The sequence below is a fragment of the Pseudoduganella sp. GW821-FHT05F09 genome, assembly GCF_059419605.1.
In genome coordinates, this window is sequence record NZ_JBWKSD010000009.1 from 1 (window position 1) to 56,988 (window position 56,988).

Consider the following 56,988-nt stretch of genomic DNA (forward strand, 5'->3'; position numbering starts at 1 on the left):
GCCGCGCCGCCCTCGCCCGCCGGCGCCGCGCCGCCGGCCGCCGCGCCGCCTTCCCGGGTGCGCTTGGCCATCAGGTAGCCGGCGCCGCCCAGCACGCCCGCCAGCAGCAGGAACACCAGGTTGGGCATGCCGGGGATCAAGCCCATGCCGCCGATGATGGCGGCGGTGATGTACAGCACTTGCGGCTTGGCGAACAGCTGGCCTATCACCTGGGTGCCGATGTCCTGCTCGCTGGCCACGCGCGACACCACGATACCGGCGGCGATCGAAATCACCAGCGAAGGAATCTGCGCCACCAGGCCGTCACCGATGGCCAGCAGCGTGTAGGTCTTGATGGCTTCGCCGAACGGCAGGTCGTGCTGGATCAGGCCGACCAGCAGGCCGCCGACGATGTTAATCACCGTCACCAGGATGCCGGCCACCGCGTCGCCGCGCACGTATTTGGACGCACCGTCCATGGCGCCGTAGAACTCGGCCTCCATCGACACTTCGCTGCGGCGCTTGCGCGCGTCCGCCTCGCCGATCAGGCCGGCGTTCAGGTCGGCGTCGATCGCCATCTGCTTGCCCGGCATCGCGTCCAGGGCGAAGCGCGCGCCCACCTCGGCGATACGGCCCGCGCCCTTGGTGACCACGGTGAAGTTAATAATGGTCAGGATGATGAACACCACGATACCGACCGTGTAGTTGCCGCCGATCAGGAAGTGGCCGAAGGCCTCGATCACCTTGCCGGCCGCCGCCGCGCCGGTGTGGCCCTCGGTCAGCACCACGCGGGTGGAGGCCACGTTCAAGGCCAGGCGCAGCATGGTCGACACCAGCAGCACGGTCGGGAAAGCCATGAAGTCGAGCGGCTTGACGGTGTACAAGGCCGTCAGCAGCACGATGATGGACAGCGCGATATTGAAGCTGAAGAACAGGTCCAGCACAAACGCCGGCAGCGGCAGCACCATCATCGTCAGCAGCATGATGATCAGGATGGGGGCCGCCAGGCTCTTGCTGTTGGCGCTGGCCGCGCCGCTCACGCCGCCAAAGGCGCGGGTCATCCATTCAGGCAGTCTGATGCTGTTCATTGCGGTGCTCCGTTGCTGTTGCCAGCGCTGTTACCTACGTTGTTATCGGTTTTCTGCTGCAAGGCTTGCTGCCTGGCCTGCTTGGCCAGCTCGTAGGCCGGGTGGTTCGGGTCCATATCGTCCGGCACGTCCAGCTTGCCGGGGCGGTCCGGATAGCGGCCGCCCGGCTTGAAGGTGCGCAGCTGGAACACATAGGCCAGCACTTCGGCCACGGCGGCGTACAGGCGCTGCGGAATCTCGTCGCCGATATCGCTGTGCTTGTACAGCGCACGGGCCAGCGCCGGCGCCTCCAGGATCGCCACCTTGTGCTCGCGCGCCAGTTCGCGGATCTTGGCCGCCACCTCGTCGGTGCCCTTGGCCACCACTTTCGGCGCGCCCGAACCGTCGGTGTACTTCAGCGCCACCGCGTAGTGGGTCGGGTTGGTCACCACCACGTCGGCGGTCGGCACGTCGGCCATCATGCGGCGCTTGGCCATCTCGCGCTGCATCTGGCGGATCTTGCCCTTGATCTGGGGATTGCCGTCGGACTCCTTGGACTCCTGGATCATCTCCTGGCGCGTCATCTTCATCTTGTTGGCGTAGTGCCACATCTGATAAGGCGCGTCGATGGCGGCGATCAGGCCCAGTGCGCCGACGATGAACAAAAAGCTCATGCCCAGCATATCGAGCATGTGCACGCTGCCCAGCTTGAACGGCTCCATCGCCAGGCCGATCACGGCGTCCTTCTGCTTCATCACCACCAGATAAGCGACAAAACCCACCACCAGGGTCTTGGCGATGGCCTTCACCAGCTCGACCAGGGCGTTGGTCGACACCATATTGCCCAGGCCGCGCATGGGATTGAGCTTCATCAGGTTGGGAGTGACGGCCTTGCCGCTGAACAGCCAGCCGCCCACCAGCAGCGGCGACACCAGCGCCACCACCATCACGGCCACGCCCAGCGGCAGGCAAGCCAGCATCACGCGGCCGATATCGATGCCGACGCGGGTCAGCAGCACATCGGGATTGAAAATCTGTTCCTTGCTCAGCGCCAGGCCGGACACCATGGCCGAGGACAGGTCGCGCACCAGGCCGGAACCGGTCATCCACAGGCCGGCGCCGGCGGTCATCAGCACGGTGAACGTCGCCACTTCGCGCGAACGGGGGACATCGCCTTCTTCACGCGCCTGGTCAAGGCGCTTCTGTGACGCCGGTTCTGTCTTTTCGCTTTCGCTTTCTTCTGCCATGTGAAGCTCTGACTATCTTGAGGAATAGTCCCATTATGCCTGCGGGCAACGAAGCGGCATCAAGCGAACAGCATGTGTTTTCCCTCTCTGCTCGCCCTCAGGCGGGGGCCAGCAGCGCCAGCTGTTCCGGCGTCAGGTAGCACCATTCGCCCTCGGCCAGGCCCAGCGATGCCAGCTGCAGCTGGCCGATGGCGGAACGGTGCAGCGCGCTGCAGTGGTTGCCGGCGGCCGCCAGCATGCGCTTGACCTGGTGGTATTTGCCCTGCTCCAGCACGATTTCCAGCTGGTGCTCGCCGCGCTGCTCGCACACCAGCGCCGCCAGCGGCGCCGGTTCGTCGTGCAGCTGCACGCCGGCCAGCAATTGCGCCACCAGTTCCGGCGTCACCGGGTCCTGGGTGGTCGCCTGGTAAACCTTGGGAACATGGCGCTTCGGCGACGATTGTGCATGGATAAATGGTCCATCGTCGGACATCAGCAGCATGCCGGTGGTGTCGTGGTCGAGCCGGCCGACCGGCTGCACTTCGCGCCAGCTGAACTGCTCGGGCAGCAGGGTCAGCACGCCGGGATGGTGGCTGGGCTTGCGCGAGCACTCGTAGTTGGCCGGCTTGTTCAGCGCGATATACAGGTGTTCGCGCACCACCCATTCTTCGTCGAAAATGGTCAGCACCAGGCCCTCGGTCTCGAGGCTGGTCTTGTAGTTGTCATGGACTTCGCCGGCGATGCTGACTTCGCCGTCTTCTATCAGGGCGCGGCAGTATTTGCGCGTGCCGAAACCCTGGGATTGCAGGATGCGGTCTAAGGATAATTTGCTCATAGGGCGAGACTTTACCAGATTTCAATCATGGCTTGATGTAGATCAAAGGCCGCCCGCTTCGCTTGTCTACACTTTATTTAAGGTAGGAATTTCCCTACCGGTGTAAGAAAGGATGAAAGATGAGCTCCCCGAAAACAGCCAGCCGCCACCTCGCTTTGCATGCCACCTCGCTGGGCGTGCAGCGCTGGCGGCTGGACGCTGGCGGCCAGGATCCGGCCCTGGCGGTGCAAGCCGGCTGGCATGCGGCGGCCCAGCAGCATTTCATGGACTGGCTGGCGGGCGGCGGCTTCCGGCAGGAACAGGCTGGCAAAATGGAAAGCACAAATGAAAACAGCGGCTGTGACGCCGCCGTTCTCATGTCCCGTTGCGGGACTCAATGCGAGGAATTGAAATTCTCTCGGGTCCGCATCAGCGATGCGGTTGAGTAGTTCGTTTCTGACTTACGGTAAACTTGTGCAGACAACGAGTTATGCTGTTTATGCTGGCCTCCTGGGAAAGAACTACATCACCAATATAGCCCACCCCGGGGAGAATACAAGAACAAATCAAGCCGGATTATCAATATTGCACAGTGCGCACGCGCACGCAGCGCAAACCTTTGTCCCTTCCTAGCGCACCGCCGGCGCGGCGCTCTGCACCGCGGCCTTCATGGCGCCCGCCCCCATCGCGGCGCCGAATTTCTTCAGCACACGTTCAGGCAAGCCCTCGTGCTGCGTGTAGTCGACGATGTCTTCGGCATGGATGACATCGCGCGCCACCGTGTCGACCGTGCCCAGGCCGTCCGCCAGCCCCATGTCGACGGCCCGCGCGCCGGTCCAGAACAAGCCCGAGAAGGTCTCCGGCGTTTCCTTCAGGCGCTTGCCGCGCCCGGTGCGCACCACGTCGATAAACTGCGCATGGATTTCGTTGAGCATGGTTTGCGCGTGCTGGCGGTGCTTGTCGCTCAGCGGCGTGAACGGATCCATAAAGCCCTTGTCGGCGCCCGCCGTCAGCAGGCGGCGCTCCACGCCCACCTTGTTCATGATGCCGTTGAAGCCGAAGCCGTCCATCAGCACGCCGATGGAGCCGACGATGCTGGCCTTGTTGACATAGATCTTGTCGGCCGAGGCGGCGATGTAGTAACCGCCCGAAGCGCAAATTTCGTTCACCACCACATACAGCGGCTTGGACGGATAGCCCTGGCGCAGGCGGCGGATCTCGTCCACGATCATGCCGGCCTGCACCGGGCTGCCGCCGGGACTGTTGATATGCAGCACCACCGCCACCGAGCCATGGTCGGAAAAAGCCTTGTTCAGCGCCGGGATCACCACGGCGGCGGAACCGCTGCCTTCGGCTTCGATATCGCCCTGGATCTCGATCAGGGCGGTGTGGCGGCCCAATGTTTCCGAGTCGCTGCCGGGGAAGGTGAAATCAAAATAAGCGGCGATGGCGATAAATACCAGCACCAAGGTCATTAGTTTGAAGAAGATGCTCCAGCGCCGGTTGGCGCGCCGCTCGCGCACCGTGGACAGCACCAGTTTCTCGAGCACCTCGCGCTCCCAGTTCATGCCCGCCGCGGACTTGGCCGGCGCCGGCGCGCCGGCTTCGGGGCTGCCGCTGGTCGCGCCGCCTGCATTCGTATCGCTTGTATTGTCACTCATGGATTAGCTCGGGATGGTCGCCGCTCAGGCGCGGGCGGGCCGGACATAGTCGTCCGGCTGCCAGTAAAGTTGCTCGTCGTGTTCCACTACCGTGATGGGGCGCAGCCGGCCGCCACGGCACGGGCCGCCGGCGCACTGGCCGTTTTCCGGCAGGTAGACCGCGCCGTGGGTGGAACACATGATGTACAGCTTGCTCGATTCAAAGAACTCGCCCTGGTTCCAGTCCAGTTCGATGGGCACATGGGCGCAGCGGTTCAGGTAGCCGTAGGCCTTGCCGCCATAGCGCACCACGAAGCCGGTGGCGTCTTCGCCGCCGGCCGTGACCGGAAAGCGCACGCCCCGGCCCAGGTCTTGCACCGCGTCGGCGGCGCAGATCAGGATGTCCACGCTGTCGCTCATCAGGCGTTCTCGTTCAGCCACTGGTGCAGCTCGGCCACGGTGCGGGCCGAGTACATGGGATTGCAGGCCTGCAGCTGCTCGACCGGATGGGCGCCATATTCCACCGCCACGGCGGCCGCGCCGGCATTGTTGGCCATCAGCAGGTCGTGGCTGGTGTCGCCTATCATCACGGTGCGCTTCAGGTCCTGGCCCAGTTCGCGGGTCAGCTCCTGCAGCATGGCCGGATGCGGCTTGGAAAACGTTTCGTCGGCGCAGCGGGTGGCGTCGAACAGCGACAGCAGCCCGGCCGCGTTCATGGCGCGGTTCAGGCCCACGCGGCTCTTGCCGGTGGCCACGGCCAGGAAATAGGCCTGCTGCGACAGCTCCTGCAGCATCTCGCCCACGCCCTTGAACAGCGTCAGCTCGTGGTCCTTGGACAGATAGTGGTAGCGGTAGCGCTCCACCATGCGCGGATAGTACTTGGGGTCGATATTGGGCATGACCGCCTGCATGGCCTCGTACAAGCCGAGGCCGATGACATGCGATGCGGCGTCCTCGCCCGGTATCGGCAGGCCCAGATCCTTGGCGGCGGCCTGGATGCAGCGCACTATCGTCGAGGTGCTGTCCATCAGCGTGCCATCCCAATCGAACACGATGAGATCAAATTGCTTTCTTGCCATGTATTCCGGCGCTGCCTGCCGCCGGCTCCTCTATATTATAAATTCAATGGTTTACCCAAGCTTACCAAGAATCGCTCGCACTCGGCGGCCAGCGGCGCGTTCAGGGTCATGGTTTTGCCCGTTTCCGGGTGGGTGAACGTAATCTGGTGGGCGTGCAGGAACATGCGCTTGAGCGCGCCGCGCGTGGCGTCGGCCTTCTGCAGCGCCTTGTTCAGGGCGAAATCGCCGTATTTGTCGTCGCCTGCGATGGGGAAGCCAGACGATGCCAGATGAACGCGGATCTGGTGCGTGCGGCCGGTTTTCAGCTCGGCCTCCAGCAAGGCGAATTGCGGATATTTTTTCAGCAGGGTGAACACCGTGTGCGAGGCCAGCCCGTCCGGCGACACCGACACGCGGCGCTCGCCGTCCGCCGTCGAATACTTCTTCAGCGGCGACTTCACGTGCTGGCGGGCGTTCTTCCAGTCGCCCACGGCCAGCGTCAGGTAGCGCTTGTCGGTGTGGCCGTCGCGCATCTGCTCGTGCAGATTGGTCAGCGCGGAACGCTTCTTGGCCAGCAGCAGCAGGCCGGAGGTGTCGCGGTCCAGGCGGTGCACCAGTTCCAGGAACTTGGCGTCCGGGCGCGAGGCGCGCAGCTGCTCGATCACGCCGAAGGACACGCCCGAGCCGCCATGCACGGCGGTGCCGGCCGGCTTGTCGATCACCAGCAGGTGGGCGTCCTCGAAAATAATGGCGAACTCGGCGGCGGGCACGACGGCTTCGGACTTTTCCGCCACGCGCACGGGAGGCACGCGCACGACGTCGCCCTGTACCAGACGGTACAGTTGATCGATGCGGCCCTTGTTGACGCGCACTTCGCCGGAACGCAGAATACGGTAGATATGGCTTTTCGGCACACCTTTGCAAATTCGCAACAGGTAGTTATCGATGCGCTGGCCGGCGTCTTCTTCGTCTATCGTCAGGAACTGTGCTTGCGGCAGGACCGGTGCGGGGACGGCGGCTTGCGGCTTTTGCGCCGCATTCTGGACCATGTTTCGGCCGTTCTTCCCAGAAATTCTCTCTAAGTCCTTCATTTTGAATATATAATCGTTTTGCCGCAGTTTAAGCTGCTGTACGTGTAAGAATAAAAGCACATTTTACACAGGGGCGTATCCACTGGCCTCGCTTATTTAGCAAATTCAGTGGAAATAAATGTATACGCACACTCGTGCGGTCATCAGGGTGGCGGCCACTGTCGCCATCGGGTAGCGTGCACGGGTGCTGGGATTAGATTGGCTGGATTGTTAGGATAAGTCCGGCGAGCAAGCACACAGTCGTTGCTCGCCGGTTGATGAAGCTGATTACGCTTGCCGTTTTCGCCACGCACCATACAAGATGCTCTGGCTCGACGTTTTGCGCACGCCTGCATTCTCCGCCCCGCCCCGGCTTAGCCGGTTGGCCCGTTGGATGAGTTGCAAGCAGTGCGCGTACTCGGCATGACGCTCGGCCTCATGCGCCCTTTGCGGCCGCAACGCTACCGCGTTGCTGCGCTGCATGACGAGGCAAAACCCCTCCGCCTCCTTACTCCCGCGTATATCCCTGGTATCACGCCGTTCCCGAGGGAACGGCAAGAGATGGCCTTCGGGCCGCGGAGTTAATAAAAATGAAACGCATGTTGTTCAATGCGACGCAGCAAGAAGAGTTGCGCGTTGCCATCGTCGACGGTCAGAAACTGATCGACATCGACATCGAAACCGCTGGTCGTGAACAGCGCAAGTCCAACATCTACAAAGGCGTCATCACCCGCATCGAACCGTCGCTGGAAGCGTGCTTCGTCAGCTACGGCGAAGACCGCCACGGCTTCCTGCCGTTCAAGGAAGTGGCCCGCACCTACTTCCGCGAAGGCGTGGACGTGCGCAATGCCTCCGTCAAGGAAGCGCTGCGCGAAGGCCAGGAAATCATGGTGCAGGTGGAAAAAGAGGAGCGCGGCAACAAAGGCGCGGCCCTGACCTCCTTCATCTCGCTGGCCGGCCGCTACCTGGTGCTGATGCCGAACAACCCGCGCGGCGGCGGCGTATCGCGCCGCGTCGAAGGCGAAGAGCGCCAGGAACTGCGCGAAACCATGGACAAGCTGGACCTGCCGCAAGGCATGTCCGTGATCGCCCGCACCGCCGGCATCGGCCGCAACGTCGAAGAGCTGCAGTGGGACTTGAACTACCTGATGCAGCTGTGGCGCGCAATTGAAGGCGCGGGCAAAGTCGGCAACGGCGCCTTCCTGATCTACCAGGAATCGTCGCTGGTGATCCGCGCCATCCGCGACTACTTCCAGCCCGACATCGGCGAGATCCTGATCGATACCGACGACATCTACGAGCAGGCTCACCAGTTCATGAGCCACGTGATGCCGGACATGGTGCACCGCGTCAAGCGCTACAGCGACGACGTGCCGCTGTTCTCCCGCTTCCAGATCGAACACCAGATCGAGACCGCGTACTCGCGCACCGTACCGCTGCCATCGGGCGGCGCCATCGTGATCGACCACACCGAAGCGCTGGTGTCGGTGGACGTGAACTCGGCCCGCGCTACCCGCGGTTCGGACATCGAGACCACCGCCTTCAACACCAACTGCGAAGCCGCTGAAGAAGTGGCCCGCCAGCTGCGCCTGCGCGACCTGGGCGGCCTGATCGTGATCGACTTCATCGACATGGAAGTGGCCAAGAACCAGCGCGAAGTGGAACAGCGCCTGAAAGACGCGCTGCACCATGACCGCGCCCGCGTCCAGATGGGCAAGATCTCCCGCTTCGGCCTGATGGAACTGTCGCGCCAGCGCCTGCGTCCTTCGCTGTCCGAAGGCTCGCACGTGACCTGCCCGCGCTGCTCGGGCACCGGCCACATCCGCGACACCGAATCGTCCGCCCTGCAGGTGCTGCGCATCATCCAGGAAGAGGCGATGAAGGAAAACTCGGCCACCATCCACGTGCAAGTGCCGGTGGACGTGGCAGCCTTCCTGCTGAACGAAAAGCGCGGCGAAGTGCTGAAGATCGAGAACCGCCACCGCATCAACGTGATCCTGATCCCGAACAAGCATCTGGACACGCCGCACTACAAGCTGGAGCGCATCAAGCACGACGATCCGCGCCTGGAAGACCACACCGCCAGCTACACCATGGCCGAGCAAGCCGAAACCGACATGGCCTACAGCAAGCGCCAGAAGGAAGAAGCCAAGCCGCGCCAGGAAGCCGTCGTCAAGACCATCACCCCGGCCCAGCCTGCCCCTGTGGTGGAGCGCAAGCCCGCACCGGAGCCGGTCAAAGCCGCCCCGGCCGCGCCAGCGCCGGCTGAGCAAGGCTTCTTCGCCAAGCTGTTCTCCTTCTTCGCACCGAAGAAAGAAGAGCCGGTGGCGGCGCCTGCGCCAGCCCCGGCCGCCAAACCGTCCAGCGAGCGCGGCGACCGCAACGCCCGTGGCCCGCGCGGCCGCAGCCGCAACGGCAAACCAGGCCGTGAAGAACGCGAACCAGGCGCCCGCGCCGGCGCCGACGAAGCCGCCAAGCCGGCCGAAGCGCGCGAAGCCCGCGAAGGCCGTCCGGCACGTCCGCCGCGCCCGCCACGCGAGCCGCGTGAAGCGCGTGAAGGCCAGCCAGCCGAAGCCCAGGGCCAGCGCCCGGAGCGCGCGGAGCGTCCAGAACGCGCCGAGCGTCCTGAGCGCACCCCGCGTCCACCACGCGAACCGCGTGGCGACAAGGCCGCCGTCGCGGAAGTGAAAACCGACGAACTGGCGCTGACGGCCGGCGCCGCAGCTGCGGTAGCCGCCGTCACCCTGACCGGCGCGCCGGCAGCCGCTGCGCCCGTGGGCGACGTGCAAGTCAACGTGCCAGCCAACGCCGGTCCTGAAGGCGAAGACGGCGAAGCAGTGGACGGCGAAGAGCCGCGCCGCCGCCGCCGCCGTGGCGGCCGCAACCGCAATCGCCGCGAACGCGAAGAAGGCGCCGAGGGCGCGGAACTGGCCGAAGGCGAGTCCGCACCAGTGATCAGCTTCACCGTGGCCCCGGCCGAAGGCGAAGCCGCTCCGGCCGCCCCGGCAGCCCCGGCAGCCCCAGTTGCCGTCGCCGCACCGGTAGACCCGACCGTGGCCGTGGATGCGCCATCCGCAGCGCCTGCTGTTGAAGCAGCGCCAGCCCCAGTGGCAGTCGCAGCGCCTGCCGATCCGACCGTGGCAGTGGACGCACCGGCAGCGGAAGCAGCGCCAGCAGCAGCGCCAGTCGTTGAAGCAGCGCCAGTCGCCGAGGCAGCCCCGGTTGCAGAAGTTGCAGCCGAAGTTGCTCCTGCTCCAGTCGCCGCCCCAGTGGAAGCCCCCGTCGCAGCCGAGCCGGTTGAAGTTGCAGCGCCAGCCGCAGTCGTGGCCGAAGCCGTAGCCGAAGCAGCACCGGTTGCCGCAGAACCAGCACCGGCAGCACCGGCAGCCGAACCAGTCGCCGTAGCCGCCCCGGTGGCAGCGCCGGCGGCGGAAGCAGCACCGGCAGCAGCGCCTGTAGCAGTACCAGCGCCAGCACCTGCAGCACCTGCAGCACCAGTGGCCGAAGCAGCGCCGGCAGCCAAACCGGCTGCCGACCTGAACGCCATCCTGGAAGCCGCCGGTCTGACGCTGGCAGGCACCGACCCGGCCAAGCTGCGCGCTGCGCAGGAAGCCGCTGCGCAAGCCGCCGCCACGCCGGTGCGCGTGCCGCGCGAGCGCAAGCCGCTGCCGCCGCAAGTGGACGAGCCGCTGATCCAGGTTGACACCCGCCGATAATCGGTAATCGGCAGGACGCCAGCTAAAAAGGGGAAGCCGTGTGCTTCCCCTTTTTCATATGACGGCTGCCATCGTGCTATCGTATCCGCATGTCTGAAAAAATCATCCTCTTCACCGACCAACGCTCGCAAGCCGCAGTCGTGCCAGCCGTCCTGGAAGCGCCCACTGGCGAGCTCCGGGACCAGCTCGCCCGTCCCCTGCACGACCTGCGCATATCCGTCACCGACCGCTGCAATTTCCGCTGCGTCTACTGCATGCCCAAGGAAGTGTTCGACAAGGACTACAACTACCTGCCGCACTCCTCCCTGCTCAGTTTTGAAGAGATTACGCGCATCGCGAAAATCTTCATCGCCCACGGTGTGGAAAAAATCCGCCTGACCGGCGGCGAGCCGCTGCTGCGCAAAAACATCGAAAAGCTGGTCGGCATGCTGGCCGAGCTGAAAACCGTGCACGGCAAGCCGCTCGACCTCACCCTCACCACCAACGGCTCCCTGCTGGCGAAAAAAGCCCAGTCGCTGAAGGACGCCGGCCTGCAGCGCGTCACCGTGTCGCTCGACGCGCTCGACGACGCCATCTTCAAGCGCATGAACGACGTCGACTTCGCCGTGGCCGACGTGCTGCACGGCGTGGACGTGGCGCACAGCGTGGGCCTGGGACCGGTCAAGGTCAACATGGTGGTCAAGGGCGGCATGAACGACCAGGAAATCCTGCCCATGGCGCGCTACTTCAAAGGCACGCCCACCATCCTGCGCTTCATCGAATACATGGACGTGGGCGCCTCCAACGGCTGGAAACTGGACGAAGTGCTGCCCTCGGCCGAAGTGGCGCGCCGCATCGGCGCCGAGCTGCCGCTGGAACCCATCGCCGCCAACTACAGCGGCGAAACCGCCGAACGCTGGCGCTACCTCGACGGCGGCGGCGAGATCGGCCTGATTTCCAGTGTAACCCAGGCATTTTGCCAAAACTGTACCCGTGCCCGCCTGTCCACCGAGGGTAAGCTGTACACTTGCCTGTTTGCCACGCGCGGCCACGACCTGCGCGCCCTGCTGCGCAACGGCAGCAGCGACGCCCAAATCGCCGGCGCCGTCAGCCACCTGTGGCAAGCGCGCGGCGACCGCTATTCCGAGCTGCGCAGCAGCCAGACGGCGGGCCTGGGCGAGCGCCAGAAAGTCGAAATGTCTTATATCGGGGGATAGTTTGAGCGTTAGTAATATTACGGGCCTGATACTGGCCGGCGGGCGCGGCACCCGCATGGGCCGCGTCGACAAAGGCTTGCAGCATTTCCAGGACAGCACCCTGGCCGCCCATGTGATGCAGCGCCTGGCGCCGCAGGTGGCCAGCGTGGCCATCAGCGCCAACCGCAACCAGGCCGCCTATGAAGCGATGGGCGTGCCGGTCTGGCCGGATGAGCTGGCCGGCTTCGAAGGCCCGCTGGCCGGCCTGCAGACCGCGCTGCGCCGCTGCCGCACCGAACTGCTGCTGACCGCCCCCTGCGACTCGCCCTTCCTGCCCGCCGACCTCGCCAGCCGCCTGCATGCCGCGCTGCAGGCGCAGGACGCCGACCTGGCCGTGGCCGTCACCATGGAAAGCGACGAGAGCGGCGAGCGCTACCGGCGCGTGCACCCGGTGTTCAGCCTGATGAAAGCCGGCGTGCTGCCGCAGCTGAGCGCCTATCTCGACAGCGGCGCGCGCCGCATGGACGGCTGGTACAAATCGGTGCGGGTGGCCGAAGTGCTGTTCGACGACCATGCCGCCTTCCGCAACATCAATACGCTGGGCGACCTGAAGGACATGGAGGCGCTGGCCGCGCGCGCAGCACAGCCAGCGCCGCACCAGCCCGCCGGCGCCGGCCACAACCCGGACGCCATGCCGGTGGAGCAGGCGCAAGCCCTGATCCGCAGCCTGGTGCAGCAGCACGCCCCGGCCCCGCTGGCGCAGCGGGTGGGCCTGCGCAGCGCGCTGGACCGGGTGCTGGCCGCCGACATCATCTCCCCCATCGACGTGCCCGCGCACGACAACTCCGCCATGGACGGCTACGCCTTCCGCGGCGCCGACCTGCTGCCCGGCGCGCCCACCACCTTCAAGGTCGTGGCCACCGCCTACGCCGGGCGGCCCGCCGCCGTGCCGGCCGGCCCGGGCGAATGCGTGCGCATCATGACCGGCGCCGTCATGCCGCCGGGGCTGGACACCGTGCTGCCGCAGGAACTGGCCGCCGCCGTGGGCGACCGCAGCGTCACCGTGGCGCCCGCCAGCATCGCCCCCGGCGCCAACCGGCGCTTCCGTGGCGAAGACCTGGCGGCGGGCGCGCCCGCGCTGCGCAAAGGCAAGCGCGTCAGCCCGGCCGACCTCGGCCTGCTCGCCTCGCTCGGCATTGCCGAAGTGGCGGTGCAGGCCCGCCTGCGCGTGGCCTATTTCTCCACCGGCGACGAGCTGCGCTCCATCGGCGAGCCGCTCGACGCCGGCAGCATCTACGACAGCAACCGCTACACCCTGTTCGGCATGCTGGAGCGGCTCGGCTGCGAGGCCATCGACCTGGGCAGCGTGAAGGACGACCCGGACACGCTGCGCGCCACGCTGCGCCAGGCCTGCGAGCACGCGGACGTGGTGCTGACCACCGGCGGCGTATCGACCGGCGCGGCCGACCATATCCGCCAGATCATGGCCGAGCTGGGCGAGGTGGCGTTCTGGAAAATGGAAATGCGGCCCGGCCGGCCGATGGCCTTCGGCCGCATCCAGTCCGGCGGGCACAGCGCGCTGCTGTTCGGCCTGCCGGGCAATCCGGTCGCGGCCATGGTGGCGTTCTATTTCTTCGCGCGCGGCGCGCTGCTGCAAATGATGGGCGTGGATGCGGAGCGCCAGGCGCTGCCGGTGATGCGCGCGCGCAGCGCGGCGGCGATACGTAAGAAGCCGGGGCGCACGGAATACCAGCGCGGCATTCTGGCGGCCGACGGCCAGGGCGGGCAGGAAGTGCGCATCACCGGCGCGCAGGGCTCGGGCATTTTGCGCTCCATGTCCGAGGCCAACTGCATGGTGGTCCTGCACGCAGCGCAGGGCGACACCGCGCCCGGCGATATGGTGGATGTGGTGCTGTTCGACGGCCTGGTCTAAGCCGCCGGCGTATCAGCTATCGGCCGGATCGTGGTCCAGATCCGGCCCCAGCATCAGCTGGGCCGCCTCGCTGGGCAGCGCCTCCACGGTTTTCAGCTTGCGCGCCATCTGGCGGCTGCGCACTTCGGCCGTTTCGATATTGCGCGCCGCCTTCTCCAGCGTGAGCTTGGTGGCGGCCAGCACGTCGCCGAACTTGCCGAACTCGGTTTTCACCGCGCCCAGCACCTGCCACACTTCGGACGAGCGCTTTTCCAGCGCCAGCGTGCGGAAACCCATCTGCAAGCTGTTCAGCAAAGCCATCAGCGTCGACGGCCCGGCGATGCTGACGCGGTGCACGCGCTGCAGCTCGTCGGCCAGCCCCGGCCTGCGCATCACCTCCGCGTACAGCCCCTCGGTGGGCAGGAACAGGATGGCGAAGTCGGTGGTCTGCGGCGGCGCCAGGTATTTGTCGGCGATGGTCTTGGCCTCGCCGCGCACGGCGCGCTCCAGCTCGCGCCCGGCCGTGGCCACGCCTTCGGCATCGGCCCGCTCGGCCGCGTCCAGCAGGCGCTCGTACTGCTCTTTCGGGAACTTGGCGTCTATCGGCATCCACACCGGCGCCCCGCCCGCCACCTGGCCCGGCAGCTTGAGCGCGAACTCCACCCGCGCATTGCTGCCCGCCACGGTTTCCACGTTCTTCGCATACTGGTCCGGCGTCAGCACCTGCTCGAGCAGCATTTCCAGCTGCACCTCGCCCCAGGTGCCGCGCGTTTTCACATTGGTCAGCACCCGCTTCAGGTCGCCCACGCCCTGCGCCAGCAGCTGCATCTCGCCCAGCCCCTGGTGCACCCGCTCCAGCCGCTCCGACACCTGCTGGAACGACGCGCTCAGGCGTGCCTCCAGCGTGGCGTGCAGCTTCTCGTCCACGGTCTTGCGCATTTCCTCCAGGCGCGCGCCGTTGTCGGTCTGCAGCTCGCGCATCTTCACTTCCAGCGTTGCGCGCACTTCCAGCAGGCGGCGCGCGTTGGACTCGGTCAGCACCTCGATCTGGCGCCGCATGCCGTCCAGCTGCTGCACCGTGGCCGCGTGCGACTGCGCCAGCGTCTGCCCCATTTCCTGGCGCGAGGCCTGCGCCGTGGCTTGCAGCTGCATGCGCACTTCTCGCTCCACCCGCTCGATATGGGCGGCCAGGCCGGCCCCCTCCCCGCCGCCGCGCCCGCGCAGCAGCATCAGGATTTGCAGGACCAGCAGGACGGCGCCCAGCGCCAGCAATACGAGGAATTCGATGTGGGTCATGAAGTCAGTTCAGTGCGGATGATTCCGCATCCAGTCCGCCGTCTGGTAGAAGGATTCCATCAGCCGCACGCGCAGCGGCTCGGCGATGCCCACGTCCTCCATGGCCCAGGCCATGGCGCGCAGCCACTGGTCGCGCTCGGTGGTGCCGATGGCAAAGGGCATATGGCGCATACGCAGGCGCGGGTGACCAAAGCGCTCAATATACGCGTCCGGCCCGCCCATCCAGCCGGACAGGAACCAGAACAGCTTGTCGCGCGACCCTTCCGTGCTGGGCGGATGCAGGGCGCGCAGCACGGCAAATTCCGGCTCCAGCTCCATCAGGTCGTAAAAACGGTCCACCATTTCGCGCAGCTTGCCCTCGCCGCCTATGGTGTCATACAGGGATTGTGGATCATTCATAAGCTCAATCATAGCTTACACAGCAAAAGCTTGATATTGATCAAACGTTAAAGCACTATTTCGAGAGAAACTTCTACTCTGATCAAAAGTAACCAAGCAAATGAAACTGCCCATCTACGCCCACCCCACGCTCACCGTACTGGTGGATGACCACAGTTCTTTGCTGCAGAGCCTGCCGCCCCAGCCCCACGGCCGCAAGGTATTCCACCGGGCGGACGAGGCGCTGGCCTGGCTGCTGCAGAGCCCCCGGCACGAGCGCGTGCCGCTGCGGGTCAACCACGACTTGCCGGCCTGCAGCGTGACGGTGGACGTGGACAGCATCTTCCGCGTCAGCGGCCAGCGCGGGCGCTTCGCCGTCCCCTCGGTGGTGGTGGTGGATTTTTATATGCCGCACATGAACGGCCTGGACTTCTGCCGCGCGCTGCAATACCTGCCGTGCAAGAAAATCCTGCTGGCCGGTCCGGCGGAGGAACGCATCGCCATGGAGGCCATGAATGGCGGCCTGATCGACAGCTACGTTCGCAAGCAGGACGGCGACGCGCCGGCGCAGCTGGAACGCGCGATCGCGCGCATGCAGCAAGCCTGGTTCCTGGACCAGGAGCGCGTGACGGGCAACCTGCTGGCCCTGCACGAATACAGCTTCCTGCAGTGCGGGCAGGTGGCCGAGGTGGTGCGCCGGCTGTACCACAACCACGGTTTCGTCGAGCACTACATCTTTCCGCAGCCGAACGGCATCCTGCTGATAGACGAAGCGGGCGACGCGCAGCTGATGGTGGTGGAAACGGAAGCGGGCATGCGGACGCAATACGAAATCGCGCGCGACAGCGGCGCACCGCGTCCGCTGCTGCAAGCGCTGGAACAGCGCCGGGTGCTGCCCTTCTTCGACCACGAGGGACGCGACGGCATGTATGACAGGTCCATCGGCGGCACCTGGCAGCGCTACTGCCAGGAACCGCAGGTCTGCCGCGGCGAGCAGACCTACTACTGGGCGCTGTTCGAACTGCCGCCCAGCTATCTGCGCGAGCAGCCCTACACCCACGCACAATACCTGAGCGAAGCCGTGTAAGGACGCCGCACTAAGCGGCCATCAGGCCTCGCGCAGGGTTTGCAGCGGCGGCTTGGACAGCACGCCGCGCAGCCCCAGCCAGCCGCCCGCGATGGCGCACAGCGCGCCCACGGCCAGCCCGGCCAGCCACACGCCCGGATTGAAAGCCCATTCAAACTTGAACTGGTAGGTGGCCAGCCCCCAGCCCATGGCGGCCGCGCCGCTCGCCGCCAGCAGGCCCGCCAGCGCGCCCACCAGCGTGAACTCGATCAGCTGCGCCTGCGACAGCTGCTTGCGGGTGGCGCCCAGCGCGCGCAGCAAGCCCGCTTCCCGGGTGCGCTCATCCTGCGAGCCCATCAGCGCCGCATACAGCACCAGCACGCCGGACAGCAACGTGAAGGCGAACAGGAACTCCACCGCCATGATCACCTGGTCCAGCACCGCCTGCACCTGGCGCAGCACGCTGCCCACGTCCACGATGGTCAGGTTGGGATAGTCGCGCGTGAGCGCATTGCCCAGCGCGGCCTGCTCCTTGGGCAAGTGGAAGGCCGTGATCCAGCTTTGCGGCGCATCCGCCATGGCCTTGGGATTGATGATGACAAAGAAGTTCACCCGCATCGAGCCCCATTCCAGCTTGCGCAGGCTGGTGATCTTCGCGTCCACCGGCGAACCGGCGATATCGAAGCGCATGGTGTCGCCCAGCTTCAGGCGCAGGGTCTTGGCGATGCCCTCCTCCACCGACGCTTCCGCCGCGCCGGCCGGCACGGCCGCGTCGTTGAACCACTGCCCGGCAGCGATGCGGTTCCCTTCCTGCATGGCGTTCATGGTGGACAGGTTGAACTCGCGGTCCGCCAGGCCGCGCGCGCGCTCGTCGGTGTAGGTGGCGGCGGTGATGGCGGCGCCGTTCACGGCGACCAGGCGGCCCCGTATCATGGGGTACAGCGGCGCGTTGACCACGCCCGCGCTGGCCAGCCGGCTGGCGATCGCATCCTTCTGCTCGGGCTGGATATTGATGATGAAGCGGTTCGGCGCGTCGGCCGGGGTGGCGTTGCGCCAGGCCGTCATCAGGTCGCCGCGCACCACGGTCAGCAGCAGCAAGGCCATCAGCCCCAGCGCCAGCGACACGATCTGCACCACGGTCGCGCCGGGGCGGCGCTGCAGCGAGGTCACCGCGAAGCGCCAGGCCTGGTGGCGGAAGGCGCCGCGCAAGGTCTTGAGCGACTTCAGGCCCAGCCAGCCCACCAGCGCGAACACGGCGAAGGCGCCGAGGAAGCCGAGCGCCGTCATCAGCGCCAGCTTGGCGTCGCCAGCCTGCCACAGCAACAGCAGCACAAAGCTGCCCAGGCCCAGGCCGTAAGTGGCCAGCGCCATCGGCTGCGGCGCGGCCGCTTCGCGCCGGATCACGCGGTTGTGCGGCACGTTGCGCAGCTGGAGTATAGGCGGCAGCGCGAAACCGGCCAGCAGCAGCATGCCGGTGGCCACGCCCTGCAGCGCGGGCCGGATGCTGGCCGGCGGCAGGTCGTTGGCCACCAGCTTGCCCAGCGCCTCGAGCAGCACGAAGTGGCTGCCGAAACCGATCGCCACGCCGATCACGCTGCCCGCCAAACCCACCAGCAGGAATTCGACCAGATACATGGCCGTGGCCTGGTTCTGCGTCAGGCCCAGGCAGCGCAGCATGGCGCAGGCGTCCAGGTGGCGCGTCATGAAGCGGCGCGCGGCCATGGCCACGGCCACCGCCGCCAGCATGGCCGACAGCAGGCCCACCAGCGACAGGAAGCGGTCCGCGCGCTCCAGGGTGGAGCGCATCTCGGGACGGCCCGCTTCCAGCGAATCGACGCGCACGCCTTTGACGCCGTCCGCCTCGATTTTTGCGCGCAGCCAGGTTTCATATTCGGCGATGGCCTCGGCGCGCTGCGGCGGCGCCGCCAGCAGCAGGCGGTAGCTCACGCGCGCGCCCGGCTGCACCAGGCCGGTGGCGGCCAGGTCCGGCAGCGGCAGCATCACGCGCGGCGCAAAGTTCATGAAGGAGGCGCCGCGGTCCGGCTCGGCCGCGATCAGGCTCGCCACCTTGAAGCGCTTGTCGCCCAGCTTGATCTCGCCGCCCACCGCCACCTTCAGCGCCGCCAGCAGCCCCGCGTCCACCCAGGCCGTGCCGGGCTGCGGCACGTCGGTGGCGGCCACGCCCACGCCATCGTTGGCCTGCACGGCGTCGGTGCTGGTCTTCACGCGGCCGCGCAGCGGATAGCCGCTGCTCACCGCCTTCAGCGACACCAGCTGCGACTGCGCGGCATCGCCCTCGCCCGCCTGCGCCATGCTGGGGAACACCACCGTGTCCGCCAGCAGCAGGCCGCGCCGCTGCGCCTCCGCGCGCCAGGCCGGGTCCACCGGCTGATCGGCGTTGAGCACCAGGTCCGCGCCCAGCAGCTGGTGCGCATCGCGCTCCAGCGCCGCGCGCAGGCGGTCGATAAAGAAGCCGGACGCGGACAGGGCGGACACCGCCACGATCAGCGCCACCAGCAGAAAGCGCAACTGCCCCGCGCGCCAGTCGCGCAAGGTCATGCGTAAAGCCAGTTTAACCATGAAATTCTCCGTTTGCCCTATCGAACTGAGCCGCATTCGGGGCCTGACCCCAAATGCGGCAGAGTCAGTCTTGTAAAGCCGATTTGAAGATAAAACTCCCCAGGAACTTTAGCGGCCTGAGCCGCATTCGGGGTCTGACCCCGAATGCGGCTCAGGCCGCTTCAGGCGGGGTTTATGCGGGGATGGTGGCGAAGTAGGCGTCCACTTCGTCCAGGAATGCCTGCTTCTGCCCCGGCGGCAGGAAGGATGCTTCGAAGCTGTTGCGCGCCAGCGTGCGGGCGTGCGCCTGCGTGAGCGGCAGCGCTTCGAAGGTGGCGATGAAGTTGTCGTTCATGTAGCCGCCGAAGTAGGCCGGGTCGTCCGAGTTCACCGTGGCCACCAGACCGGCGTCCAGCAGCTGCACCAGGTTGTGGTCCTGCATCTGGTCGAACACGCGCAGCTTGGTGTTCGACAGCGGGCACACCGTCAGCGCAATGCGTTCGCGCGCCACGCGCGCCGTCAGCGCGGCGTCCTCCAGCACGCGCACGCCGTGGTCGATGCGCTCCACGTGCAGCACGTCCAGCGCCGAGGCGATGTAGGCCGGCGGGCCTTCTTCGCCGGCGTGCGCCACCAGGTGCAGGCCCAGTTCCTTGCAGCGCGCGAACACGCGCGCGAACTTCTCCGGCGGGTGGCCCACTTCGGACGAGTCCAGGCCCACGCCGATGATCTTGTCCAGATACGGCAGCGCCGCTTCCAGCGTGGCCAGCGCGTCCTCCTCGGACAGGTGGCGCAGGAAGCACATGATCAGCGTGGCGCTGACCGGGCTGTCCTGGCACGCGCGGTGGATGCCGTTGAACACGGTCTCCATGGCCACGCCGCGCGCGGTGTGCGTCTGCGGGTCGAAGAAGATTTCCGTGTGGCGCACATTGTCGGCCTCGGCTTTTTTCAGGTAGGCCGCCGTCATGTCGTAAAAGTCCTGCTCCTGCAGCAGCACGCTGGCGCCGGCGTAGTAGATGTCGAGGAAGGATTGCAGGTCGGTAAAGGCATACGCGGCGCGCAGCGCTTCCACCGAGGCGTATGGCAGGGCCACGCCGTTGCGCGCGGCCAGCGCGAAAATCAGCTCCGGTTCCAGCGAGCCTTCGATATGGATATGCAGTTCGGCTTTGGGCATCGCCTGCACCACCGTGCGCAGCTGGTCGTTCATGTTGTTTCTTCCGTTGTCTGGTGAATAAGGGGCGTCATGGGATGGGGCCATCTTAACGCAAAGGCGGACACACGCGCACGGTTTGCGTGCCGGTCAGCATGACTGCGGCAGCCGTGCTAATGTGGCACAAAAGCACCGGCAAAACGCCCGGAAAACCACTGGAAATTTAACTATTTTGAAGATTTTATTGTTTAAAATCAGATAGTTGCAGAAACTAATTAAGTTAATTACGACATACCTTTTGACTTCCTGAACCAATAGAGCAATAATAAATTTCATAGACGTAAGATGCGTTACGACGTACACACAAATATGCCGGCAAAGTCCACCGCACGGCCACAAAGCACAGCTCCGAGGTACGGGCAATCCGTACCAGCGCAGGCAGCTGGCAACGACAGAAAAACAAAACAAGGAGTAGGTATCGCACAAGGCAAGGGCCAGCAGCCGTCTTGACTGCCGACCAAGTGACTAGCAGGTTTACATCAAAGGACATTCAAATGACCATTTTTGACAACTACGCAGCACGGTACGAGCGCACCAAGGAAGAAGAAATGTCGATGACGGAGTATCTGGCGCTTTGCAAAAAGGACCGGCTTACTTACGCCACCGCGCCCGAGCGCATGCTGGCCGCCATCGGCGAACCCACGCTGGTCGACACGCGCAACGATACGCGCCTGTCCCGCATCTTCGCCAACAAGGTCATCAAGATTTATCCGGCTTTCCGCGAGTTCTACGGCACCGAGGAAGTGATCGAGCAAGTGGTGTCCTTCTTCCGCCACGCCGCGCAGGGGCTGGAGGAGCGCAAGCAGATCCTCTACCTGCTGGGACCTGTCGGCGGCGGCAAGTCCTCCATCGCCGAGAAGCTCAAGTCGCTGATGGAGCAGGTGCCCTTCTACTGCCTGAAAGGCTCGCCGGTGAACGAGTCGCCGCTGGGCCTGTTCAACGAGGCCGAGGACGGCACTATTCTTGAAGAAGACTACGGCATCCCGCGCCGCTACCTGCGCAACATTCCCAGCCCCTGGGCGGTGAAGCGCCTGCACGAATTCAACGGCGACATCAACCAGTTCCGCGTGGTCAAGCGCTACCCGTCCATCCTGAAGCAGATCGCCATTTCGAAAACCGAGCCGGGCGACGAGAACAACCAGGACATTTCCTCGCTGGTGGGCAAGGTCGACATCCGCAAGCTGGAGGACTACGCCCAGGACGATCCGGACGCCTACAGCTATTCCGGCGGCCTGTGCCTGGCCAACCAGGGCCTGATGGAATTCGTCGAGATGTTCAAGGCGCCCATCAAGGTGCTGCACCCGCTGCTGACCGCCACCCAGGAAGGCAACTACAAGGGCACGGAAGGCTTCGGCGCCATCCCCTTCGACGGCATCATCCTGGCCCACTCCAACGAGTCCGAGTGGAAGGCCTTCAAGAACAACCGCAACAACGAGGCCTTCCTGGACCGTATCTATATCGTCAAGGTGCCGTACTGCCTGCGCGTGACCGACGAGATCAAGATCTACGACAAGCTGCTGGTGAACTCCTCGCTGGAGAAGGCGCCGTGCGCGCCCGGCACCTTGAAGATGATGGCGCAGTTCGCCATCCTGTCGCGCCTGAAGGACCCGGAAAACTCCTCCGTCTTCAGCAAGATGCTGGTGTACGACGGCGAAAACCTGAAGGACACCGATCCGAAAGCCAAGTCCATCCATGAATACGTGGACTACGCCGGCGTGGACGAGGGCATGAGCGGGCTGTCGACGCGCTTCGCCTTCAAGATCCTGTCCAAGGTGTTCAACTTCGACACCACCGAAGTGGCCGCCAATCCGGTGCACCTCTTGTATGTGCTGGAGCAGCAGGTCGAGCGCGAGCAGTTCCCGCCCGAGACCGAGCAGAAATACTTCTCCTATATAAAAGAGCACCTGGCCCAGCGCTACGTCGAGTTCATCGGCAAGGAGATCCAGACCGCCTACCTGGAAAGCTATTCCGAGTACGGCCAGAACATCTTCGACCGCTACGTGACCTTCGCCGACTTCTGGATACAGGACCAGGAATACCGCGACCCGGACACCGGCGAGAGCTTCGACCGCGAATCGCTGAACAACGAGCTGGAGAAGATCGAGAAGCCGGCCGGGATCTCCAACCCGAAAGACTTCCGCAACGAGATCGTCAACTTCGGGCTGCGCGCGCGCGCCAACAACGGCGGCAAGAATCCGGCCTGGACCAGCTACGAGAAGTTCCGCACCGTGATCGAGAAGAAAATGTTCTCCAACACCGAGGAGCTGCTGCCGGTGATTTCCTTCAACGCCAAGGCCAGCGCCGAGGACGCCAACAAGCACGCCGACTTCGTGGCGCGCATGGTGGAGAAGGGCTACACCGCGAAACAGGTGCGCTTGCTGTGCGAGTGGTATCTGCGCGTGAGGAAGTCATCCTAAGCCGGCGGTGCGATAATACGAGGCAGGGATGGCGCCACAGCATCCCTGCCCCGACGCCGGAAATTATGTAGCAGCAGGAGGCACTTTGACTTACCTCATTGACCGTCGTTTGCAAGGCAAGAACAAGTCCGCAGTGAACCGCGAACGCTTCTTGCGCCGTTACAAAGGCCAGATCAAGGACGCGGTGGGACGGGCCATCAAGGGCCGCTCCATCACCGACGTCGAGAATGGCGAAAAAGTGTCGATTCCCGTCAAGGACGTGAACGAGCCCTCGTTCGGCCATGCCCACGGCGGCGTGTGGGAGGTGATCAACCCGGGCAACCAGGAATACCTGAAGGGCGACCAGATCGCGCGGCCCAAGGGCGGCGGCGGCTCCGGGCGCGGCAAGGCCGGCAATAGCGACCAGACCTCGGAGGACGACTTCATCTTCGAGCTGTCGCGCGAAGAATTCATGAACTATTTCTTCGAGGACCTGGAACTGCCCAACCTGGTCAAGACCCAGCTCACCGCCACCACCGAGTTCAAGAACCAGCGCGCCGGCTACACCGTGTCCGGCACGCCGTCCAATATCCACGTGCTGCGCTCGCTGCGCGGCGCGCTGGGCCGGCGCATCGCCGTCGGCGGCAGCTCGCGCAAGCGCCTGCACGAGGCGGAACTGGAACTGCAGGCCCTGCTCGAGGCGGGCGCGCCCATGGAAGACCCCAACGTGGTCGAGCTGCGCAAGCTGATCCACCACCTGCACACCCGGCTGCTGGCCATCCCCTATATCGACCCCTTCGACCTGCGCTACAGCAACCGCATCAAGGTGCCCAAGCCGATGACGCAGGCGGTGATGTTCTGCATCATGGACGTGTCCGGCTCCATGGACGAGAGCCGCAAGGACACCGCCAAGCGCTTCTTCATCCTGCTCTACCTCTTCCTCAAGCGCGTGTACGACAAGATCGACGTGGTCTTCATCCGCCACCACACGGCGGCGGCCGAGGTCAGCGAGGACGAGTTCTTCCACTCGCGCGAATCGGGCGGCACGGTGGTGTCCTCGGCGCTGCACCTGCTCAACAAGGTGCTCGACGAGCGCTACGGCGCCGGCCAGTGGAACAGCTACGTGGCCCAGGCCTCGGACGGCGACAACTGGGACAACGACTCGCTGCTGTGCAAGCAGCTGCTGATCAACACCATCATGCCCAAGGTGCAGTACTACACCTATGTCGAGATCACCGACGGGCCGCCGCAGAACCTGTGGGAGCAGTACGCCCAGGTGCCGGACCTGCACCCCCACTTCGCCATGCAGAAAATCGTCACGCCGGCCGACATCTATCCGGTGTTCCGCGAACTGTTCAAGAAGCAGCCTAAATAACAAGGCAGGCATATGAATCAGATGACCAAACGCCCTCCGCATCCGCGCGCGCTGCCGGAGCAGTCCGAGTGGACCTTCGAGCTGATCGAGCAGGCGCACGAGGAAATCCGGCGCGTGGCCCACAACTTCGGCCTGGACACCTATCCCAACCAGCTCGAGATCATCACCGCCGAGCAGATGATGGACGCCTACACCTCGGTCGGCATGCCGGTGTCCTACAACCACTGGTCCTTCGGCAAGCACTTCCTGTCGACCGAAAAAGGCTACAAGCGCGGCCAGATGGGCCTGGCCTACGAGATCGTCATCAACTCCGATCCCTGCATCGCCTATTTAATGGAGGAGAACAGCCTGACCATGCAGGCGCTGGTGATCGCGCACGCGGCCTACGGCCACAACTCTTTCTTCAAAGGCAACTACCTGTTCCGCACCTGGACCGACGCCGAGGCCATCGTCGACTACATGGTGTTCGCCAAGAATTACATCGCCGAATGCGAGCAGCGCCACGGCATCGACGCGGTCGAGCTGCTGCTGGACTCCTGCCACGCGATCCAGAACTACGGCGTGGACCGCTACAAGCGCCCGGCCAAGCTGTCGCTGTTCCAGGAACAGCAGAAGCAGAAGGAGCGCGAAGCCTACCTGCAGTCGCAGATCAACGAGCTGTGGCGCACCCTGCCGCGGCGCGACGAGGAGGAGATCGACAAGCCCATGCCGCGCTTCCCGCCCGAGCCGGAAGAGAACCTGCTGTACTTTATAGAGAAGTACGCGCCGCTGCTGGAACCGTGGCAGCGCGAAATGGTGCGCATCGTGCGCAAGATCAGCCAGTACTTCTACCCGCAGCGCCAGACCCAGGTGATGAACGAGGGCTGGGCCACGTTCTGGCACTACACCATCCTGAACCAGTTGTACGACGAGGGTGTGGTGGCCGAGGGCTTCATGATGGAGTTCCTCAAGAGCCATACCAACGTGGTGTTCCAGCCGCCGGTGCACAGCCCCTATTACAGCGGGATCAACCCCTATGCGCTCGGATTCGCGATGATGACCGACATCCGCCGCATCTGCGAACACCCCACCGCCGAGGACCGCGAATGGTTCCCCGACATTGCCGGCAGCGACTGGCGCAAGACGCTGGACTTCGCCATGCGCAACTTCAAGGACGAAAGCTTCATCGCCCAGTACCTGTCGCCGCGCCTGATACGCGAGTTCCACTTCTTCGCCGTGCTGGACGACGACAAGAACGAAAAGCTCAACGTCTCGGCCATCCACGACGAGCTGGGCTACCGCTACGTGCGCCAGCAGCTGGCCGAGCAGTACAACCTGGGCAACCGCGAGCCGAATATCCAGGTCTGGTCGGTCAACACGCGCGACGACCGCGCGCTGACCTTGCGCCACACCCAGTTCAACCGCCGCCCGCTGAACCAGCAGGCCAACGAGGTGCTCAAGCACGTGGCGCGGCTGTGGGGCTTCGATGTCCACCTGGAAACAGTGGACCCGCATGGCCATGTTATTAACACGCTGGAAGTCAAGCGTGAGAAGCGCAACCGCGGCGCTTGACCGGCCCCGCGCCGCCGGCGCGGATCGCATATAGATAGAACAATATTTAAGACTGCCTTAACGGGCGCTAGTCTGCGAAATTCTTCTATACTATTCATATGGCGAACGCGCTTGAGTTGCACGTCAGCAACGGCACGCACCAACTTTTGCACGGCTGGCCTGACCAATTCCGACATTTAATTCCGTTTTTCGGCGGAAAAATAAACATCGTGAAGGGGTCGAAAATTACTCCCCAAAAACGTGCCGGGAAGTCTTGCTTTTTGTGCCAGAACGGTGCAGCAGCAAGGTGAAAAACGGCGCTAAGCACATGAAATTTAACCGGTTTTAGGGATCAAAATTCTATGTAAATTGAAGGATTCGTATGTATAATTCGCCGACGTCCCGGATGCGGCTGGAGCTTTTTGTCGCCATAACGGGGTTCGAGGTAGTACAAAAGAGTTGGTATTGGAGAAAGCAGGCATGAATTTCACGCATAACGAGAAGGACGCCAAGAAGAATCTGACTGGCATAACCGTCGTGGTCTTGTTGCACATCCTGGTTGCGTACGGGATCGTGTCGGGTCTGGGCAAACGCCTGGTCGCCAAAATGGTCGAACCCGTAGAAACCAAGATCATCGAGGAAGTGGCACCACCTCCTCCAAAAGAACTGCCGCCACCGCCACCACCACCAGAGATGAAGGCACCACCACCGCCCTTCATTCCTCCGGTTGAGGTGAACGTGCAGCAGCCGCCGCCGCAGCAGAACGTTATCGCTAACGCGACCAACGTGAAACCTGCGACGAACGAGTTGCAGAAAGCGCCGCCAGCTGCACCGCCAGCACCGCCAGCGCCGCCTGCAAAATCGGTACACGTGCCTGCAGTAGCCGACTTCAACACTTGCGCAAAACCAGAGTGGCCTAAATCCTCCCTGCGCAATGAAGAAACCGGTACGGTAACGTTATCGTTCCTGATTGGTGTAGACGGCCATGTCGTCGAATCCAAATTAGTGAAATCCAGTGGCTTCAGGGATTTGGACAAAGCCGCAATCGCGGGTATTTCCAAGTGCCGTTTCAAGCCTGGCATGACCGACGGCAAGCCGGAGCAAGCGTGGATGCAAATGCAATACGTCTGGACGCTGGAATAAAAACCGGGGCAGCAGTTACGTCCCACTTAGTACTTCGTTGACATTTCAGCGAACTGATTATTTTATCAATTTGGAGGAAGCATGTTTAAGAATACCCGTTTGTCCGCTGTACTGGCCGCTGTGCTGTTCTCGGTGACCGCAGCATCCGCTCTGGTCAGCGCCCCAGCCATGGCTGACGCGCCTGCCTCGGCAGCCGCTTCGGCACCTGCAGCGGCTCCAGCGGATGCAGCGGCAGCTCCAGCAGCTCCAGCAGCAGACGCAGCAGCTCCAGCAGCATCGGCACCAGCAGCAGCCGGCACCCATGAAGAAGTAGAAAACCCATTCGGCTTCGAAGCCGTCTGGAACGGTGGTTTCGTTTCCCGTGGCACCCTGATCATCCTGACCATCATGTCGATGGGTTCGTGGTACATCATCGTCACCAAACTGCTGGACCAGATGAAGATCTTCAAGCAGTCGAAAGAATCCGCTGCCAAGTTCTGGAAAGCCTCGTCGATCGCAGCTGGCGCCGCCACGCTGACCGACGGCTCGCCATTCCGCTTCATCGCTGAAACCGGCACCAAGGCTACCGCGCACCACGACGGCGCCCTGCTGGAACAAATCGACCTGTCGACCTGGGTGACCATGTCGATCCAGCGCGCTGTTGACAAAGTTCAGTCGCGTCTGCAAGACGGCCTGTCCTTCCTGGCAACCGTGGGTTCGACCGCACCGTTCATCGGTCTGTTCGGTACCGTTTGGGGTATTTACAATGCACTGATCAACATCGGTATGACCGGTAACGCGTCGATCGACAAAGTGGCAGGCCCTGTGGGTGAAGCACTGATCATGACCGCTTTCGGTCTGTTCGTGGCAGTTCCAGCCGTTCTGGGCTACAACTGGCTGGTGCGTCGTAACAAGTCCGCAATGGAAGACGTGCGTGCCTTCTCGGCTGACGTGCACTCCGTGCTGATCTCCGGCGCCATGTCGACCGCTGACTCGGCGATCCGCGCTGGCGCTAAAAAGATTGGATAATAACCATGTCGATGTCCGTAGGCTCCGATAGCGGAGAAGATCAGGTAATGTCAGAAATCAACACGACGCCCCTCGTGGACATCATGTTGGTTCTGCTGATTATCTTTCTGATTACGAGCCCGGTCGTTCTCAAACTGCAGAAAATCAAGCTGCCGGAAGAGACCAACCAGGTAATTCAGACCAAACCGGAAGACGTCAACATCGTTGTTAACAAGGATGGCGACATCTACTGGAATCAAAAGAAAATGGCGGACACGAACGAGTTGTTCGATTTTCTGAAAAAAGAGGCAGTGAAGTTGCCGCAGCCGGAAGTGCACGTACGTGGTGACCAAGAAACCAAGTACGAAGCAATCGGCAAGGTGATCTTCACGACTCAGCGTGCTGGTATCCAGAAGGTCGGTTTCATCACCGAACCGCCTGACAGGGGCTAAGGCCCCAGATGCCCCGGCCGTCGCATAGGCCGGGGCAGCTCCAGTCACCTTCTACAAAGGAAACACCATGAGTATGAATGTCGGTTCCCCGGCCGCAGGCGCGGACCCGGAACCAATGATGGAAATGAACATGACGCCGCTGATCGACGTCATGCTGGTACTGATCATCATGCTGATCATCACCATTCCAAAAGCCAATCACTCGGTGAACTTGAACATGCCGGTCGGCACCCCGCCGCCGCCTACCAAGGACCCGGTTGTGATTACGATTGACGTCGACTTCGACGGTACGATCCTGTGGGATAACGCAGTCGTTCCCGACCGCGCCACCCTGGAATCGAAACTGACCGCCGTGGCAGCGCAAGCTGACCAGCCTGAGGTGCATCTGCGCCCCAACAAGCTGGTGTCGTACAAATCGGTGGCAGGCGTGATGGCTTCGGCCCAGCGCCTGGGTGTGACCAAGATTGGTCTGGTCGGCAACGAACAGTTCCAGTAATCCGTACTATTTATCGCAATAGGCAGGGCTTCCTGCCTATTGCGTTTTTACAGAAAGAATACTTCCTCATGACCAAGTTTCGTCTCGCTCATCTCGGCCTGGTGATGGCCGCCATCGGTTTTACCGCTGCCGCCCCGCTGACCGGCTTGACCTCGGTTGCCTACGCTGCTGACGCCGTCAGCGCCGCCGTTGGCAAACCGCTGCAGGAAGCACAGAAGCTGACGAGCTCCGGCAAGCACAAGGAAGCGCTGGCCAAACTGAAGGAAGCCGACGCAGTCGGTGGCAAGACCGAATTCGAGAAATACCAGATTGAGCGCGTGCGCGCCTCGGCGGCCGCCGCCGCCGGCGACAACGACACCGCCGCCCGCGCGTTTGAAGCCGTGGTCAACTCCGGCCGCCTGTCCGCCGGCGAATCGCCCAAGTTCACCCAGGCCCTGGCCGGCATCTACTACCGCGCCAAGGACTACCCGAAAGCCATCACCTGGATCCAGCGCGCGCTGAAGGACAGCCCGGGCGATGCACAGATGCACGACCTGCTGGTGCAGACCTACTACATCAGCGGCAAATTCGCCGAAGCGGCCAAGGAACTGCAGGCCAGCGGCAAGCAGTCCGAAGGCAATCTGCAGATGCTGGCCAACATCCAGCTGAAACAGAACGACAAGGCCGGCTACGTCGCCACGCTGGAAAAGCTGGCCGGCAGCTATCCGAAGACCAGCTACTGGGCTGACCTGCTGAACCGCGTGGTCGGCAAGCCGGGCTTCTCGAGCACGCTGAACCTGGACCTGCTGCGCCTCAAGCTGCAACTGGGCCTGCTGGCCAAGCCGAACGACTACATGGAAATGGGCCAGCTGGCGCTGCAAGTGGCCAATCCGGCTGAAGCGCTGAAAGTGATCGACCAGGGCTACAAAAAAGGCGTGCTGGGCACCGGCGCCGACGCCGGCCGCCACCAGCGCCTGAAAGACCTGGCCGTGAAGACCGACGCCGACCTGAAGAAAGCGCGCGACGCCTCGGAAGCCGAGCTGATCAAGAACAAGGACGCCGACGGCCTGGCCAATATGGGTTACGCCATGGTCAGCGAAGGCAAAGGCGACGCCGGCCTGAAGCTGATGGACCAAGCGATCAAGTTCGGCACCGCGCGCCGTCCTGAAGAGATGAAGCTGCACTACGGCCAGGCGCAAGCGATTGCCGGCAAAAAAGCCGCCGCCGTCACCACGCTGAAGTCGGTCAAGGGCACTGCAGGCGAAGCCGAACTGGCCCGCTACAACATCATGCAGATCAACCACCCGATGTAATTCCCGTTTGGGAAACCGAAGCGCTGCCGGCTCACGCCCGCAGCGCTTTTTTGCTTTTCATGGTGCGCTGCAGTGTTTCCTTGTGTGAATCCTGCCAACAGTCCGTATAATCCCCCATTTAGCCCAGTTTTCGCTCCAGATTCCCATGAAGGTATTTCGCGGACTTCCCAATGCAGCGGCGCGCGCGCCCTGCGCGCTGACGATAGGCAACTTCGACGGCGTCCACCTCGGCCACCAGGCGCTGCTGGCGCAGGTGCGCGCCGCCGCCCAGCAGCTGGGCCTGGAGGCCGCCGTGATGACCTTCGAGCCGCATCCGCGCGAGTTCTTCGCGCGCAAGGCCGGCGACCTGTCCAAGGCCCCGGCCCGCATCGCCAATCTGCGCGACAAGCTGCAGTCGCTGGACAATAACGGCATCGACCGCGTCATCGTCGAGCACTTCAGCACGCCCTTCGCCGCCCTCACGCCGCAGGAGTTCACCGAGAACGTGCTGGTCGAAGGCCTGCACGTGAAATGGCTGATGGTGGGCGACGACTTCTGCTACGGCGCGCGCCGCGCCGGCAATGTGGCCATGCTGATCGAGGCCGGCAAGCACTACGGCTTCGAGGTGCACACCCTGCCCACGGTGATGAAGGGCTCGACCCGCATCTCGTCCTCGGCCGTGCGCGCCGCCCTGTCCGAGGGCGACTTCGTCCACGCCGAACAGCTGCTGGGCCATCCCTACTCGATTTCCGGCCACGTGATCCACGGCGCCAAGCTGGGCCGCACCATCGGCTACCCCACGCTCAACCTGCGCGTGCCGCACCGCCCTGCCTTGGGCGGCATCTTCATCGTGCAGGTGCACGGCCTGGCCGACGCGCCTTTGCCGGCCGTGGCCAGCCTGGGTGTGCGCCCCACCGTGGAAGACGCCGGCCGCACGCTGCTGGAGGTGCACATCTTCGACTACGGCCAGTCCTGCTACGGCAAGAACGTGCGCGTGGAGTTCCTGGAAAAGATACGGGACGAGGAGAAGTTCATCGACCTGCCCACCCTGACCGCCGCCATCGACCGCGACGCCGAACTGGCGCGCGCGTGGTTCGCCCGGCGCACCAGCAGCGGCGCCGTCAACGCCACCGACCGAATTTGACTCTGCCCGGCAGCACCCGCAGCAGTCCCCCGAAGCACACAAATACCCAAACTTAAAGATCGCTATGTCCGACAACAAACCAAAGAAGGCCGAGAGCAAATACCCGGTCAATATGACCGAGACCCCTTTCCCCATGCGCGGCGACCTCGCCAAGCGCGAGCCGAACTGGGTCAAAGACTGGCAAGAGAAGAAGATCTACCACCGCATCCGCAAGGCTGCCGCCGGCCGCCCGAAATTCGTGCTGCACGACGGTCCGCCCTACGCCAACGGCGACATCCACATCGGCCACGCCGTCAACAAGGTGCTGAAGGACATGGTGGTCAAGGCCCGCACCCTGGCCGGCTACGACGCGCCCTATGTGCCGGGCTGGGACTGCCACGGCATGCCGATCGAGATCCAGATCGAAAAACTGCACGGCAAGAACCTGCCGACCGCCGACGTGCTGACCAAGGCCCGCGCCTACGCGCACGAGCAGGTTGAGCGCCAGAAGAAGGACTTCATCCGCCTGGGCGTGCTGGGCGAGTGGGAGAACCCTTACCTGACCATGAACTACTCCAACGAAGCCGACGAGCTGCGCGCCCTCGGCCAGCTGCTGGAGAAAGGCTATGTCTACCGCGGCCTGAAGCCGGTCAACTGGTGCTTCGACTGCGGCTCGGCCCTGGCCGAGGCGGAAGTGGAATACCAGAACAAGCGCGACCCGGCCATCGACGTCGGCTTCGCCTTCCATGAATTCGACAAGCTGGCCCAGGCCTTCGACCTGCCTGCCCTGCCGACGCAGAACGGCTTCATCGTCATCTGGACCACCACCCCGTGGACCATCCCGTCCAACCAGGCGCTGAACGTGCACGCCGAAGTGAAGTACGCGCTGGTGCAGGCCGAGCGCGACGGCCAGCCCCTGCTGCTGATCCTGGCGCAAGACCTGGTGGAGTCCTGCCTGGCGCGCTACAAGCTCGAAGGCACGACCATCGGCACCTGCATGGGCCAGGACCTGGCCGGCATCAGCTTCAAGCACCCGCTGCACGCGCGCGACGCCTTCTACGACCGCCTGTCGCCGGTCTACCTGGCCGACTACGTCACCACCGAGAGCGGCACCGGCGTGGTCCACTCGGCGCCCGCCTACGGCCAGGACGACTTTATCTCCTGCAAAGCGCACGGCCTGAAGGACGACGAGATCCTGAAACCGGTGATGGGCGACGGAAAATACGTGTCCACCCTGCCGCTGTTCGGCGGCCTGACCATCTGGGAAGCCTCCAAGCCTATCTGCGACGCCTTGCGCGAGGCGGGCGCCCTGTTCGAGCTGAAGATGTTCGACCACAGCTATATGCACTGCTGGCGCCACAAGACCCCCATCGTCTACCGCGCCACCTCGCAGTGGTTCGCCGGCATGGACGCGCACCCGAAAGACGGCGGCCCTACCCTGCGCCAGACCGCGCTCAAGGCCATCGATGAAACCAGGTTCTTCCCGGACTGGGGCCAGGCCCGCCTGCACGGCATGATCGCCAACCGTCCGGACTGGACCCTGTCGCGCCAGCGCCAGTGGGGCGTGCCGATGGCCTTCTTCATCCACAAGGAGACCGGCGACCTGCACCCGCGTACCCCCGAGCTGCTGGAACAGGTGGCGCAGCTGATCGAGAAGAACGGCATCGACGCCTGGCTGTCGCTGGACCCGGCCACCTTGCTGGGCGACGACGCTGCCCACTACGAGAAGAACAAGGACACGCTGGACGTGTGGTTCGACTCCGGCACCACGCACCAGACCGTGCTGCGCGGTTCGCACAAGGAGCAGAGCGCCTTCCCGGCCGACCTGTACCTGGAAGGTTCGGACCAGCACCGCGGCTGGTTCCACTCCTCGCTGCTGACCTCATCCATGCTGAACGGCGCCGCGCCCTACAAGGCGCTGCTGACGCACGGCTTCGTGGTCGACGGCGAAGGCAAGAAGATGTCCAAGTCCATCGGCAACACCGTGTCGCCGCAGGACGTGTCCAACAAGCTGGGCGCCGACATCCTGCGCCTGTGGGTGGCCGCCACCGACTACACCGGCGAGCTGTCGATCTCGGACGAGATCCTCAAGCGCGTGACCGAATCCTACCGCCGCATCCGCAACACGCTGCGCTTCCTGCTGGCCAACACCTCGGACTTCGATCCGAAGGCCAACGCCGTGCCGGTGGCCGAGATGCTGGAGATCGACCGCTACGCGCTGGCCGACATGGCGCGCCTGCAGGCCGACATCGCCAAGCACTACGAGGGCTACGAATTCCACCCGGTGGTGTCCAAGCTGCAGAACTACTGCTCGGAAGACCTGGGCGGCTTCTACCTGGACATCCTGAAGGACCGCCTGTACACCTCCGCCGTGGACTCGCAGCAGCGCCGCTCGGCGCAGACCGCGCTGTGGCACATCACGCAAAGCCTGCTGCGCCTGATGTCGCCGATGCTGTCCTTCACCGCCGAGGAAGCGTGGGCGGTGTTCGCCGGCGCCGAAGCCTACCAGGCCAGCGACGAAACCATCTTCACGCAAACCTGGTGGGAACTGCCTGCCGTGGCGGACTCGGAAGCCCTGCTGGCCAAGTACACCGCGCTGCGCGACGTGCGCACCGGCGTGACCAAGCAGCTGGAAGACCTGCGCACCTCGGGCGCCATCGGCTCCTCGCTGCAGGCCGAGCTGGAGATCAAGGCCTCGGGCGAGAAGTACCAGCTGCTGGCCAGCCTGGACGACGACCTGAAGTTCGTCTTCATCACCTCGCAGGCCAAGGCCGTGCAAGTAGCCGCCGAAGCGGATGAAGCGGTGGCGGTCGCCGCCTCGGCCGCCGCCAAGTGCGAGCGCTGCTGGCACTACCGCGCCGACGTGGGCGCGCACGCCGACCACCCGACGCTGTGCGGCCGCTGCCACAGCAATCTGTTCGGTGCGGGCGAGAAGCGCAAGTTCGCTTAAACTCCCCGGCGGGTTGCGCGCAGCGATGCTGCGCTAACCCGCCCTACGCAACCCTATCCTATCCTCCATGGCATCCAAACCAAAAAGCTTCTCCTCCAAGTCATCCTCCGGCGGCCTGACGCCATGGCTGGGCATCGCCTTCATCGTCATCCTGCTGGACCAGGTCACCAAGATCACCATCAACAAGACCTTCCGCTGGGGCGAGGAAATGGCGGTGACGTCCTTCTTCAACCTGGTGCTGGCCTATAACAAGGGCGCGGCCTTCAGCTTCCTGTCCAACGAGAGCGGCTGGCAGCGCCACTTCTTCACCGCCATCGGCATAGGCGCGGCCCTGTACATCGTCTACCTCTTGAAAAAGCACGCCGGGCAGCGCATGTTCTGCTGGGCGCTGGCGCTGATACTGGGCGGCGCCATCGGCAACGTGATCGACCGCATCCTGTACGGCCACGTGGTGGACTTCCTGGACTTCCACTGGAAGGGCATCGGCCACTTCCCGGCCTTTAATATCGCCGACTCGGCCATCTGCGTCGGCGCCGCGCTGTTCGTGCTCGACGAACTGCGCAGGGTGAACAAGTAGGCGCATTTATGGAACTGACATTATGGAACTGAGCGGCAAAAAAATCGTCCTCGGCCTGTCCGGCGGCGTGGCCTGCTACAAGGCTGCGGAGCTGTGCCGCGCGCTCACGCGCGAAGGCGCTTCCGTGCAAGTGGTGATGACCGACGCGGCCACCCACTTCATCACCACCGTCACCATGCAGGCGCTGTCCGGCAAGCCGGTCTACACCAGCCAGTGGGACCCGCGCGTGGACAACAACATGGCCCACATCGACGTCACCCGCAACGCGGACGCCATCCTGATCGCGCCCTGCTCGGCGGACTTCATCTACAAGCTGGCGCACGGCGTGTGCGACGACCTGCTGTCGACCATGTGCCTGGCGCGCCCGCGCACGGTGCCGCTGCTGGTGGCCCCGGCCATGAACGTGGAAATGTGGCAGAACCCCGCCACCCAGCGCAATGTGCAGCAGATCAAGGACGACGGCGTGCAGGTCTTCGGTCCCGCCGCCGGCGAACAGGCTTGCGGCGAAGTGGGCCTGGGCCGCATGCTCGAAGCCGAGCAGTTGCTGGCCGAACTGGTCGCCGCCTTCCAGCCGAAAGTCCTGGCCGGCAAGCGCATCCTCATCACCGCCGGCCCGACCTTCGAGGCCATTGACCCGGTGCGCGGCATCACCAATCTGTCCTCGGGCAAGATGGGCTACGCCGTGGCGCGCGCCGCGCGCGAAGCCGGCGCCGACGTGGTGCTGATCTCCGGCCCCACCGCCCTGCCCACGCCCTTCGGCGTGCAGCGCATCAACGTGCAGAGCGCCTTGCAGATGCACGACGAAGTGCTGTCGGCCGTGCACGGCCAGCATATATTCATCTCGGTGGCCGCCGTGGCCGACTGGCGCGTGGCCAACGCCAGCACGCAGAAGATGAAAAAGAAAAACGACGGCACCGTGCCGGACCTGAAGTTCGAGCAGAACCCGGACATCCTGGCCACCGTCGCCACCCGCACCAATCTGGCCGGCTACCCTTACTGCGTGGGCTTCGCCGCCGAATCCGAGAACCTGCTCGAATACGGCGCGGCCAAGCGCGAGAAGAAAGGCATCCCCCTGCTGGTCGGCAATATCGGCCCGCAGACCTTCGGGCAGGACGACAACACCATCATCCTGTTCGATGAAAACGGCCACACCATCCTGCCGCGCGCCGACAAGCTGACACTGGCGCGCCAGCTGATTTCCGAAATTTCCAAACGCATCGCCAAGCATTCCCTATTCCAGTAACCGCAATGAAAAACATCGACGTCAAAATCCTCGACCCGCGCATGAAAGACCAGATGCCGGCCTACGCAACCCCCGGCAGCGCCGGCCTGGACCTGCGCGCCTGCATCGACGCGCCCATCGTCATCGAGCCCGGCCAGACCGTGCTGGTGCCCACCGGCCTGGCCATCCACATCGGCGATCCGGGCTACGCCGCCATGATCCTGCCGCGCAGCGGCATGGGACACAAGAACGGCATCGTGCTGGGGAATCTGGTAGGCTTGATCGACTCCGATTACCAGGGCCAGCTGATGGTATCGACCTGGAACCGGGGACACAGCACCTTCACGCTGAACCCCATGGAACGCCTGGCGCAACTGATTATCGTGCCGGTGCTGCAAGTGGGCTTCAACGTGGTGGAAGAATTCGGCGGCAGCGAACGCGGCGAAGGCGGCTTCGGCAGCACCGGCAAACATTAAGGAAACTCCATGGCAGGCAAGGCGCACGGACTGATGGCGGCAGCGGACAACAAGGGCAAACAGGCGGGCGGCAAATTGGCCGCGATAGCAGCGGCGCTGTCGGCTGCGCTGCTATCGGCCTGCTCCACGCTGGCGCCGCAGGCCGGCGCGCCGCAGACCGCCCCTGTCCCGCAGGCGCCCGCCGAGCCGCAGCAGCCGGTGGTGAGCGCCAGGATGGCCGCCGCGCAGGACGCCCTGAAAACCATGGTCAACCTGCAGGACCGCTTGTCGCGCGTGTCCGCCCCGCTGCTCATCAACAACGCCGACCTGTGCAAGAACATGGCGCGCAACCTGCTCGGCTTCACCGCGCAGAACCGCTATTCCTACCCCGGTGAATTCTCCGACGCGGCCAACGCCGTGCTGGGCTACGGCGAACGCCTGCAGGTCAGCTCGGTGCTGGCCGGCAGCGGCGCCGCGCGCGCCGGCCTGCGCAAGGGCGACGGCCTGGTGTCGGTCGAAGGCAAGGCCTTGCCCGGCGGCCCGGACGCCGAATCGCAGGCGGCCGACGTGCTGGGCCCGCTGGTTGGCAAGCAGGCCGCGCTGAACATGACCATCGCCCGCAACGGCGGCAACCAGACGCTGAACGTGCCGGTCACGCGCGCCTGCGCCATCCGCGTCCACCTGGGCAACGCCGACAACATCAATTCCTACGCCGACGGCCAGCGCGTGCTGATCACGCGCGGCATGATGAACTTCGCCCAGAGCGACGAGGCCATCGCCTACGTACTGGCCAAGGACATCGCCCACAATGTGCTGGGCCACGCCGGCGCCATGCGCAACACGGCCGCCGTCGGCAGCATGATAGACAACCTGGTGCGCACCAAGCCCGACCTGTCCCTGCTGATCGGCAGCGGCGGCCTGAAGCCGGTGCCGCAGGACATGGACACGGCGGCCGACAGCCTGGCGCTGTACATGCTGGCGCGCGCCGGCTACAGCATCGAGCGCGCCAAGCCCTTTTGGCAGCGCCTGGCGACGCAATATCCGGCCTCGGTCATGAACGGCTACACCGCCCTGCACCCGGCCACCACGGTCCGCCTCGCCGCCATCGACAAGACCGTGGCCGAGATCAAGGCCAAGCTGGCCACCAAGAAGCCGCTGGTGCCCTGATGAACCGCGCCGCCCTGCCGCCGCTGGCGGCGCTGTTCACACTGGCCGCAATGTCCATGCCGGCACAGGCGGCGAACAAGGCGCAGGGCGCCAACTGGAGCAAGCTCTCCGGCAATGGCGCCGCCACCCTGTATGTGGACAAGGCCAGCGTGGCAAAAGTGGAAGACGGCGCCGAGGGCGCGCGCAAGGCCTGGACCCTGGTCTCCTACAGCAAGCCGCAAACCTCCGCCGACGGCAAGACCTACCGCTCGCTGAAAGCGCAATACCTGTATTCCTGCAAGGAGCACAGCGTCACCCTGCTGGCGCAAACCTTCTACCCGGCCACGCTGGCGCGCGGCGAAGCGGTCGGCAACTTCAAGTACGAACAGTACGACGCGGAGCAGCCCGCAGCGGGCAGCCATACCGACACCGCCTACCGCTACGTGTGCCGCCGCAAGCTGCGCTAAAAAAAAACCGGCCTCGCGGCCGGTTCGTTTTTATGCGCGCTGCTTTATGCACGCTGTTTGCGGCGCAGGGCGGCCAGGCCAGCCAGGCCCAGGCCGAACAAGGCCATGCTGCCAGGTTCAGGCACGGCGGTGATCTTGGTGGTGAAGTAAGCCTGGTTTGCGCTCACCGAATTGCCGGCCCAGATCCAGCGGGCGGTGTCGGCGATTTCGGGACGATTGCCCCAAGGCTGCATGCCATCGGCGCCCAGGTTGGTCAGGCTGGTGTACGGCGCATTGAAACCCGTGTTGTTGCCCTTCCAGTTGACGGTATTGGTCGTCAGCGTGGTGCTGGCATTGGAAAACAGGTGCTTGTCGTCGCCCAGGTTGAACTGGCCCAGCAGGCCAGCTGCATCGGTGGGACTGGCGTTGTCATCGTAAGCGTAGATGTGCAGGTAGTAGGTGACGCCATTGACCAGGTTGGCAGTGCCGGTGATGGTGCTGCCCCAATCCGCGCCGCGGCTGAATTCGGTACCCGTGACGGTGTCGCTGGTCGAGATGTAGGCGATGAAGCCGTTATCGACGCTCAGTTTGCTGGTCAGGGTGGTGGCGGCGGCGGAGCCGGCCAGCAGCAGGGTTGCGGCGGCGACGGCGGTGCGGGACATGAAACGCTTGCTCATTGTTATTTCCTATTGGATATTTTTAATCAATGGGAGGCATATAAGCAATAATCGTGCCTTTTACTATAGAACAATATTTTTTACTATAAATCAACAACTTAGGATTTTGAGCAACTTTTTGCGCCAGGCAAGTGTAAAGAATTCCGACAAAAACCGAATCGGCGGCGCCGTAGTATAGTTAAGCCCATGGATAGCATCGACCTCGAAGTACTCAAAACCAGCGCCGCCTGGGTGGCTGCCGGCCACCGCGCCGAACTGGTCACCGTCATCAAGACCTGGGGCTCCAGCCCGCGCCCGATCGGCGCCACGCTCGCCATTTGCGACGACGGCCGCGTGGTCGGCTCGGTCTCCGGCGGCTGCATCGAAGACGACCTGATCGCCCGCGTGCGCGAGCAGGGCATCACGCGCAGCGCGCCGGAAGTGGTCAGCTACGGCATCACGGCCGACGAAGCGCACCGCTTCGGCCTGCCCTGCGGCGGCACCATAGAACTGGCCATCGAACCGCTGGGCGCGCACAGCCGCATTGCCGAGCTGCTGGACATGCTGGAACAGCGCCAGCTGGTGGAGCGCCGCCTGGACCTGCGCAGCGGCGCGGTGGAACTGGCCCACACCGGCGTCGGCAATGTGCTGGAGCTGCGGGACGGCAAACACGGGCGCGAACTGATTACCCAGCACGGCCCGCGCTGGCGCCTGCTCATCATCGGCGCCGGCCAGCTGTCGCGCTTCCTGGCGCAGATCGCCACCGCCATGGACTACCACGTCACCGTGTGCGACCCGCGCGAGGAATACCGCGCCGGCTGGCAGGTGGACGGCGTGCAGCTGGTGCACGCCATGCCGGACGACCTGGTGCTGGAAATGCGGCTGGACCACCGCAGCGCCGTGGTCGCGCTCACGCACGACCCCAAGCTGGACGACCTGGCGCTGATGGAGGCGCTCAAGTCGGACGCCTTCTACGTGGGCGCCATCGGCTCGCGCCTCAACAACGCCAAGCGGCGCGACCGCCTGCAGCTGTTCGACGTGACGGAGGCGCAGTTGGACAAGCTGCATGGCCCCATCGGCCTCTACATCGGCAGCAAGACGCCGGCCGAAATCGCCATCTCCATCCTGGCCGAAATGACGGCGGTGAAGAACGGCGTGCCGGCCGCATTGCAGGTCAAGCACGCCGCCTCGCCGGAAGCGCCGTCCACGCCGGACGCGCCGAACGCCTGCGTGGTGACCTGAGCGAATTCAAAAGCAAGAACCGGCTGGCGCGTGCGGCGCGCCGGCCGCACAATAGCGCCGCCCACCTCACCGAGTCCGACCATGAGCACTGCCAACCTGCTGCGCCTTATCCTGCTTGCCGCCATCTGGGGCGGCTCCTTCCTGTTCATGCGCATTGCTGCGCCGGTGCTCGGCCCGGCCGTGCTGATTGAATACCGCGTGGTGTTCGCCTCGCTGTTCCTGCTGGCCGTGGCGCTGCTGATGAAAAAGCCGCTCGACCTGCGCCGGAACTGGGAGCACTACCTGATCCTGGGCTTCTTCAACTCCGCCCTGCCCTTCCTGCTCTACGCCTACGCCGCGCGCACGCTGTCCGCTTCCGTGATGGCGGTGCTGAACGCCACCGCGCCGATCTGGGGCGCCCTTATCGGCGCCGTGTGGCAGCGCCAGATGGTGTCCGCGCGCGTGATGCTGGGCCTCGTCATGGGCACCGGCGGCGTGGCGCTGCTGGTCGGCTTCGACCACGCCAGCTCGCGCGAAGGCGCCGGCCTGGCCATCGCCGCCGCGCTGTTCGCCGCCTTCAACTACGGCATCGCCAGCACCTACGCCAAGTCCGCCAGGGCGGTCGAGCCTTTCGCCAACGCGCACGGCAGCATGTGGGCGGCCACCCTGCTGGTGCTGCCCTCGCTGGCGTTCTTCCCGCAGCCGGGCCAGCCCACGGCGGGCATCATGGGCGCGGCGCTCGCGCTGGGCGTGCTGTGCAGCGGCGTGGCCTACTTGCTGTACTACCGCCTGATACGCGACGTGGGACCGACTTCGGCGCTGACCGTCACCTTCCTCAGTCCCCTGTTCGGCATCCTGCTCGGCACCCTGTTCCTGAATGAAGTGGTGGGCTGGTACACCATACTGGGTTCGGCCATCGTCATCGTCGGCACCGCGCTGGTCACCGGCTTCAAGCCCGGCTTCGGCTGGCTGCGCAAATCGGCCTCCGCATGAAGCACCGCATCGCGCTGCCGCAGGGCTACCGCCTGCACGACGTGCTGGCCTTCCACAGCCGGGACGCGGAAAGCGTGGCGGAACAGATCAGCCCCGAGCGGCTGCGCAAAGGCGTGGTGATGGAAGGCGTGCCGCTGGTGCTGGACATTGCGCTGGCCGCCGGCGCGGCGGAGTATGGCGTGCACGCCGGCCTGCCCGGGGAGCTGCCGCCCGCGCTGGCCCGGCAGGCGCACGACGCCGTGCTCAATGTGCTGGGCATGCGCATCGACCCGCAGCCCTTCCTCGACTTCGCGGCGAACGACGCGCTGCTGGGCGAACTGTCGCGCCGCCAGCCCGGCCTGCGCATCGTGCAGTCGGCCACCGTGTTCGAAGCGCTGACCTGGGCCATCATCGGCCAGCAGATCAACCTGCCCTTCGCCATTTCGCTGCGCCGCACCTTCATCCTGCAGGCGGGCGTTGAGCACTGCAGCGGCCTGTGGTGCTACCCGGACGCCGCCGGCGCCGCGCGCCTGCAAGTGGACGACCTCACCAGCCGAAAATTCTCGCGCGCCAAGGCGGAAACCCTGCTGCGCTTTGCCGCGCTGGTGGCCAGCGGCGAACTCGATCTCGCGCCCGGCCCCGGCAACAGCATCGACGACATCGGCAAGGCGCTGCTGGCGGTGAAGGGCATAGGACCGTGGACCGTCAACTACGGCCTGCTGCGCGGCTACGGCTATCCCGACTGCTCATTGCACGGCGACGTGGCCATCCGCGCCGCGCTGCAAGCGCTGCTGGGCGAGGACAGCAAGCCGGACATGGCCCGCACCGAGGAAATCCTCAAGCGCTACGCGCCCCACCGCACCATGGCGGCGGCGCATTTGTGGGCCAGCCTGCATCCACGCGCCGCCGAATAAAAGCGGCCGTCAGTAGAAGTACTTGGTCTGCTGCGCCCACTTGCTGTTCGGGTAGTTCTTCTTCAGCAGATTGAAGGCCTCCTTCGAGTACTGCGCGCGCAGCTGGTCCTTCTCCTCCTTGTCCGACCCATACGGACACTCCATGCGCGTGGACGCCACCAGGAAATGCAAGGCCTTCGGCGCCTCGTCGTCGTTCGGCTTCAGCTTGGCCCACGCCAGCAAGGCCGGTGCGATGAACTCGGTGCGCAGCGGAAGCTTCAGCAGCACCTGCTGCTCCTTGCCCGCCGCCGCCAGCTGCTCCGCGCTCAGATAGCGCGGCGGCTGTTTGGGCATGGCCTGGGACTCCTCCAGTCCGCCCGAACGGCAGCCCCAGTTGCGGCTGCTGCCCTGCGCATCGATCACGGACGGATTCAGCTCCGGCGTGTTCACCAGTATCAGCGCGCCGGCCAGCTGGCGCTCAGCGCCGCTGGCCGCCTTGCGGTAGCGCGCGTACAGATGCTCGGTGGTCTTGCGGCCTTGCGCCACCTTGTCCAGCAGCGCCAGCGCCGTCGCCTCGTCGTTGAAGATCAGCGCGCGCGCCAGCATGGTTTCCTCCAGCGGCTTGCGCCACTGCTTGGGCAGGCGCGGATGCGCCAGCAGGGCGCGCAGTTCGGCGGTGGGGAAATAGCGGTACACGCTGCGGCCGAAGTCCTCGTCGGTCTCGCCTTCGGCCGGCGCGCTGTCGATCGCCTCGCCCGCTTCCACGGGATCGGGCTTGCGCGGCGCGGCCTTCAGGAAGTCGTCCAGCGTCCCGGCCGAAAACAGCTTCAAGGCCAGGTAGCGGTTGGTGGTGGCAACCGACATGGCCTTGCCGTGGCTGGCCATCAGGCGGTCTATGTCCTTGTCGGCCTGCGCCGCCTGCTTCTCGGCGATGGCGAGCCGCGCCAGGTGGTACTGCAGCGTGAGATACAGCGGATGCCTGGCCGGGACCGCGGCGGCGGCCTTCTTCTCGGCCTCGGTCAGCTCGCCGGCGTGGGCCAGCGTCAGCAGCGGCGCCAGCCACAGCGCGCCGTCTTCCTTCTGCTTGAGCCAGCGCGCGCGCAGATCCTGCAAGGCTTGCGTCCGCGCCTGCTGCACTTCCTTGCTGTTGGCGCTTTCAAACACGTCCAGCGGCGCCTCGGCCTGCATGCTGCCTATCCAGGCCGTCAGCGGTTCCTGCGCCGCGATCATCGCGCTGCGCGGCTGCTGGTCCAGCAGCACCAGATAGTCGCTCAGCAGCCTTGGCGTCTCGGCGCTGAAGGGCTCCTGCTCCAGCCTGCGCGCCAGCACGGCGATGCGCGCCACCGGGTCCAGGCGCGCGTCCACCAGCGAGATCATTTGCCTGGCTGGCGCATACGACTGCGCCAGCGCATCGAGCTCCTTGCGCGCCAGCGCCAGCCTGGCCGCCCGGTCCGGCGCCTTGCCGCCCTGCTCCAGCGTGGCGCCGCGTATCAGGCTGCGCGCCGCCAGGTAGCTGCCCAGCGTGCGCCAGGGCGACCTGGCGTCCTGCGCGACGGCCAGGAACTGCTTGCGCGCCAAGTCGAAATTGCGGGCGTAAAAATGCGCGGCGGCGGTCTGGTAGGCCTGGTCTGCCTTGAGCCAGTCGGGCGCGTTCGCCGGTGCGGCGGGCGGCAGCTGCACCACGCGCTTCGGCTGCGGCGAACCGTACTGATAAGGCGGCTCCTCGCAGTTGGCGAACACCGCATCCTGGCCTTGCAGCCAGGCCTTGTGCCACTGGTCCGCCTTACCGCCCGCGCCGAGCTGCGCGCGCGCCTTCATCGTCAGCGCCGCCTGCTTGAACGCATCCTCATGGCAGTTGACGTAGCTGGCGTGCTCCACGTCGCCCATCACGTCCAGTTTCACATCCGCCAAACCCCATTGCTTCGCGTAGACGGCGCGCTCCTTCAGCCAGGCGCCGGAGCCATTTTTCTCCGCTTCATAACTGTAGTCCCAGCCGCTGGTTTTGCCCACATGCCAGCGGTCCAGCTCCAGCGCGGCCAGCTGCTGCGGCGTGAGAGCGCGGCCTTTCGCGGCCTGGTAAGCCAGATAGTGGTAGACGCGCCAGTACGTCCCCGGCAGCACGCCCAGATTGCCGCCCGCGAACTGCGCCAGCACGCCAGGCGCAACCTGGTATTCGGATGCGAACCGGTTGGCGCTGAAACCGTCGCCGCCGCTGGACAGCGCAGGCTGGGGCAGCGCCGCGAACAGGGCGGCTGCGGCGATGGAGGAAAGGATGCGGTGTCGTTTCATGGAATGGACGAGTAAGGTTCGGATTGCATGGCCCGCCAGCTTGCGGCGGTCCACGGACGGGGAGAAAAATAATAGCCGCGCGCGGCCACGCTGCGCAGCGGCGGCTCGTCGCTCGCATAGCCTGCGGCGGCGCGGCAGAGCGGCTGGGTGAAGCCCTGGCGGTGCAGGCGCTGGCGCAATGCGTCCTGGCCCGGCCCCATGCGGAAAGCCATCGGCACCACCTCGTCGGCCAGCCCGGCCGGCAGCCACGCGTCGTCCATGCACCACGAGGCCAGCGCCGTGACAGACAGCGCGATGCGCGGGTCCAGCTGGCGGCGGATCTCGGCCATGGTCTGCGCCAGGAAAGGCCGCTGCGAGCGGCGCACTTCAAAGTCGAGCTGCACCACGCTGCGGTTGCCGCGCTGCGCCACGCGCAGCAGCTCCTGCACGATGCGCGCCGACTGCTGCGCGCTCAGCGCAGGCGGCACGCGCCAGGACGCGTCCACGTGCAGCACCGGCACCAGCGCAACGCCTTCGCGCAGCAGCAGCGGCGCGGTGCGCGGATGAACCAGCGCCTCCTCCCCGCGCAGCAGCATGGTCGACGCCACGTAGGCCACGCCGGCATCGGCGGGCAGCCAGCGCAAATCTTCCGGCCGCTCCCACGCCCACAGCATGCGCGCGGGCAGCTGCGCCAGGGCTGGATGCGCAGCATGCGCAGCGTGTGCAGGCGTGGCGGCATGGCCGTCCGCGCGCAGCGCCGTGCAGGCCAGGCATGCGAGCAGGAAGATGAGTAGGCGTTGCATAGCCAGCATATTAAATGAAAGACGAAGGAAAGCCGCCGCCGGATGCGTACAGCAAGCGCTGCGCCGCTTCGGCATGCCGCTGGCCGAAATCGCCGCCTTCCTCGCGCAGCCGGACGCGCCGCTGGCGGACCTCGTCTGCCAGATCGCCGCGCTGGACCGCCAGTTAGCGCAAGCCGCCGCCCTGCGCCGCCGCCCGCAGCTTGATCCGCGCCAAAACGTCGCGGCGTACCAGCGGGTAAGCTCTGCAAGTCCTCCGTCCGAGCATCCTCATGGAAAATTATAAATTCTACGGCTGGTTACTATTGAACGTCGCCGTGCCGCTATTCGCTCCAATTGCTCTACTTCCATTATTGAGCGCAGGGCGGCAGCATCGAGGTCAAGCTGGAATGCTCCTGAAATGGGCCATACAGGACGGTCAGCTTTACTGGCCCGTTATCGCCATGTGCGCGGCTGCCTGCTACGAAGCCGCAGGAGTTGTAGCCCCGCCCAGCTTGGCACGGAACGCGGACAATATTGCTCTGGCATGGGTCGCGATAGCATGGCATGTTCTTGTTATTGTCATCTCATCTGTGCTGGTCACTGTAAGCACAACCGATGCGACGGTCATGGCCAAGAACCGAAAGACCGAAAAATTGACGCCCGTGGTGCTACCATCAATTGTGGCGTCGGCGGCAACGGCCATTACCTTTCCGGCCACGCATCTACTCGCTCGCTGATGGTCGTCAAGGAGGAGATATGAAATGGTTTGCTGAATATCTGGAAGACCCGGAGAACCGGCGCAAGCTCACTACCCGCCTGGGGGTTTTACTTGTCGTGGGCGGCACCATCATGTCCATCGTTCTTTGGACCGGCGTTATTCTTCTCAAAAAATAAGCGCCCCAACGGAAAAGCCGTTGAACTCTTTCGAATTCAACGGCTTTCTGTATCTGGTTGCGGGGACAGGATTTGAACCTGTGACCTTCGGGTTATGAGCCCGACGAGCTGCCAGACTGCTCCACCCCGCGTCTGTATGAACGTATTATAGGGCAACTGAAGACTTTAGGCAATATCAATCTCGAGATCATCAATGATAGAGCCAATTTATCCTCTACAGCCCCCGCATAGCGAGCGCTCGCGCTACGCGCACAGCCCGCAATCGGTGTAAAGTAAGCACTACGCCAACAAACACCGCTGACCCCAACCGCCTCCCATGAAATTCTGTTCCGAATGCGCCCACCCGGTCGAGCTGACCATACCCGCCGGCGACAACCGCCCGCGCTACGTCTGCCCCCATTGCACCGCGATCCATTATCAGAATCCCAAGATGGTGCTCGGCTCCGTCCCCGTATGGGAGCAGGACGGCAAGCTGCAGGTGCTGCTGTGCAAGCGCGCCATCGAGCCACGCTATGGCTACTGGACCCTGCCCGCCGGCTTCATGGAAAACAATGAAACCACGGCCGAAGCGGCCGTGCGCGAAACCGTGGAGGAGGCCGGCGCCAACATCGAGCTTGGCCCGCTGTTCACGCTGATGAACGTGGCGCGCGTGCACCAGGTGCATATGTTCTACCTGGCCACGCTGCGCGACCTCGACTTCGCCCCCGGCGAGGAAAGCCTGGAGGTGCAGATGTTCACCGAAGACGAGATCCCCTGGGACGACCTGGCCTTCCCCACCATCCGCACCACGCTGGAGCTGTTCTTCGCCGACCGCGCCCGCATGCGCGCCAGCGGCGGCGGCCACGGCTTCCACACCCAGGACATCACGAAACCCATGCGCAGCGACGTATGATCCCCTGGCTGGACGCGCACTCGCCCTTCCCCGACGTCTCCCAGGCGCTCACCACCGATGCGCCCGGCCTGCTGGCCGCCGGCGCCGACCTGTCGCCCGCCCGCCTGCTGGCCGCCTACCAGCGCGGCATCTTCCCCTGGTTCTCCGAAGGCCAGCCCATCCTGTGGTGGAGCACCGACCCGCGCATGGTGCTGATGACGGACCGCTTCCGCGTCTCCGACAGCCTGAAAAAAGCCATCAAGAAGGTGCAGCGCAGCGCAGAAAGCGGCGGCCGCTGGCAGGTGCGCTTCGACTCGGCCTTCGAGGACGTGATGCGCGCCTGCGCCGCGCCGCGCCGCGACGGCCCCGGCACCTGGATCTCGGACGACATCATCGCCGGCTACACCGGCCTGCACCAGCTGGGCTACGCCCACTCGTCCGAGCTGTGGCTGGACGGCGAACTGGTGGGCGGCGCCTACGGCGTGTGCATAGGCCGCATGTTCTACGGCGAATCCATGTTCGCGCGCGTGACGGACGGCTCCAAGATCGCGCTGGCCTACCTGGTGCATTTCCTGAAATCCAATGGCGTGGCCATGATCGACTGCCAGCAGGAGACCGGCCACCTGGCCTCGCTGGGCGCCGCCCCCATCCCGCGCGCCGCCTTCCTGCAGCATCTGGACGCCAATATCGGCCTGCCCGCCATCGGCGGCTGGACACCGTTGCAGCCATACCCCAGCGCCGCCGATTAGCGTGCAGAGTTCGCCGCTTTCTGCGCTATGATATGGACACGGACACCATTTTTGCCCCGGGACGCGCATGACGCACCTGAACGACCTGCCCTTCGCAACGCTGCAGTTCTACACGACAGCGCCCTACCCTTGCAGCTACCTGGACGAGCGCCAGGCGCGCTCGCAAGTGGCCACCCCTTCGCACCTGATCAACGCGGACGTGTATTCCGAGCTGGTGCGCAACGGTTTCCGCCGTAGCGGCATCTTCACCTACCGCCCGTATTGCGACGGCTGCCAGGCCTGCGTGCCGGTGCGGGTGGCGGCGGCCGGTTTCCGCCCCACGCGCGGCCAGCGCCGCGCCTGGACCCGGCACGGCAAGCTGACGGCGGGCGTGGCCACGCTGTCCTTCTCGGACGAGCACTACGACCTCTACCTGCGCTACCAGAGCACGCGCCACGCCGGCGGCGGCATGGACCAGGACAGCCGCGACCAGTACGCGCAGTTCCTGCTGCAGAGCCGCGTCAACACCCGCCTGGTCGAGTTCCGCGACCCGGACGGCACGCTGCGCATGGTCAGCATCATCGACGTGCTGTCGGACGGCCTGTCCTCGGTCTACACCTTCTTCGATCCCGAGGTGGAAGGCGCCTCCTACGGCACCTACAATATAGTCTGGCAGATCACCCAGGCGCAGGAGCTGGGCCTGCCCTACGTCTACCTCGGCTACTGGATCGCGGACAGTCCGAAAATGTCCTACAAGATCAATTTCCAGCCGCTGGAGGCGCGCATCAAAGGGCAATGGAGTGTCATGGCGCGGTAGAATACGGGCTACTTTTTTCTGGTAGCCCCTCCATGTCCGACAAATTCCTGTACTCCCTCGCCCGCCCCATGCTGTTCTCCATGGACGCGGAAGCCGCCCACCACTTCACGCTGCCGGCGCTCAAGAAAGCCTCCAAACTGGGCCTGACCCGCGCCTTCGCGCGCGCGCCCAAGCCGGACCCGCGCACCGTGATGGGCATCCTGTTCAAGAATCCGGTCGGCCTGGCGGCGGGCCTGGACAAGGACGGCGCCTACATCGACGCGCTGGCCGACCTGGGCTTCGGCTCCATCGAAGTGGGCACCGTCACGCCGCGCGCTCAGCCGGGCAATCCCAAGCCGCGCATGTTCCGCCTGCCGGCCGCGCACGGCATCATCAACCGCATGGGCTTCAACAACGGCGGCGTGGACGCCTTCGTGGCCAATGTGCAGTCCTCGCGCTTCTACCAGAACAAGGAAGGCGTGCTGGGCCTGAACATCGGCAAGAACGCCGACACGCCGATCGAGCGCGCCGCCGACGACTACCTGCACTGCCTGGAGAAGGTCTACCCTTACGCCAGCTATGTCACGGTGAACATCTCCTCGCCCAACACCAAGAACCTGCGCCAGCTGCAAGGCGGCTCCGAACTGGACGGCCTGCTGGCCCAGCTCAAGGACGCGCAGCAGCGCCTGGCCGACCAGCACAAGCGCTACGTGCCGCTGGCCCTGAAGATCGCGCCGGACATGGACGGCGACCAGGTGAAGAACATCGCCGACGCGCTGCTGCGCCACAAGATCGACGGCGTGATCGCCACCAACACCACGCTCAGCCGCACCGCCGTGGAAGGCATGCAGCACGGCGCCGAAGCGGGCGGCCTGTCCGGCGCGCCGGTGTTCGAACTGTCCAACCAGGTGATCCGCCTGCTCAAGGCCGAACTGGGCGACGCCCTGCCCATCATCGGCGTGGGCGGCATCATGCAGGGCGCGGACGCCAAGGTGAAAATGGACGCGGGCGCGCAGCTGGTCCAGCTGTACAGCGGCTTGATCTACGCCGGCCCCGCACTGATACGCGACTGCGCCGACGCAGTGCGCCGCAAATAAGGAGACAGCATGGAATACAGCACCCTCGGCACCACCGGCGTCAAGATCAGCAAGATCTGCCTCGGCACCATGACCTTCGGCGAGCAGAACACCGAAGCGGACGCGCACAGCCAGCTCGATTACGCGCTCGAGCGCGGCATCAACTTCATCGACACCGCTGAAATGTACCCGGTGATGCCGCGCGCGGAAACGCAAGGCTCCACCGAGCGCTACATCGGCTCCTGGCTGAAGAAAAGCGGCAAGCGCGCGGACGTGGTGCTGGCCACCAAGGTGGCCGGTCCGAATCCGAATATGCACTGGGTACGCAAGGGCCAGAACAACCTGGACGCGGCCAATATCCGCGCCGCCGTGGACACCAGCCTGCAGCGCCTGCAAACCGACTATATCGATTTATATCAATTGCACTGGCCGAGCCGCAACGTGCCTATCTTCGGCGCGTCCGTGTTCGACCCGGCCAAAGAGCGCGAGTGCGTGGCGATAGAGGACACGCTGGCCGTGCTGGGCCAGCTGCAGCAGGAAGGCAAGATCCGCCACATCGGCGTGTCGAACGAATCGTGCTGGGGCGTGAATGAATTCATCAAGCAGGCCGAGATGAAAGGCCTGCCGCGCATCGCCACCATCCAGAACCTGTACAACCTCACCGCGCGCCACTACGAAACCAGCCTGCTGAACGAGACCTGCTACCGCGAGCAGGTCAGCCTGCTGGCCTACAGCCCGCTGGCGTTCGGCCAGCTCACGGCCAAGTACCTGGACAACCCGAAAGCGCACGGCCGCCTGACCATCTTCCCGGCCAGCTGGAGCCCGCGCTACCTGCGTCCGTCCGTGCTGTCGGCGGTGGCGCAGTACGCGGCGCTGGCGCGCGCCAACGGCATGACGCCGGCGCAGATGGCGCTGGCCTGGTGCTACACGCGCTGGTTCGTCGCCTCCACCATCATCGGCGCCACCACGCTGGCGCAGCTGAAGGAAAATATCGACGCGCTGGGCACCGTGCTGTCCCCGGAACTCGTGGCGCAGATCGACGCCATCCACGCCAGCCTGCCCGACCCGGGACAATAAAGCGGTATATGTCGGAGGGACATAAGCTTAGCAATAAGCATTCGTTCCCTCTTTAACAACTCATCGGTAAGCTCCCGGCTTTACACAAGCAAGAGAGTCAGCCATGAGTTTCCGCCATACCCAAGCACATCCCGGCCGCGCACTGCTGGCCTCCAGCCTGATCGCCTCGCTGGGCCTGCCGGCCGCAGTTGCCGTCCATGCCCAGGAGCTGCCGTCCGGCGACGTGCAGACCGTGCTCGTCACCGGCACCTACGCCAAGAACCGCCGCAGCAGCGACTCCGAATCGCCGGTCGACATCATCGGCGCGCGCGAGCTGCAGGCCTCCGGTTCCAGCGAACTGGCCACGGTGCTGGGCCGCGTGCTGCCCTCGGTGAACTTCCCGCGGCCGTCCGGCGCCGACGCCAGCGACGCCGTGCGCCCCGCGCAGCTGCGCGGCCTGTCGCCGGACCAGGTGCTGGTGCTGGTGAACGGCAAGCGCCGCCATGCCTCGGCCGTGGTGAACGTGAACGGCACGCTGGGACGCGGCTCCGCGCCGGTGGACCTGAACGCCATCCCCATCGCCGCCATCGACCACATTGAAGTGCTGCGCGACGGCGCGGCCGCCCAGTACGGCTCGGACGCCATCGCCGGCGTCATCAACATCATCCTGAAAAAAGGCGCCAAGGGCGGCGAAGCGGAAATCGGCTACGGCCAGTACAAGGAAGGCGACGGCGAGAGCGTCACGCTGCGCGCCACCGGCGGCTTCGACCTGGGCAACGGCGGCTGGCTGCGCCTGGCGGCGGAAGCGGCCGACCGCAATCCCACCAACCGCGCCGGCCCCGACCTGCGCAACCCGGCCGAGCCGCGCTACGGCAAGGTCAACCAGCGCTACGGCGACCCGGACACCAAGCCGCGCAACCTGTTCTTCAACAGCCAGCTGCGCGTGAACGACGACATCGACTTCTACGCCTTCGGCAATTTCGGCCAGCGCAAGACCGAGGCCGCCGCCACCTGGCGCACAGCGCTGAACGGCACCGCGCAGCGCACGCCGCTGTTCCCGGAAGGCTTCCTGCCGCTGCAGGACAGCACCTCCATCGACGAATCGCTGACCGCCGGCCTGCGCGGCGCGGCCGGCGCCTGGCGCTGGGACGCCAGCCTGGACTACGGCAGCAACCGCTTCGACCTGAACATCCACAACACCGTCAACCAGGACCTGAAGGAAAAAAGCCCGACCAGTTTCCATCTCGGCAAACTGACCAACACCCAGTCCGTGTTCAACTTCGACCTGGCGCGCGAGTTCGCCGTGCCCGGCCTGAGCGGACCGCTGACGGCCGCCGCCGGCGTGGAAGCGCGCCGCGAAAGCTACGAAATCGAAGCGGGCGACGCCGCCTCCTACAGCGGCAGCGGCTCGCAGGGCTTCAGCGGCTTCCGCCCCGTCAACGCGGGCAAGAACAGCCGCAACAACAAGTCCATCTACCTGAACCTGGAAGCGCCGTTCACCAAGCAGTTCTCCGGCGCGCTGGCGGCCCGCCACGAAAACTACAGCGACTTCGGCACCACCACCTCGGCCAAGGCCTCGGCGCGCTACGCCTTCAGCGACGCGGTCTCGCTGCGCGGCACCGCCTCCAGCGGCTTCCGCGCGCCGTCGCTGGCGCAGCAGTTCTACACCATCACCACCACCAACTTCTCCATCATCAACGGCGTCAACACGCCGATCGAGACCGGCACCTTCGCCGTCAACAGCACCGCCGCGCTGGCGCTGGGCGCGCAGCCGCTGAAACCCGAGAAGGCCAAGAACCTGAGCCTGGGTCTGCAGCTGCAGCCCTTCCGCAACTTCAGCACCACGGTGGACGCCTACCGCATCGACATCGACGACCGCATCCTGTTCTCGGCCAACCTGATCCTGCCGGACGCGCTGAAAGCCACGCTGGCCGCGCAAGGCGCGCTGGTGGGCGCGGCGCGCTACTTCACCAACGCGGTCGACACGCGCACCAAGGGCGTTGACCTGGTGAGCACCTACCGCGTGGACCTGGCCAACAAGGACAGGCTGGACTTCACGCTGGCCTACAACCACAACAAGAACGAGATCGTGCGCATCGCCGACAATCCGGCTGTGCTGACGGCCAACAAGCTGCTGCTGATCGACCGCCAGACGGTGAACCGCGCCACGGTGGGTTCGCCCAAGGACAAGTTCAGCCTGGCGGCCGACTACACGGCGGGCATCTGGACGGCGCGCGGCCTGGTCACGCGCTACGGCAGCTTCACCGTGCCGCAGAACGTGGCGGCGCAGGACCAAGTGTACAGCCCGCAGTGGGTGCTGGACGTGTCCGGCAGCGTGAAGCTGGGCAGGAACTGGAAGCTGAGCGCAGGCGTGGACAACCTGACCGACAAGTATCCGGACCAGGTGACGTCGCTGAACAACCTCAACAACAACGGCATCAATCCGTACAGCGGCTTTGCGCCGAATGGCTTCAACGGGCGCTACTACTACGCCAAGGCTGGCTATAGCTGGTAAGCCGCCCCACGCTGTAAGGACTTTACCCGGCGGCGATCGCCACCCGGGACTGGGCGCGCCGCGCAGGCGGCGCGGCCTGCACCTGGTACTGCTGCTCCGCCAGCCGGAACACGCTCACCGCTTCGGCCAGCAGCTCGGCCTGGTCGCGCATCGACTGCGCGGCGGCGGCGGCTTCTTCCACCAGCGCCGCGTTCTGCTGCGTCACATCGTCTATCGACACAATCGCCTGGTTCACCTGCGCGATGCCGGAACTCTGCTCCTGGCTGGCCGCGCTGATCTCGGTCATGATGTCCGCCACCTGGCGTACCGCCTTGACGATGCCTTCCATCGTCGCACCCGCCTCGTCCACCAGGCGCGCGCCGGTGTCCACGGTTTCCACCGACTGGCCGATCAGCGCCTTGATCTCCTTGGCCGCCGCCGCCGATCGCTGCGCCAGGTTGCGCACCTCGGACGCCACCACGGCAAAACCCCTGCCCTGCTCGCCCGCGCGCGCCGCCTCCACCGCCGCGTTCAAGGCCAGGATATTGGTCTGGAAAGCGATGCCGTCGATCACGCCGATAATGTCCACGATCTTGTTCGAGCTTTCCTTGATGGCGCCCATGGTGTTCACCACCTCGCCCACCACCTTGCCGCCCTTGGTGGCGAACTCGGAAGCCGACACCACCAGCAAGCTGGCCTGCCGCGCGTTCTCCGCATTCTGCGTCACGGTCGAGGTCAGCTCCTCCATCGACGATGCGGTTTCCTCCAGGCTGGAGGCCTGCTGTTCAGTGCGCGAGGACAAGTCCAGATTGCCGCTGGCGATTTCGCTGGACGCCGTGGAGATGGTGTCCGATCCGGACCGCACCCGGCCCACGGTGCGCGCCAGGCTCTCGTTCATATTCTTCAGCGCGCGCAGCAGCTGGCCGGTTTCGTCGGCGCTGTCGCATTCTATGTGCTGGGTCAGGTCGCCGCCGGCCACCGCCTCGGCCACGCCCACCGCCCGGTTCAGCGGACTGGTGATGCTGCGCGTAATCCAGTACACCACCACGGCCGCCAGCACGGACGCGATCACGGTCAGCGCTATCATCATGGTGCGCGCGCTCAGGTAGGCCGCGTGCGCGTCCGTGGCGGCTTTGTTGACGGCTTCGGTTTGATATTTGACCAGGTCGGTCAGGGAGTTGAGATAGGCGGTCTGTTCCTTGCGCACCGTGGTCAGCAGGTAGACCACGTTCTCGTCGCGCTTGCTTACGTCGGCGGACTTGGCCACGAAGGCGCTCTGCACCACCTCGTAGCGCTGGCGCGCCTCCAGCACGGCCTTAAGCTTGGCCTTGCTTTCCGCATCCTCGTCGTCGGAAATCAGCGTGGTGAGCTTGTCCAGGCGGGCGGCGATTTCCACCTTCCTGTCGTCCACGCGCTTGAGCTCCTTGCGCACGGTTTCCGGGTCGGTGGACAGCATGGCGTTGCGCATGGCGCGGGCGATGTCGTTGACGCCGCCCACCGCCTCATACGCCTCGATCACCTTGGGCACTTTGTCGGCCGCCAGGTCGTCGGTGCCGCTGTTCAGCTTGCCGAGATTACCGATGCCGACCACCGACATGCCCACCATGAACACCAGCGACAAGCCCAATCCTCCGGCCAGCCGCGTGCCTATTTTCCAGTTGCCTATGCCCATGTGACGCTCCCTGAACTTTAAAACAATGTTTCAAAAATGGGGTGCTGTGCGCGGATTAAACTGTACTGACGCTGAATTCAGTATATGGCGTAATGACAATATCCGGCGGGAAAATAAATAGTCTGTTTTCCCGCCGCAACACTAGATGGACTTTACGCGGCCTCAGGCCCCGCAAGGGCTACTTCGATATCGCTGCGGCGCAGCTCGGGGGCAAACTGCAGGATGAACTCCTGCGCATAGGTGCGCAGATAGGCGCCGCGCCGCACCGCCAGGCGCGTGGTGTTGGCCGCGAACAGGTGCGACGCTTCCACCGCGCGCAGGCCCTTGTCGCGCCCGTGGTCGAAGGCCATCGAAGCCACGATGCCCACGCCCAGGCCCAGCGACACGTACTGCTTGATGACGTCCGAATCCATGGCCGTCAGCACGATGTCGGGACGCACGCCGGCGCGCGCGAAGGCGTCGTCCAGGTGGCCGCGGCCGGTAAAGCCCACGTCGTAGGTAATCAGCGGGAACTCGGCCAGGTCCTCCAGGCGGATATTGGTGCGGCCCAGCAGCGGATGGCCGTCCGGCACCACGATCAGGTGGCTCCAGCGGTAGCACGGGAAGGACACCAGGTCGGGGAACTGGCTCAGGCCCTCGGTGGCGATGCCGATGTCCGCCTTGCCCGACAATACCCATTCCGCGATATGCTCGGGCGAGCTTTGCTGCAGGGCGATGCGCACCTCGGGGAAGGCGGCGCGGAAGCTCTGCACCACTTTCGGCAGCGCGTAGCGCGCCTGCGTGTGGGTGGCGGCGATGGTCAGGGTGCCGCTGTTCTGGCCGGTGTATTCCTGGCTGGCCTGCTGCAGATTCTCGGCCTCCACCAGCAGGCGGTCGATAATCTTCAGTATGCCCTTGCCAGGGTCGGTCAGGCCGGTCAAACGCTTGCCGTTGCGTTCGAAGATGACCACGCCCAGCTCGTCCTCCAGCTCGCGGATCTGGCGGCTCACGCCGGGCTGCGAGGTGAACAGCGCGTTGGCCACTTCGGTCAGGTTGAAGTTGCGGCGGGCCGCTTCGCGTATGGAACGCAGTTGCTGGAAATTCATATCGCGCTTCCTTCATCAACAAACACATGCAGGCGTTTCGGACGCACCACCAGGGTCTCGCCTTCCTTCAGGCCCAGCGAGCTGTAGCGCTCGTTGGGGATCACCGCTTCGATGATCTCGGCGTTGTCGGCGCGCTCCAGGTCCAGCTGGGCCAGCGGGCCGATGGCGTGCGCGCGGCGCAGCTTGACCACGATGCCCTCGGCGCCCTCCGTGTAGCGGTCCACGTCGAGGTCGTGCGGACGCACATAGGCGATGCCCTTGCTGTCCTGCGTTTCGCCGTGCGAAGGCAGGTCCAGCGCCACGCCGCCGGTGGTGATCACGCCTTCATGCACGCGGCCGTGGAACATGTTCACATTGCCCAGGAAGCCGTACACAAACGGCGACGCGGGATGGTTGTACACCTGGTCCGGCGCGCCGATCTGCTCGACGTTGCCCTTGTTCATCAGCACCACCTGGTCGGCCACTTCCAGCGCCTCCTCCTGGTCGTGGGTAACGAAGATGCTGGTTACATGCAGCTCGTCGTGCAGGCGGCGCAGCCAGCGGCGCAGTTCCTTGCGCACCTTGGCGTCCAGCGCGCCGAACGGTTCGTCCAGCAGCAGCACGCGCGGCTCCACCGCCAGCGCGCGCGCCAGGGCGATACGCTGGCGCTGTCCGCCGGACAGCTGCGGCGGATAGCGGTCGGCCAGCCAGTCCAGCTGCACCAGGCCCAGCAGGTCCATCACCTTCTGCTTGATCTGCGATTCGGACGGACGCTCGGCGCGCGACTTCACGCGCAGGCCGAAGGCCACGTTCTCGAACACCGTCATGTGCTTGAACAGCGCGTAGTGCTGGAACACAAAGCCCACCTGGCGCTCGCGCACGTGGCGGTCGGAGGCGTCCTTGCCGTCCAGCAGGACCTGGCCCGAGTCCGGATGCTCCAGGCCGGCGATGCAGCGCAGCAGCGTGGTCTTGCCGCAGCCGGAAGGCCCCAGCAGCGCGGTCAGTTCGCCGGTGGGAAAGTCCAGCGACACATTGTTCAGGGCGGTAAATTCGCCGAAGCGCTTGTTGATGTTTTTGACTGCGATCGTCATGGCTCAATGCTCCGAAGTTTGACCGGCGTAGTCTTCATGCAGACGCCAGGCGATAAAGGATTTCAGGGCCAGCGTGACCAGCGCCAGCAGTGCCAGCAGCGAGGCCACGGCGAAAGCGGCCGCGAAGTTGTATTCGTTGTAGAGGATCTCCACCTGCAGCGGCACAGTGTTGGTCTCGCCGCGGATATGGCCGGACACCACCGACACCGCGCCGAACTCGCCCATGGCGCGCGCGTTGCACAGGATGACGCCGTACAGCAGGCCCCATTTGATATTGGGCAGCGTCACGCGGAAGAAGGTCTGCCAGCCGGACGCGCCCAGCACCAGCGCGGCCTCCTCCTCCTCGCTGCCCTGCGCCTGCATCAGCGGTATCAGCTCGCGCGCCACGAAGGGGAAGGTCACGAAGATGGTGGCCAGCACGATGCCCGGCACCGCGAACAGGATCTTGATGTCGTGCGCCGACAGCCACGGACCGAACCAGCCTTGCGCGCCGAACAGCAGCACGTAGATCAAGCCCGAGATCACCGGAGACACCGAGAACGGCAGGTCGATCAGCGTCAGCAAAAAGCTCTTGCCGCGGAACTCGAACTTGGCGATGCACCAGGACGCGGCCACGCCGAACACCAGGTTCAGCGGCACGGCAATGGCGGCCGTGATCAGCGTGAGCTTGATGGCGGAGATGGCGTCGTCCTCGACGATGGCGGAGGCGTACACGTCCCAGC

50 protein-coding genes and 1 tRNA gene (1 of these 51 only partly in view) are annotated in these 56,988 nt (G+C 64.9%); 32 read left to right on the plus strand and 19 right to left on the minus strand.

The features are described 5' to 3' along the window. The 3 genes from AC07S4_RS24985 to AC07S4_RS24995 form a co-directional block, all read right to left on the minus strand. Nucleotides 1–1,067: FHIPEP family type III secretion protein (locus AC07S4_RS24985; RefSeq protein ID WP_494989183.1), on the minus strand; the 1,067-nt coding region annotated here is incomplete at its 3' end. Next, complete coding sequence (gene flhB / locus AC07S4_RS24990) at nt 1,064–2,293, minus strand: flagellar biosynthesis protein FlhB (protein WP_494989184.1); 1,230 nt, start codon at nt 2,291–2,293, stop codon at nt 1,064–1,066. The genes flhB and AC07S4_RS24985, both read right to left, overlap by 4 nt. Nucleotides 2,294–2,390: 97 nt before the next feature. After that, nucleotides 2,391–3,107: a pseudouridine synthase gene (locus tag AC07S4_RS24995; RefSeq protein ID WP_494989185.1), complete on the minus strand. Its 717-nt coding sequence runs from the start codon at nt 3,105–3,107 to the stop codon at nt 2,391–2,393. A gap of 119 nt (nt 3,108–3,226) precedes the next feature. Between AC07S4_RS24995 and AC07S4_RS25000 the strand changes: the two genes are divergently transcribed. After that, nucleotides 3,227–3,535 (plus strand): hypothetical protein, encoded by a 309-nt coding sequence (locus AC07S4_RS25000; RefSeq protein ID WP_494989186.1) that lies wholly within the window; start codon nt 3,227–3,229, stop codon nt 3,533–3,535. Nucleotides 3,536–3,715: 180 nt separating this feature from the next. Here the strand turns inward: AC07S4_RS25000 and AC07S4_RS25005 are convergent, their stop codons facing one another. Genes AC07S4_RS25005 through AC07S4_RS25020 form a run of 4 tightly spaced genes read right to left on the minus strand, consistent with a single transcriptional unit; the run spans nt 3,716 to nt 6,833 of the window. Beyond that, nucleotides 3,716–4,747 carry a S49 family peptidase gene (locus tag AC07S4_RS25005; RefSeq protein ID WP_494989187.1) on the minus strand — a complete coding sequence of 344 codons (1,032 nt, stop codon included), beginning with the start codon at nt 4,745–4,747 and terminating at the stop codon, nt 3,716–3,718. A gap of 24 nt (nt 4,748–4,771) precedes the next feature. Beyond that, the gene (locus tag AC07S4_RS25010) at nt 4,772–5,146 is read right to left on the minus strand and encodes a Rieske (2Fe-2S) protein (RefSeq protein ID WP_494989188.1); all 375 of its coding nucleotides are present in this window, start codon (nt 5,144–5,146) and stop codon (nt 4,772–4,774) included. Next, nucleotides 5,146–5,805 (minus strand): HAD-IIIA family hydrolase, encoded by a 660-nt coding sequence (locus AC07S4_RS25015; RefSeq protein WP_494989189.1) that lies wholly within the window; start codon nt 5,803–5,805, stop codon nt 5,146–5,148. The genes AC07S4_RS25010 and AC07S4_RS25015 overlap by 1 nt, the downstream gene beginning before the upstream one ends. A 35-nt stretch (nt 5,806–5,840) precedes the next feature. Continuing rightward, nucleotides 5,841–6,833 (minus strand): RluA family pseudouridine synthase, encoded by a 993-nt coding sequence (locus AC07S4_RS25020; RefSeq protein ID WP_494989190.1) that lies wholly within the window; start codon nt 6,831–6,833, stop codon nt 5,841–5,843. A gap of 611 nt (nt 6,834–7,444) precedes the next feature. Here AC07S4_RS25020 and AC07S4_RS25025 point away from each other — a divergent pair. From AC07S4_RS25025 to moeA, 3 genes are all read left to right on the plus strand, one after another. Next, a complete protein-coding gene (locus tag AC07S4_RS25025; protein WP_494989191.1) occupies nt 7,445–10,570 on the plus strand; it encodes an Rne/Rng family ribonuclease in 3,126 nt (1,041 codons plus the stop codon). An 89-nt stretch (nt 10,571–10,659) separates the two neighbouring features. Further along, the gene (gene moaA / locus AC07S4_RS25030) at nt 10,660–11,766 is read left to right on the plus strand and encodes a GTP 3',8-cyclase MoaA (protein ID WP_494989192.1); all 1,107 of its coding nucleotides are present in this window, start codon (nt 10,660–10,662) and stop codon (nt 11,764–11,766) included. A gap of 1 nt (nt 11,767) precedes the next feature. Beyond that, on the plus strand, nt 11,768–13,678 hold the full coding sequence (gene moeA, locus AC07S4_RS25035) for a molybdopterin molybdotransferase MoeA (RefSeq protein WP_494989193.1): 1,911 nt from the start codon (nt 11,768–11,770) through the stop codon (nt 13,676–13,678). A 12-nt stretch (nt 13,679–13,690) separates the two neighbouring features. Here the strand turns inward: moeA and AC07S4_RS25040 are convergent, their stop codons facing one another. Continuing rightward, complete coding sequence (locus AC07S4_RS25040) at nt 13,691–14,953, minus strand: DNA recombination protein RmuC (protein WP_494989194.1); 1,263 nt, start codon at nt 14,951–14,953, stop codon at nt 13,691–13,693. 9 nt (nt 14,954–14,962) lie between these two features. After that, nucleotides 14,963–15,352: a group II truncated hemoglobin gene (locus tag AC07S4_RS25045; protein ID WP_494989195.1), complete on the minus strand. Its 390-nt coding sequence runs from the start codon at nt 15,350–15,352 to the stop codon at nt 14,963–14,965. Between the two features lie 100 nt (nt 15,353–15,452). On the opposite strand from AC07S4_RS25045, the gene AC07S4_RS25050 reads away from it, so the two are divergent. Continuing rightward, nucleotides 15,453–16,418, plus strand: coding sequence for a response regulator (locus AC07S4_RS25050; protein WP_494989196.1), 966 nt, complete (start codon nt 15,453–15,455; stop codon nt 16,416–16,418). A 21-nt stretch (nt 16,419–16,439) separates the two neighbouring features. On the opposite strand, the gene AC07S4_RS25055 is transcribed toward AC07S4_RS25050, so the two are convergent. Together AC07S4_RS25055 and AC07S4_RS25060 are read right to left on the minus strand one after the other, a co-directional pair. After that, on the minus strand, nt 16,440–18,977 hold the full coding sequence (locus tag AC07S4_RS25055) for an ABC transporter permease (protein WP_494989197.1): 2,538 nt from the start codon (nt 18,975–18,977) through the stop codon (nt 16,440–16,442). A gap of 172 nt (nt 18,978–19,149) precedes the next feature. Then, nucleotides 19,150–20,160, minus strand: coding sequence for an adenosine deaminase (locus tag AC07S4_RS25060; protein WP_494989198.1), 1,011 nt, complete (start codon nt 20,158–20,160; stop codon nt 19,150–19,152). A 497-nt stretch (nt 20,161–20,657) separates the two neighbouring features. Here AC07S4_RS25060 and AC07S4_RS25065 point away from each other — a divergent pair, with 497 nt between their 5' ends. From AC07S4_RS25065 to AC07S4_RS25135, 15 genes are all read left to right on the plus strand, one after another. Next, a complete protein-coding gene (locus tag AC07S4_RS25065) occupies nt 20,658–22,580 on the plus strand; it encodes a PrkA family serine protein kinase (protein ID WP_161073766.1) in 1,923 nt (640 codons plus the stop codon). 85 nt (nt 22,581–22,665) lie between these two features. After that, entirely contained in the window at nt 22,666–23,934 is a 1,269-nt protein-coding gene (locus AC07S4_RS25070; protein WP_494989199.1) for a YeaH/YhbH family protein, read from the plus strand. Nucleotides 23,935–23,946: 12 nt separating this feature from the next. Beyond that, nucleotides 23,947–25,485 (plus strand): SpoVR family protein, encoded by a 1,539-nt coding sequence (locus AC07S4_RS25075; protein ID WP_494989200.1) that lies wholly within the window; start codon nt 23,947–23,949, stop codon nt 25,483–25,485. Nucleotides 25,486–25,944: 459 nt separating this feature from the next. Beyond that, entirely contained in the window at nt 25,945–26,607 is a 663-nt protein-coding gene (locus tag AC07S4_RS25080; protein WP_161073763.1) for an energy transducer TonB, read from the plus strand. Nucleotides 26,608–26,688: 81 nt separating this feature from the next. After that, entirely contained in the window at nt 26,689–27,615 is a 927-nt protein-coding gene (locus tag AC07S4_RS25085; RefSeq protein ID WP_494989201.1) for a MotA/TolQ/ExbB proton channel family protein, read from the plus strand. Nucleotides 27,616–27,620: 5 nt separating this feature from the next. Further along, a complete protein-coding gene (locus AC07S4_RS25090; protein ID WP_494989202.1) occupies nt 27,621–28,046 on the plus strand; it encodes an ExbD/TolR family protein in 426 nt (141 codons plus the stop codon). A 67-nt stretch (nt 28,047–28,113) separates the two neighbouring features. Further along, nucleotides 28,114–28,542: an ExbD/TolR family protein gene (locus tag AC07S4_RS25095; RefSeq protein ID WP_187358773.1), complete on the plus strand. Its 429-nt coding sequence runs from the start codon at nt 28,114–28,116 to the stop codon at nt 28,540–28,542. Between the two features lie 68 nt (nt 28,543–28,610). Continuing rightward, nucleotides 28,611–29,834: a tetratricopeptide repeat protein gene (locus AC07S4_RS25100; RefSeq protein ID WP_494989203.1), complete on the plus strand. Its 1,224-nt coding sequence runs from the start codon at nt 28,611–28,613 to the stop codon at nt 29,832–29,834. Nucleotides 29,835–29,979: 145 nt separating this feature from the next. After that, on the plus strand, nt 29,980–30,957 hold the full coding sequence (locus AC07S4_RS25105) for a bifunctional riboflavin kinase/FAD synthetase (protein ID WP_494989204.1): 978 nt from the start codon (nt 29,980–29,982) through the stop codon (nt 30,955–30,957). Between the two features lie 64 nt (nt 30,958–31,021). After that, nucleotides 31,022–33,886, plus strand: coding sequence for an isoleucine--tRNA ligase (gene ileS / locus AC07S4_RS25110; protein WP_494989205.1), 2,865 nt, complete (start codon nt 31,022–31,024; stop codon nt 33,884–33,886). Nucleotides 33,887–33,953: 67 nt separating this feature from the next. Continuing rightward, on the plus strand, nt 33,954–34,463 hold the full coding sequence (gene lspA / locus AC07S4_RS25115) for a signal peptidase II (RefSeq protein ID WP_494989206.1): 510 nt from the start codon (nt 33,954–33,956) through the stop codon (nt 34,461–34,463). A gap of 22 nt (nt 34,464–34,485) precedes the next feature. Further along, nucleotides 34,486–35,706, plus strand: coding sequence for a bifunctional phosphopantothenoylcysteine decarboxylase/phosphopantothenate--cysteine ligase CoaBC (gene coaBC, locus AC07S4_RS25120; RefSeq protein WP_494989207.1), 1,221 nt, complete (start codon nt 34,486–34,488; stop codon nt 35,704–35,706). Nucleotides 35,707–35,711: 5 nt separating this feature from the next. Beyond that, nucleotides 35,712–36,161: a dUTP diphosphatase gene (dut, locus tag AC07S4_RS25125; RefSeq protein WP_161073759.1), complete on the plus strand. Its 450-nt coding sequence runs from the start codon at nt 35,712–35,714 to the stop codon at nt 36,159–36,161. A 33-nt stretch (nt 36,162–36,194) separates the two neighbouring features. Continuing rightward, nucleotides 36,195–37,307 (plus strand): M48 family metallopeptidase, encoded by a 1,113-nt coding sequence (locus AC07S4_RS25130; protein ID WP_494989416.1) that lies wholly within the window; start codon nt 36,195–36,197, stop codon nt 37,305–37,307. Then, nucleotides 37,307–37,753, plus strand: coding sequence for a surface-adhesin E family protein (locus tag AC07S4_RS25135; protein ID WP_494989208.1), 447 nt, complete (start codon nt 37,307–37,309; stop codon nt 37,751–37,753). The genes AC07S4_RS25130 and AC07S4_RS25135 overlap by 1 nt, the downstream gene beginning before the upstream one ends. Before the next feature lie 44 nt (nt 37,754–37,797). Here the strand turns inward: AC07S4_RS25135 and AC07S4_RS25140 are convergent, their stop codons facing one another. After that, the gene (locus tag AC07S4_RS25140) at nt 37,798–38,409 is read right to left on the minus strand and encodes a PEP-CTERM sorting domain-containing protein (RefSeq protein WP_494989209.1); all 612 of its coding nucleotides are present in this window, start codon (nt 38,407–38,409) and stop codon (nt 37,798–37,800) included. A gap of 186 nt (nt 38,410–38,595) precedes the next feature. Between AC07S4_RS25140 and AC07S4_RS25145 the strand changes: the two genes are divergently transcribed. The 3 genes from AC07S4_RS25145 to AC07S4_RS25155 all read left to right on the plus strand — a co-directional run bounded on the left by AC07S4_RS25145 (nt 38,596) and on the right by AC07S4_RS25155 (nt 41,495). Further along, nucleotides 38,596–39,630, plus strand: a complete 1,035-nt coding sequence (locus AC07S4_RS25145) for an XdhC family protein (protein WP_494989210.1) — start codon at nt 38,596–38,598, stop codon at nt 39,628–39,630. An 81-nt stretch (nt 39,631–39,711) separates the two neighbouring features. Further along, on the plus strand, nt 39,712–40,602 hold the full coding sequence (locus AC07S4_RS25150; protein WP_494989211.1) for a DMT family transporter: 891 nt from the start codon (nt 39,712–39,714) through the stop codon (nt 40,600–40,602). Beyond that, nucleotides 40,599–41,495 carry a DNA-3-methyladenine glycosylase 2 gene (locus tag AC07S4_RS25155; protein ID WP_494989212.1) on the plus strand — a complete coding sequence of 299 codons (897 nt, stop codon included), beginning with the start codon at nt 40,599–40,601 and terminating at the stop codon, nt 41,493–41,495. The genes AC07S4_RS25150 and AC07S4_RS25155 overlap by 4 nt, the downstream gene beginning before the upstream one ends. 9 nt (nt 41,496–41,504) lie before the next feature. On the opposite strand, the gene AC07S4_RS25160 is transcribed toward AC07S4_RS25155, so the two are convergent. Continuing rightward, complete coding sequence (locus tag AC07S4_RS25160) at nt 41,505–43,763, minus strand: hypothetical protein (RefSeq protein ID WP_494989213.1); 2,259 nt, start codon at nt 43,761–43,763, stop codon at nt 41,505–41,507. After that, nucleotides 43,760–44,545 carry a hypothetical protein gene (locus AC07S4_RS25165; protein WP_494989214.1) on the minus strand — a complete coding sequence of 262 codons (786 nt, stop codon included), beginning with the start codon at nt 44,543–44,545 and terminating at the stop codon, nt 43,760–43,762. Before AC07S4_RS25165 ends, AC07S4_RS25160 begins: the two co-directional genes overlap by 4 nt. A gap of 73 nt (nt 44,546–44,618) precedes the next feature. Here AC07S4_RS25165 and AC07S4_RS25170 point away from each other — a divergent pair, with 73 nt between their 5' ends. From AC07S4_RS25170 to AC07S4_RS25180, 3 genes are read left to right on the plus strand one after another with little or no spacing between them, the layout of a single operon-like run. Beyond that, entirely contained in the window at nt 44,619–44,828 is a 210-nt protein-coding gene (locus AC07S4_RS25170) for a hypothetical protein (RefSeq protein WP_494989215.1), read from the plus strand. Next, complete coding sequence (locus AC07S4_RS25175; protein ID WP_494989216.1) at nt 44,815–45,261, plus strand: hypothetical protein; 447 nt, start codon at nt 44,815–44,817, stop codon at nt 45,259–45,261. The genes AC07S4_RS25170 and AC07S4_RS25175 overlap by 14 nt, the downstream gene beginning before the upstream one ends. A 19-nt stretch (nt 45,262–45,280) precedes the next feature. Then, complete coding sequence (locus tag AC07S4_RS25180; protein ID WP_494989217.1) at nt 45,281–45,418, plus strand: hypothetical protein; 138 nt, start codon at nt 45,281–45,283, stop codon at nt 45,416–45,418. 54 nt (nt 45,419–45,472) lie between these two features. Here AC07S4_RS25180 and AC07S4_RS25185 read toward each other — a convergent pair. Then, a tRNA-Met gene (locus AC07S4_RS25185) sits at nt 45,473–45,549 on the minus strand. Nucleotides 45,550–45,734: 185 nt separating this feature from the next. Here AC07S4_RS25185 and AC07S4_RS25190 point away from each other — a divergent pair. The 6 genes from AC07S4_RS25190 (at nt 45,735) to AC07S4_RS25215 (ending at nt 52,460) form a co-directional block, all read left to right on the plus strand. Then, nucleotides 45,735–46,310 (plus strand): NUDIX hydrolase, encoded by a 576-nt coding sequence (locus AC07S4_RS25190; protein WP_494989218.1) that lies wholly within the window; start codon nt 45,735–45,737, stop codon nt 46,308–46,310. After that, nucleotides 46,307–47,038: a leucyl/phenylalanyl-tRNA--protein transferase gene (aat, locus tag AC07S4_RS25195; RefSeq protein ID WP_494989219.1), complete on the plus strand. Its 732-nt coding sequence runs from the start codon at nt 46,307–46,309 to the stop codon at nt 47,036–47,038. The genes AC07S4_RS25190 and aat overlap by 4 nt, the downstream gene beginning before the upstream one ends. Before the next feature lie 67 nt (nt 47,039–47,105). Beyond that, nucleotides 47,106–47,834: an arginyltransferase gene (locus tag AC07S4_RS25200; protein ID WP_494989220.1), complete on the plus strand. Its 729-nt coding sequence runs from the start codon at nt 47,106–47,108 to the stop codon at nt 47,832–47,834. Between the two features lie 32 nt (nt 47,835–47,866). After that, nucleotides 47,867–48,910, plus strand: a complete 1,044-nt coding sequence (locus AC07S4_RS25205; RefSeq protein WP_494989221.1) for a quinone-dependent dihydroorotate dehydrogenase — start codon at nt 47,867–47,869, stop codon at nt 48,908–48,910. Between the two features lie 9 nt (nt 48,911–48,919). Continuing rightward, nucleotides 48,920–49,966, plus strand: coding sequence for an aldo/keto reductase (locus AC07S4_RS25210; RefSeq protein ID WP_494989222.1), 1,047 nt, complete (start codon nt 48,920–48,922; stop codon nt 49,964–49,966). 103 nt (nt 49,967–50,069) lie between these two features. Continuing rightward, the gene (locus AC07S4_RS25215) at nt 50,070–52,460 is read left to right on the plus strand and encodes a TonB-dependent receptor (protein ID WP_494989223.1); all 2,391 of its coding nucleotides are present in this window, start codon (nt 50,070–50,072) and stop codon (nt 52,458–52,460) included. 22 nt (nt 52,461–52,482) lie between these two features. Here the strand turns inward: AC07S4_RS25215 and AC07S4_RS25220 are convergent, their stop codons facing one another. The 4 genes from AC07S4_RS25220 to cysW all read right to left on the minus strand — a co-directional run. Beyond that, the gene (locus AC07S4_RS25220; protein ID WP_494989224.1) at nt 52,483–54,111 is read right to left on the minus strand and encodes a methyl-accepting chemotaxis protein; all 1,629 of its coding nucleotides are present in this window, start codon (nt 54,109–54,111) and stop codon (nt 52,483–52,485) included. A 152-nt stretch (nt 54,112–54,263) separates the two neighbouring features. Next, the gene (locus AC07S4_RS25225; RefSeq protein WP_494989225.1) at nt 54,264–55,196 is read right to left on the minus strand and encodes a CysB family HTH-type transcriptional regulator; all 933 of its coding nucleotides are present in this window, start codon (nt 55,194–55,196) and stop codon (nt 54,264–54,266) included. Further along, nucleotides 55,193–56,266, minus strand: a complete 1,074-nt coding sequence (locus tag AC07S4_RS25230; protein ID WP_494989226.1) for a sulfate/molybdate ABC transporter ATP-binding protein — start codon at nt 56,264–56,266, stop codon at nt 55,193–55,195. The genes AC07S4_RS25225 and AC07S4_RS25230 overlap by 4 nt, the downstream gene beginning before the upstream one ends. A 3-nt stretch (nt 56,267–56,269) precedes the next feature. After that, on the minus strand, nt 56,270–56,988 hold the 3' portion of the coding sequence (gene cysW, locus AC07S4_RS25235; protein ID WP_494989227.1) for a sulfate ABC transporter permease subunit CysW. 169 nt of this gene lie beyond the right edge of the window; the window shows 719 of its 888 coding nt (coding positions 170–888); its start codon lies beyond the right edge, outside the window — the gene reads right to left on this strand; its stop codon occupies nt 56,270–56,272.

Coding starts and splice junctions, on each gene's coding strand:
- AC07S4_RS25145 (WP_494989210.1), top strand. CDS start 38,596: ATGGATAGCATCGACCTCGAAGTACTCAAAACCAGCGCCGCCTGGGTG.
- AC07S4_RS25060 (WP_494989198.1), bottom strand. CDS start 20,160: ATGAACGACCAGCTGCGCACGGTGGTGCAGGCGATGCCCAAAGCCGAA.
- AC07S4_RS24995 (WP_494989185.1), bottom strand. CDS start 3,107: ATGAGCAAATTATCCTTAGACCGCATCCTGCAATCCCAGGGTTTCGGC.
- AC07S4_RS25090 (WP_494989202.1), top strand. CDS start 27,621: ATGTCGATGTCCGTAGGCTCCGATAGCGGAGAAGATCAGGTAATGTCA.
- aat (WP_494989219.1), top strand. CDS start 46,307: ATGATCCCCTGGCTGGACGCGCACTCGCCCTTCCCCGACGTCTCCCAG.
- AC07S4_RS25005 (WP_494989187.1), bottom strand. CDS start 4,747: ATGAGTGACAATACAAGCGATACGAATGCAGGCGGCGCGACCAGCGGC.
- AC07S4_RS25045 (WP_494989195.1), bottom strand. CDS start 15,352: ATGAATGATCCACAATCCCTGTATGACACCATAGGCGGCGAGGGCAAG.
- AC07S4_RS25215 (WP_494989223.1), top strand. CDS start 50,070: ATGAGTTTCCGCCATACCCAAGCACATCCCGGCCGCGCACTGCTGGCC.
- AC07S4_RS25155 (WP_494989212.1), top strand. CDS start 40,599: ATGAAGCACCGCATCGCGCTGCCGCAGGGCTACCGCCTGCACGACGTG.
- ileS (WP_494989205.1), top strand. CDS start 31,022: ATGTCCGACAACAAACCAAAGAAGGCCGAGAGCAAATACCCGGTCAAT.
- AC07S4_RS25165 (WP_494989214.1), bottom strand. CDS start 44,545: ATGCAACGCCTACTCATCTTCCTGCTCGCATGCCTGGCCTGCACGGCG.
- AC07S4_RS25000 (WP_494989186.1), top strand. CDS start 3,227: ATGAGCTCCCCGAAAACAGCCAGCCGCCACCTCGCTTTGCATGCCACC.
- AC07S4_RS25015 (WP_494989189.1), bottom strand. CDS start 5,805: ATGGCAAGAAAGCAATTTGATCTCATCGTGTTCGATTGGGATGGCACG.
- AC07S4_RS25210 (WP_494989222.1), top strand. CDS start 48,920: ATGGAATACAGCACCCTCGGCACCACCGGCGTCAAGATCAGCAAGATC.
- dut (WP_161073759.1), top strand. CDS start 35,712: ATGAAAAACATCGACGTCAAAATCCTCGACCCGCGCATGAAAGACCAG.
- AC07S4_RS25225 (WP_494989225.1), bottom strand. CDS start 55,196: ATGAATTTCCAGCAACTGCGTTCCATACGCGAAGCGGCCCGCCGCAAC.
- flhB (WP_494989184.1), bottom strand. CDS start 2,293: ATGGCAGAAGAAAGCGAAAGCGAAAAGACAGAACCGGCGTCACAGAAG.
- AC07S4_RS25175 (WP_494989216.1), top strand. CDS start 44,815: ATGGAAAATTATAAATTCTACGGCTGGTTACTATTGAACGTCGCCGTG.
- AC07S4_RS25170 (WP_494989215.1), top strand. CDS start 44,619: ATGCCGCTGGCCGAAATCGCCGCCTTCCTCGCGCAGCCGGACGCGCCG.
- AC07S4_RS25050 (WP_494989196.1), top strand. CDS start 15,453: ATGAAACTGCCCATCTACGCCCACCCCACGCTCACCGTACTGGTGGAT.
- AC07S4_RS25130 (WP_494989416.1), top strand. CDS start 36,195: ATGGCGGCAGCGGACAACAAGGGCAAACAGGCGGGCGGCAAATTGGCC.
- AC07S4_RS25135 (WP_494989208.1), top strand. CDS start 37,307: ATGAACCGCGCCGCCCTGCCGCCGCTGGCGGCGCTGTTCACACTGGCC.
- AC07S4_RS25220 (WP_494989224.1), bottom strand. CDS start 54,111: ATGGGCATAGGCAACTGGAAAATAGGCACGCGGCTGGCCGGAGGATTG.
- AC07S4_RS25190 (WP_494989218.1), top strand. CDS start 45,735: ATGAAATTCTGTTCCGAATGCGCCCACCCGGTCGAGCTGACCATACCC.
- AC07S4_RS25140 (WP_494989209.1), bottom strand. CDS start 38,409: ATGAGCAAGCGTTTCATGTCCCGCACCGCCGTCGCCGCCGCAACCCTG.
- AC07S4_RS25040 (WP_494989194.1), bottom strand. CDS start 14,953: ATGACCCACATCGAATTCCTCGTATTGCTGGCGCTGGGCGCCGTCCTG.
- AC07S4_RS25230 (WP_494989226.1), bottom strand. CDS start 56,266: ATGACGATCGCAGTCAAAAACATCAACAAGCGCTTCGGCGAATTTACC.
- AC07S4_RS25200 (WP_494989220.1), top strand. CDS start 47,106: ATGACGCACCTGAACGACCTGCCCTTCGCAACGCTGCAGTTCTACACG.
- AC07S4_RS25075 (WP_494989200.1), top strand. CDS start 23,947: ATGAATCAGATGACCAAACGCCCTCCGCATCCGCGCGCGCTGCCGGAG.
- coaBC (WP_494989207.1), top strand. CDS start 34,486: ATGGAACTGAGCGGCAAAAAAATCGTCCTCGGCCTGTCCGGCGGCGTG.
- AC07S4_RS25100 (WP_494989203.1), top strand. CDS start 28,611: ATGACCAAGTTTCGTCTCGCTCATCTCGGCCTGGTGATGGCCGCCATC.
- AC07S4_RS25010 (WP_494989188.1), bottom strand. CDS start 5,146: ATGAGCGACAGCGTGGACATCCTGATCTGCGCCGCCGACGCGGTGCAA.
- AC07S4_RS25150 (WP_494989211.1), top strand. CDS start 39,712: ATGAGCACTGCCAACCTGCTGCGCCTTATCCTGCTTGCCGCCATCTGG.
- AC07S4_RS25160 (WP_494989213.1), bottom strand. CDS start 43,763: ATGAAACGACACCGCATCCTTTCCTCCATCGCCGCAGCCGCCCTGTTC.
- AC07S4_RS25095 (WP_187358773.1), top strand. CDS start 28,114: ATGAGTATGAATGTCGGTTCCCCGGCCGCAGGCGCGGACCCGGAACCA.
- AC07S4_RS25105 (WP_494989204.1), top strand. CDS start 29,980: ATGAAGGTATTTCGCGGACTTCCCAATGCAGCGGCGCGCGCGCCCTGC.
- AC07S4_RS25055 (WP_494989197.1), bottom strand. CDS start 18,977: ATGGTTAAACTGGCTTTACGCATGACCTTGCGCGACTGGCGCGCGGGG.
- AC07S4_RS25080 (WP_161073763.1), top strand. CDS start 25,945: ATGAATTTCACGCATAACGAGAAGGACGCCAAGAAGAATCTGACTGGC.
- moaA (WP_494989192.1), top strand. CDS start 10,660: ATGTCTGAAAAAATCATCCTCTTCACCGACCAACGCTCGCAAGCCGCA.
- AC07S4_RS25180 (WP_494989217.1), top strand. CDS start 45,281: ATGAAATGGTTTGCTGAATATCTGGAAGACCCGGAGAACCGGCGCAAG.
- AC07S4_RS25065 (WP_161073766.1), top strand. CDS start 20,658: ATGACCATTTTTGACAACTACGCAGCACGGTACGAGCGCACCAAGGAA.
- AC07S4_RS25020 (WP_494989190.1), bottom strand. CDS start 6,833: ATGGTCCAGAATGCGGCGCAAAAGCCGCAAGCCGCCGTCCCCGCACCG.
- lspA (WP_494989206.1), top strand. CDS start 33,954: ATGGCATCCAAACCAAAAAGCTTCTCCTCCAAGTCATCCTCCGGCGGC.
- AC07S4_RS25205 (WP_494989221.1), top strand. CDS start 47,867: ATGTCCGACAAATTCCTGTACTCCCTCGCCCGCCCCATGCTGTTCTCC.
- AC07S4_RS25025 (WP_494989191.1), top strand. CDS start 7,445: ATGAAACGCATGTTGTTCAATGCGACGCAGCAAGAAGAGTTGCGCGTT.
- AC07S4_RS25085 (WP_494989201.1), top strand. CDS start 26,689: ATGTTTAAGAATACCCGTTTGTCCGCTGTACTGGCCGCTGTGCTGTTC.